General features: G+C 54.2%; 54 protein-coding genes, 1 tRNA gene and 1 pseudogene (1 of these 56 running past the window's edge). 32 read left to right on the top strand and 24 right to left on the bottom strand.

What is annotated here, in order from left to right; all coding sequences use genetic code 11:
- The 8 genes from dnaE to ispD all read left to right on the top strand — a co-directional run.
- Window positions 1-2,815, top strand: partial view of a DNA polymerase III subunit alpha gene (gene dnaE / locus IEX86_RS01210; RefSeq protein WP_188864246.1) — the 3' portion only. 704 nt of this gene lie to the left of the window's left edge; only the last 2,815 of its 3,519 coding nucleotides appear in the window; the start codon falls outside the window, past its left edge; it ends in the stop codon at window positions 2,813-2,815.
- A 161-nt stretch (window positions 2,816-2,976) separates the two neighbouring features.
- The gene (locus IEX86_RS01205) at window positions 2,977-3,927 is read left to right on the top strand and encodes an acetyl-CoA carboxylase carboxyltransferase subunit alpha (protein ID WP_188864245.1); all 951 of its coding nucleotides are present in this window, start codon (window positions 2,977-2,979) and stop codon (window positions 3,925-3,927) included.
- A gap of 81 nt (window positions 3,928-4,008) precedes the next feature.
- On the top strand, window positions 4,009-5,346 hold the full coding sequence (gene tilS, locus IEX86_RS01200; RefSeq protein ID WP_188864244.1) for a tRNA lysidine(34) synthetase TilS: 1,338 nt from the start codon (window positions 4,009-4,011) through the stop codon (window positions 5,344-5,346).
- Window positions 5,347-5,511: 165 nt separating this feature from the next.
- Window positions 5,512-7,140, top strand: coding sequence for a CTP synthase (pyrG, locus tag IEX86_RS01195; RefSeq protein WP_188864243.1), 1,629 nt, complete (start codon window positions 5,512-5,514; stop codon window positions 7,138-7,140).
- A 5-nt stretch (window positions 7,141-7,145) separates the two neighbouring features.
- Complete coding sequence (kdsA, locus tag IEX86_RS01190; protein WP_188864242.1) at window positions 7,146-7,991, top strand: 3-deoxy-8-phosphooctulonate synthase; 846 nt, start codon at window positions 7,146-7,148, stop codon at window positions 7,989-7,991.
- 79 nt (window positions 7,992-8,070) lie between these two features.
- Complete coding sequence (eno, locus tag IEX86_RS01185; protein WP_188864241.1) at window positions 8,071-9,360, top strand: phosphopyruvate hydratase; 1,290 nt, start codon at window positions 8,071-8,073, stop codon at window positions 9,358-9,360.
- A 162-nt stretch (window positions 9,361-9,522) separates the two neighbouring features.
- The gene (locus IEX86_RS01180) at window positions 9,523-9,801 is read left to right on the top strand and encodes a septum formation initiator family protein (RefSeq protein ID WP_010797398.1); all 279 of its coding nucleotides are present in this window, start codon (window positions 9,523-9,525) and stop codon (window positions 9,799-9,801) included.
- Window positions 9,798-10,529: a 2-C-methyl-D-erythritol 4-phosphate cytidylyltransferase gene (gene ispD, locus IEX86_RS01175; protein WP_188864240.1), complete on the top strand. Its 732-nt coding sequence runs from the start codon at window positions 9,798-9,800 to the stop codon at window positions 10,527-10,529. The genes IEX86_RS01180 and ispD overlap by 4 nt, the downstream gene beginning before the upstream one ends.
- A 4-nt stretch (window positions 10,530-10,533) precedes the next feature.
- On the opposite strand, the gene IEX86_RS01170 is transcribed toward ispD, so the two are convergent.
- Complete coding sequence (locus tag IEX86_RS01170; RefSeq protein WP_188864239.1) at window positions 10,534-11,700, bottom strand: baeRF3 domain-containing protein; 1,167 nt, start codon at window positions 11,698-11,700, stop codon at window positions 10,534-10,536.
- Window positions 11,701-12,008: 308 nt separating this feature from the next.
- Window positions 12,009-12,893 (bottom strand): LysR family transcriptional regulator, encoded by an 885-nt coding sequence (locus tag IEX86_RS01165; RefSeq protein ID WP_188864238.1) that lies wholly within the window; start codon window positions 12,891-12,893, stop codon window positions 12,009-12,011.
- Between the two features lie 104 nt (window positions 12,894-12,997).
- Between IEX86_RS01165 and IEX86_RS01160 the strand changes: the two genes are divergently transcribed.
- From IEX86_RS01160 to rpoS, 8 genes are all read left to right on the top strand, one after another.
- A complete protein-coding gene (locus IEX86_RS01160; RefSeq protein ID WP_188864237.1) occupies window positions 12,998-14,110 on the top strand; it encodes an S-(hydroxymethyl)glutathione dehydrogenase/class III alcohol dehydrogenase in 1,113 nt (370 codons plus the stop codon).
- Window positions 14,111-14,170: 60 nt separating this feature from the next.
- On the top strand, window positions 14,171-15,022 hold the full coding sequence (gene fghA / locus IEX86_RS01155; RefSeq protein WP_188864236.1) for an S-formylglutathione hydrolase: 852 nt from the start codon (window positions 14,171-14,173) through the stop codon (window positions 15,020-15,022).
- A gap of 84 nt (window positions 15,023-15,106) precedes the next feature.
- Complete coding sequence (gene ispF / locus IEX86_RS01150; protein WP_188864235.1) at window positions 15,107-15,580, top strand: 2-C-methyl-D-erythritol 2,4-cyclodiphosphate synthase; 474 nt, start codon at window positions 15,107-15,109, stop codon at window positions 15,578-15,580.
- Window positions 15,577-16,635 carry a tRNA pseudouridine(13) synthase TruD gene (gene truD, locus IEX86_RS01145; RefSeq protein ID WP_188864234.1) on the top strand — a complete coding sequence of 353 codons (1,059 nt, stop codon included), beginning with the start codon at window positions 15,577-15,579 and terminating at the stop codon, window positions 16,633-16,635. Before ispF ends, truD begins: the two co-directional genes overlap by 4 nt.
- Entirely contained in the window at window positions 16,623-17,372 is a 750-nt protein-coding gene (gene surE, locus IEX86_RS01140; RefSeq protein ID WP_188864233.1) for a 5'/3'-nucleotidase SurE, read from the top strand. Before truD ends, surE begins: the two co-directional genes overlap by 13 nt.
- Before the next feature lie 38 nt (window positions 17,373-17,410).
- Window positions 17,411-18,046, top strand: a complete 636-nt coding sequence (locus tag IEX86_RS01135; protein WP_188864756.1) for a protein-L-isoaspartate(D-aspartate) O-methyltransferase — start codon at window positions 17,411-17,413, stop codon at window positions 18,044-18,046.
- A gap of 160 nt (window positions 18,047-18,206) precedes the next feature.
- Window positions 18,207-19,028 (top strand): peptidoglycan DD-metalloendopeptidase family protein, encoded by an 822-nt coding sequence (locus tag IEX86_RS01130; RefSeq protein ID WP_188864755.1) that lies wholly within the window; start codon window positions 18,207-18,209, stop codon window positions 19,026-19,028.
- Between the two features lie 105 nt (window positions 19,029-19,133).
- Window positions 19,134-20,138, top strand: a complete 1,005-nt coding sequence (rpoS, locus tag IEX86_RS01125) for an RNA polymerase sigma factor RpoS (RefSeq protein WP_188864232.1) — start codon at window positions 19,134-19,136, stop codon at window positions 20,136-20,138.
- Between the two features lie 218 nt (window positions 20,139-20,356).
- Here the strand turns inward: rpoS and fdxA are convergent, their stop codons facing one another.
- Window positions 20,357-20,680: a ferredoxin FdxA gene (gene fdxA / locus IEX86_RS01120; protein WP_188864231.1), complete on the bottom strand. Its 324-nt coding sequence runs from the start codon at window positions 20,678-20,680 to the stop codon at window positions 20,357-20,359.
- A 69-nt stretch (window positions 20,681-20,749) separates the two neighbouring features.
- Window positions 20,750-23,314: a DNA mismatch repair protein MutS gene (mutS, locus tag IEX86_RS01115; RefSeq protein ID WP_188864230.1), complete on the bottom strand. Its 2,565-nt coding sequence runs from the start codon at window positions 23,312-23,314 to the stop codon at window positions 20,750-20,752.
- A gap of 274 nt (window positions 23,315-23,588) precedes the next feature.
- On the opposite strand from mutS, the gene IEX86_RS01110 reads away from it, so the two are divergent.
- Window positions 23,589-23,960 carry a YkgJ family cysteine cluster protein gene (locus tag IEX86_RS01110; protein WP_188864229.1) on the top strand — a complete coding sequence of 124 codons (372 nt, stop codon included), beginning with the start codon at window positions 23,589-23,591 and terminating at the stop codon, window positions 23,958-23,960.
- An 8-nt stretch (window positions 23,961-23,968) separates the two neighbouring features.
- Here the strand turns inward: IEX86_RS01110 and IEX86_RS01105 are convergent, their stop codons facing one another.
- The 8 genes from IEX86_RS01105 to IEX86_RS01070 all read right to left on the bottom strand — a co-directional run bounded on the left by IEX86_RS01105 (window position 23,969) and on the right by IEX86_RS01070 (window position 30,188).
- Window positions 23,969-24,166: a hypothetical protein gene (locus tag IEX86_RS01105; RefSeq protein ID WP_188864228.1), complete on the bottom strand. Its 198-nt coding sequence runs from the start codon at window positions 24,164-24,166 to the stop codon at window positions 23,969-23,971.
- A 128-nt stretch (window positions 24,167-24,294) separates the two neighbouring features.
- Complete coding sequence (locus tag IEX86_RS01100; protein WP_188864227.1) at window positions 24,295-24,531, bottom strand: DUF2171 domain-containing protein; 237 nt, start codon at window positions 24,529-24,531, stop codon at window positions 24,295-24,297.
- A 236-nt stretch (window positions 24,532-24,767) separates the two neighbouring features.
- Window positions 24,768-24,980, bottom strand: coding sequence for a hypothetical protein (locus IEX86_RS01095; RefSeq protein ID WP_188864226.1), 213 nt, complete (start codon window positions 24,978-24,980; stop codon window positions 24,768-24,770).
- Window positions 24,981-25,040: 60 nt separating this feature from the next.
- Window positions 25,041-26,027: a 2-hydroxyacid dehydrogenase gene (locus tag IEX86_RS01090; RefSeq protein WP_188864225.1), complete on the bottom strand. Its 987-nt coding sequence runs from the start codon at window positions 26,025-26,027 to the stop codon at window positions 25,041-25,043.
- A gap of 12 nt (window positions 26,028-26,039) precedes the next feature.
- Window positions 26,040-27,344, bottom strand: coding sequence for an MFS transporter (locus IEX86_RS01085; protein WP_188864224.1), 1,305 nt, complete (start codon window positions 27,342-27,344; stop codon window positions 26,040-26,042).
- 50 nt (window positions 27,345-27,394) lie between these two features.
- A complete protein-coding gene (locus IEX86_RS01080; RefSeq protein WP_188864223.1) occupies window positions 27,395-28,324 on the bottom strand; it encodes a sugar kinase in 930 nt (309 codons plus the stop codon).
- Complete coding sequence (locus IEX86_RS01075; RefSeq protein WP_188864222.1) at window positions 28,317-29,096, bottom strand: sugar phosphate isomerase/epimerase family protein; 780 nt, start codon at window positions 29,094-29,096, stop codon at window positions 28,317-28,319. Before IEX86_RS01075 ends, IEX86_RS01080 begins: the two co-directional genes overlap by 8 nt.
- 63 nt (window positions 29,097-29,159) lie before the next feature.
- Entirely contained in the window at window positions 29,160-30,188 is a 1,029-nt protein-coding gene (locus tag IEX86_RS01070) for a LacI family DNA-binding transcriptional regulator (protein WP_188864754.1), read from the bottom strand.
- 200 nt (window positions 30,189-30,388) lie between these two features.
- Between IEX86_RS01070 and IEX86_RS01065 the strand changes: the two genes are divergently transcribed.
- The 3 genes and pseudogenes from IEX86_RS01065 (at window position 30,389) to recX (ending at window position 32,489) form a co-directional block, all read left to right on the top strand.
- Window positions 30,389-30,865 (top strand): CinA family protein, encoded by a 477-nt coding sequence (locus IEX86_RS01065; RefSeq protein WP_188864221.1) that lies wholly within the window; start codon window positions 30,389-30,391, stop codon window positions 30,863-30,865.
- 109 nt (window positions 30,866-30,974) lie between these two features.
- Window positions 30,975-31,945 (top strand): annotated as a pseudogene (gene recA / locus IEX86_RS01060) (recombinase RecA).
- A 79-nt stretch (window positions 31,946-32,024) separates the two neighbouring features.
- Window positions 32,025-32,489, top strand: coding sequence for a recombination regulator RecX (gene recX, locus IEX86_RS01055; protein ID WP_188864220.1), 465 nt, complete (start codon window positions 32,025-32,027; stop codon window positions 32,487-32,489).
- A gap of 34 nt (window positions 32,490-32,523) precedes the next feature.
- Here recX and IEX86_RS01050 read toward each other — a convergent pair whose 3' ends face one another.
- Both IEX86_RS01050 and IEX86_RS01045 read right to left on the bottom strand, forming a co-directional pair.
- Window positions 32,524-33,600, bottom strand: a complete 1,077-nt coding sequence (locus IEX86_RS01050; RefSeq protein ID WP_188864219.1) for an LOG family protein — start codon at window positions 33,598-33,600, stop codon at window positions 32,524-32,526.
- A 148-nt stretch (window positions 33,601-33,748) separates the two neighbouring features.
- On the bottom strand, window positions 33,749-34,153 hold the full coding sequence (locus tag IEX86_RS01045; protein WP_188864218.1) for a quorum-sensing-regulated virulence factor family protein: 405 nt from the start codon (window positions 34,151-34,153) through the stop codon (window positions 33,749-33,751).
- Between the two features lie 176 nt (window positions 34,154-34,329).
- Between IEX86_RS01045 and IEX86_RS01040 the strand changes: the two genes are divergently transcribed.
- Window positions 34,330-35,088, top strand: a complete 759-nt coding sequence (locus IEX86_RS01040; RefSeq protein ID WP_188864217.1) for a tRNA-uridine aminocarboxypropyltransferase — start codon at window positions 34,330-34,332, stop codon at window positions 35,086-35,088.
- Here IEX86_RS01040 and IEX86_RS01035 read toward each other — a convergent pair whose 3' ends face one another.
- Entirely contained in the window at window positions 35,089-35,988 is a 900-nt protein-coding gene (locus IEX86_RS01035) for a DMT family transporter (protein WP_188864216.1), read from the bottom strand.
- A gap of 153 nt (window positions 35,989-36,141) precedes the next feature.
- On the opposite strand from IEX86_RS01035, the gene erdR reads away from it, so the two are divergent.
- Window positions 36,142-36,789, top strand: a complete 648-nt coding sequence (gene erdR, locus IEX86_RS01030) for a response regulator transcription factor ErdR (protein WP_188864215.1) — start codon at window positions 36,142-36,144, stop codon at window positions 36,787-36,789.
- Window positions 36,790-36,844: 55 nt separating this feature from the next.
- Entirely contained in the window at window positions 36,845-37,225 is a 381-nt protein-coding gene (locus IEX86_RS01025; RefSeq protein WP_188864214.1) for a diacylglycerol kinase, read from the top strand.
- Here the strand turns inward: IEX86_RS01025 and IEX86_RS01020 are convergent.
- The gene (locus IEX86_RS01020; protein WP_188864213.1) at window positions 37,209-38,156 is read right to left on the bottom strand and encodes a LysR family transcriptional regulator; all 948 of its coding nucleotides are present in this window, start codon (window positions 38,154-38,156) and stop codon (window positions 37,209-37,211) included. The two genes, IEX86_RS01025 and IEX86_RS01020, sit on opposite strands and share 17 nt — an antisense overlap.
- Window positions 38,157-38,352: 196 nt before the next feature.
- Between IEX86_RS01020 and fpr the strand changes: the two genes are divergently transcribed.
- Entirely contained in the window at window positions 38,353-39,132 is a 780-nt protein-coding gene (fpr, locus tag IEX86_RS01015; protein ID WP_188864212.1) for a ferredoxin-NADP reductase, read from the top strand.
- 195 nt (window positions 39,133-39,327) lie between these two features.
- Here the strand turns inward: fpr and tsaA are convergent, their stop codons facing one another.
- The 3 genes from tsaA to IEX86_RS01000 form a co-directional block, all read right to left on the bottom strand.
- Window positions 39,328-40,026, bottom strand: coding sequence for a tRNA (N6-threonylcarbamoyladenosine(37)-N6)-methyltransferase TrmO (gene tsaA, locus IEX86_RS01010; RefSeq protein WP_188864211.1), 699 nt, complete (start codon window positions 40,024-40,026; stop codon window positions 39,328-39,330).
- A 47-nt stretch (window positions 40,027-40,073) separates the two neighbouring features.
- Window positions 40,074-40,337 carry a hypothetical protein gene (locus tag IEX86_RS01005; protein WP_188864210.1) on the bottom strand — a complete coding sequence of 88 codons (264 nt, stop codon included), beginning with the start codon at window positions 40,335-40,337 and terminating at the stop codon, window positions 40,074-40,076.
- 78 nt (window positions 40,338-40,415) lie between these two features.
- Entirely contained in the window at window positions 40,416-42,656 is a 2,241-nt protein-coding gene (locus tag IEX86_RS01000) for a heavy metal translocating P-type ATPase (protein ID WP_188864209.1), read from the bottom strand.
- A gap of 69 nt (window positions 42,657-42,725) precedes the next feature.
- On the opposite strand from IEX86_RS01000, the gene cadR reads away from it, so the two are divergent.
- Window positions 42,726-43,190, top strand: coding sequence for a Cd(II)/Pb(II)-responsive transcriptional regulator (gene cadR / locus IEX86_RS00995; protein ID WP_188864208.1), 465 nt, complete (start codon window positions 42,726-42,728; stop codon window positions 43,188-43,190).
- 83 nt (window positions 43,191-43,273) lie between these two features.
- Here cadR and rimO read toward each other — a convergent pair whose 3' ends face one another.
- Window positions 43,274-44,599: a 30S ribosomal protein S12 methylthiotransferase RimO gene (gene rimO, locus IEX86_RS00990; RefSeq protein WP_188864207.1), complete on the bottom strand. Its 1,326-nt coding sequence runs from the start codon at window positions 44,597-44,599 to the stop codon at window positions 43,274-43,276.
- 348 nt (window positions 44,600-44,947) lie between these two features.
- Between rimO and IEX86_RS00985 the strand changes: the two genes are divergently transcribed.
- The 5 genes from IEX86_RS00985 (at window position 44,948) to IEX86_RS00965 (ending at window position 50,545) form a co-directional block, all read left to right on the top strand.
- On the top strand, window positions 44,948-45,694 hold the full coding sequence (locus tag IEX86_RS00985) for a metal ABC transporter ATP-binding protein (RefSeq protein ID WP_188864206.1): 747 nt from the start codon (window positions 44,948-44,950) through the stop codon (window positions 45,692-45,694).
- Window positions 45,691-46,560, top strand: a complete 870-nt coding sequence (locus tag IEX86_RS00980) for a metal ABC transporter permease (RefSeq protein WP_188864205.1) — start codon at window positions 45,691-45,693, stop codon at window positions 46,558-46,560. The genes IEX86_RS00985 and IEX86_RS00980 overlap by 4 nt, the downstream gene beginning before the upstream one ends.
- Window positions 46,561-46,573: 13 nt before the next feature.
- Window positions 46,574-47,464: a metal ABC transporter substrate-binding protein gene (locus tag IEX86_RS00975; RefSeq protein WP_188864204.1), complete on the top strand. Its 891-nt coding sequence runs from the start codon at window positions 46,574-46,576 to the stop codon at window positions 47,462-47,464.
- Between the two features lie 105 nt (window positions 47,465-47,569).
- Complete coding sequence (locus IEX86_RS00970; RefSeq protein ID WP_188864203.1) at window positions 47,570-48,481, top strand: aldo/keto reductase; 912 nt, start codon at window positions 47,570-47,572, stop codon at window positions 48,479-48,481.
- Between the two features lie 165 nt (window positions 48,482-48,646).
- Window positions 48,647-50,545: a potassium transporter Kup gene (locus IEX86_RS00965; protein WP_188864202.1), complete on the top strand. Its 1,899-nt coding sequence runs from the start codon at window positions 48,647-48,649 to the stop codon at window positions 50,543-50,545.
- A gap of 54 nt (window positions 50,546-50,599) precedes the next feature.
- On the opposite strand, the gene IEX86_RS00960 is transcribed toward IEX86_RS00965, so the two are convergent.
- The 4 genes from IEX86_RS00960 to IEX86_RS00945 all read right to left on the bottom strand — a co-directional run bounded on the left by IEX86_RS00960 (window position 50,600) and on the right by IEX86_RS00945 (window position 55,184).
- Window positions 50,600-50,905, bottom strand: a complete 306-nt coding sequence (locus tag IEX86_RS00960; RefSeq protein ID WP_188864201.1) for a hypothetical protein — start codon at window positions 50,903-50,905, stop codon at window positions 50,600-50,602.
- 107 nt (window positions 50,906-51,012) lie between these two features.
- A complete protein-coding gene (locus IEX86_RS00955) occupies window positions 51,013-52,290 on the bottom strand; it encodes a virulence factor family protein (protein WP_188864200.1) in 1,278 nt (425 codons plus the stop codon).
- A complete protein-coding gene (mprF, locus tag IEX86_RS00950) occupies window positions 52,290-54,947 on the bottom strand; it encodes a bifunctional lysylphosphatidylglycerol flippase/synthetase MprF (RefSeq protein WP_188864199.1) in 2,658 nt (885 codons plus the stop codon). Before mprF ends, IEX86_RS00955 begins: the two co-directional genes overlap by 1 nt.
- 160 nt (window positions 54,948-55,107) lie before the next feature.
- Window positions 55,108-55,184 (bottom strand) — tRNA-Met (locus IEX86_RS00945).
- Between the two features lie 156 nt (window positions 55,185-55,340).
- On the opposite strand from IEX86_RS00945, the gene IEX86_RS00940 reads away from it, so the two are divergent.
- Window positions 55,341-55,631: a hypothetical protein gene (locus IEX86_RS00940; protein ID WP_188864198.1), complete on the top strand. Its 291-nt coding sequence runs from the start codon at window positions 55,341-55,343 to the stop codon at window positions 55,629-55,631.
- 284 nt (window positions 55,632-55,915) lie between these two features.
- Window positions 55,916-56,797 (top strand): cache domain-containing protein (locus IEX86_RS24920; protein WP_229685229.1); only part of this gene is annotated, 882 nt, incomplete at its 3' end.

Here is a 56,797-nt window from a genome sequence, read left to right as displayed (position 1 = left end):
TCAGCAGTACCTGAAGTCTCCTGAAGAGATGTGGGAGCTGTTCAGCGACCTGCCAGAAGCCTTGGAAAATACTGTTGAAATTGCCAAGCGTTGTAATATCGACGTGCAGCTTGGCAAGTATTTCCTGCCTAACTTCCCCATCCCAGAAGGCATGACCATTGATGACTATCTGCGCAAGGTGTCATTTGATGGGTTGGAAGAGCGCCTTGCAGTGCTCTTGCCCAAGGATACGCCTGATTATGAGTCCAAGCGGCAGGTGTATATAGACCGCCTGAATTTTGAGCTCAATATCATTATTCAGATGGGATTTCCCGGCTATTTCCTCATTGTAATGGACTTTATTCAATGGGCGAAAAACAACGGCGTTCCCGTTGGTCCTGGCCGTGGTTCGGGTGCTGGCTCGCTAGTGGCGTACGTGCTGAAAATTACGGACCTTGACCCGCTGGCTTACGATCTTCTGTTTGAGCGTTTCCTCAATCCTGAACGTATCTCCATGCCTGACTTCGACGTCGATTTCTGCATGGATGGCCGTGACCGGGTTATTGACTACGTGGCAGGCGCCTATGGGCGTAACGCGGTTAGCCAGATCATTACCTTCGGCACCATGGCTGCAAAGGCAGTAGTCCGTGATGTTGCGCGTGTACAGGGTAAGTCTTACGGCCTTGCCGATAGATTATCCAAAATGATCCCGTTTGAAGTGGGGATGACACTTCAAAAAGCTTATGAGCAAGAGGAAATGCTGCGTGATTTCCTCAAGGTGGATGAAGAAGCCCAGGAAATCTGGGATATGGCGCTCAAGCTTGAGGGTATTACGCGCGGTACAGGTAAGCACGCGGGTGGTGTAGTTATTGCGCCTACTAAGCTGACAGACTTCTCTCCTGTCTCTTGCGATGAGGATGGTAACGGATTAGTTACCCAGTTCGATAAGGACGATGTAGAGCAGGCAGGGTTGGTAAAGTTCGACTTCCTGGGCCTGCGGACGCTTACCATCATCAAGTGGGCGATGGAAACGATTAATCGGGAGCATGCCGTCAAAGGGCTCGATCCGATTAATATCGATTTCATCCCGCTGGATGACAAAAAGACCTACGACCTTTTGCAAAAGGCAGAGACAACAGCGGTCTTCCAGTTGGAATCCCGTGGCATGAAGGAGCTGATCAAAAAGCTCAAGCCGGACTGCCTGGAAGATCTGATCGCATTGGTGGCTCTGTTCCGCCCGGGTCCCCTGCAATCAGGCATGGTGGATGACTTTATCAACCGAAAACACGGTCGTGCTGAGTTGGCTTATCCTCACCCAGATTATCAATACGAGGGGCTAAAGCCTGTCCTGGCGCCGACCTATGGCATTATCCTGTACCAGGAGCAGGTCATGCAGATCGCCCAGGTCATGGGCGGTTATACCCTTGGCCAGGCGGATATGCTGCGCCGCGCGATGGGTAAGAAAAAACCTGAAGAGATGGCCAAGCAGCGGGGCGGCTTTATTGAGGGTTGTGCCCAAAACGGTATTGACGGCGAGCTTGCTGGTAATATCTTCGATCTGGTAGAAAAGTTTGCGGGTTATGGCTTTAACAAATCCCACTCGGCTGCCTATGGTCTGGTGTCTTATCAAACTGCCTGGCTAAAGGCGCATTTTCCCGCACCCTTCATGGCAGCGGTGTTGTCAGCTGACATGCACAATACCGACAAGGTGGTAATCCTCATTGAGGAATGCCGCCATATGAAATTGCGCATCGATGCGCCGGATGTGAACATCTCTGACTTTAAGTTCACCGTAAATGAAGGTGGACGTATCGTTTATGGTCTTGGTGCAATCAAGGGTGTGGGTGAAGGGCCTGTAGAAGCGATTGTGGAGGCGCGTCAGGAGGGGGCCTTCAAAGACCTTTTTGACTTCTGTGATCGTGTCGATCTCAAACGCATTAACAAGCGAACATTAGAGGCACTTGTCCGCGCAGGAGCATTGGATCGTCTGGGGCCTCATTACCATGATGAACTCAAGGCCTATCAGGCCACAATTGATCAGAATCGCTCTGTATTGCTGGCAGCGATGGAAGAAGCGATTGCTGCTGCCGAACAAACTGCGCGCAGTAATAATAGTGGCCATATGGACCTGTTCGGTGGCGTGTTCGCCGAGCCGGAGGCTGATGTTTATGCCAATCATTACAAGGCAAGGGCACTAACACTCAAGGAGCGTTTGCGGGGAGAAAAGGAAACCCTGGGCCTATACCTGACAGGGCACCCGATTGATGAGTATGAGGGTGAAGTTCGCCGGCTGGCCCGTCAGCGCATCGTGGATTTGAAGCCTTCTCGGGAAACCCAGACGGTTGCTGGCCTTATCGTCAATCTACGTGTGATGAAAAACAAGCGCGGCGATAAGATGGGGTTTGTTACACTGGATGACCGCTCCGGCCGCATTGAGGCATCACTATTTGCTGAAGCATTCCATGCTGCTCAATCCCTACTGCAGACTGATGCCCTGGTCATTGTTGAGGGCGAGGTCAGCCAGGACGACTTCTCAGGCGGCTTGAGACTACGTGCCAAGCGCGTGCTAGGGCTGGAAGAGGCCCGCACTGCTCTTGCCGAAAGCCTGCGGATTTCGGTAGCCAGCGATGCATTGAAAGGCGACCGACTGCGGTGGTTGGCTGACTTGTGTACCAAGCACCGTGGTGCTTGCCCGGTAACATTGGATTATCGAAGCCAGGATGCCAGAGCTCTGCTGCAGTTTGGCGAGCAGTGGAGAATTGATCCAGGTGATGGCCTGATACAGGCATTGCGTGACCAGTTTGGAAGAGAAAACGTCTTCCTGAACTACCGTTGATCCGAGCAGCGCAGCTGCTGCTCATTCGACCAAACCATGCCAATGGCCTCAAGGGTTGAGGCGGTGATCTCGATAATTGATCTACCGGCCTCGACCTGATCCGCCTGATCTTTTAAGGTAGGCGACCCGGCCGCTGGCTCAAGATTGCAAGACGGATACTCATGAACCCGAACTATCTCGATTTCGAACAGCCGATCGCTGACCTTCAGGCCAAGATCGAAGAGCTTCGCTTGGTTGGCAATGACAATTCACTGAATATCAGTGACGAGATTGCCCGGCTGCAGGAAAAGAGCCAGGCACTGACCAAAAGTATTTTTGGTAGTCTGAGCAGCTGGCAGGTGGCGCGTTTGGCGCGTCACCCGTTGCGTCCTTATACACTGGATTACATCAGCCATCTTTTCGTTGATTTCGAAGAGCTTCATGGCGACCGCCATTTTGCTGATGATCCAGCCATCGTCGGTGGTATTGCTCGTCTGGATGACCAGCCCGTTATGGTTATCGGGCATCAGAAGGGACGAGAAGTGCGTGAAAAAGTGCGCCGCAACTTTGGGATGCCGCGCCCGGAAGGCTACCGTAAAGCTTGTCGCCTGATGGAAATGGCTGAGCGTTTCAAGATGCCCATCCTGACGTTTATCGATACGCCCGGCGCTTATCCAGGTATCGACGCGGAAGAGCGTGGCCAAAGTGAGGCGATTGCTTGGAACCTGCGCGTCATGTCTCGCCTGAAAACGCCTATCATTGCAACTGTGATTGGCGAAGGTGGTTCCGGTGGAGCCCTTGCAATTGGCGTATGTGATCAATTGAACATGCTTCAGCATTCAACATATTCAGTGATTTCGCCTGAAGGTTGCGCTTCTATTCTTTGGAAGACTGCTGAAAAGGCACCTGATGCCGCTGAAGCCATGGGTATCACGGCGGAGCGTCTCAAGGGCCTGGGTATAGTTGATACTGTTATTGACGAGCCGCTAGGTGGTGCCCATCGTGATCCTGCTGTTATGTCGGCTTCCATTCGCGAAGCACTGGTGGATCAGCTGGATATGCTCAAGAAGTTCTCCAGCGAGGATTTGTTGACGCGTCGTTATGAGCGTTTGATGAGCTACGGCATTTCCTGATTTGTCTGGCGCATGCCTGGCTTGTGCTGGGCATGCACTAAAGCTGTTACATGAATAATGTGTATTCATTGATTGGCAGCCATGTCTCGCTCTGATAGTCCTTCTTCCTCTCTTGCTGACAAAGCTCTCAAGGTCTTAACCCCGTATCTGCGCGCCAAGCGATGGCATATCGCCTTTTCTGGCGGCATGGATTCTTCGGTTCTCCTGCATCTCTTGTCGCGTCTAGCCTCGTACAGGCAATTACCGCCGCTGCATGCTATCCATGTGCATCATGGTCTTCTTAAAGAAGCAGATGATTGGGTGGAACGGTGTCAGCAAGTCTGTAAGTTCCTGCAGATTCCTTTGAGTGTTGAATATGTGCAGGTCGACCAGCGTGCAAGCCTGGAGCGAGCTGCCCGGGATGCACGCTATGCAGCCTTCGCTCGGCATATTGAAGAGGACGAAGTGTTACTGGTTGCTCAGCACCAGGATGATCAGGCAGAAACACTTTTATTGAGATTGCTGCGCGGAGCCGGAGTAAAAGGTTTGTCAGCCATGGCAACCTCGCGTGCAATGCCCAAGGGACATCTGATAAGACCTTTTCTATCAATCCCTCGAGAAGAGCTGCTACGTTATGCCTTGGCGGAAGGGCTGGAGTGGGTAGAGGATCCGAGCAATCAACAGGTTGTTCAGGATCGTAATTTCTTGCGCCATGAAGTCCTGAAGGTGCTGCGTCTGCGCTGGCCACAGGCTTCAAATAGCATTGCCCGTAGCGCAGGGCACATGGCCGAGGCACTGGCTGTTCTTGAGGAGTGTGCCGCCATGGACTTAAGTGCTGCGCAGACTGGTCATGCGTTTTCTTGGCTTTCACTTCCTAGTCTTGAATTAGAGGTTATCAAGCAGTTAAGTGACTATCGCCAGCGCAACGCACTTCGTCATTGGCTAGATGAATATAGCCGGATGCCGGACACTGATCACTGGGCAGGGTGGGTGGCACTACGGGACGCAACTGTTTCAGCCAACCCTGTCTGGGTGCTGGAAGGGGGAGAGATGCACCGCGGCGCGGGGCGGCTCTGGTGGGTATCGCGCCAGTGGTTAACTGCAGTCCTTACGCCTCTTCAGTGGCCTGAGGGTCAGTCTGAAATACAGTTAGGCGGCAATGGGCAGGCCAGGATTATCGGCCAGCGCCCCGAAGGTGTTCTTGATATTCGTTACCGTCAGGGAGGAGAGGTTATGATGGTTCCAAGGCGGGGGCATAGAGACCTAAAGCGGCTTTTGAATGAGCATCATGTGCCCACCTTTCTGCGCGGCAGATTGCCGCTGCTGTTCTGCAATGGGCAGTTGATTGCTGTCGCTAACCTGTCTGGACTGGATAGTGCAGCCGATAAACGCTGGCGGTTTGAGTGGACTCCTGCGACGAGTGGGAGGCGTTTGAGCTGAAAGGCAGTTTGTTGTAGACTACGCTCCCGTCTTGTACCGCACTTGTTGTTTACGTAACAACGGGTGTGCGTTGGGCATGAAGTTTTACCGTGCTCAACCGAGGCCTCTAGGCCTCCCTCGCTTCCCGGCGGCTTTCCGCCTTACTACAGATTTCTAGGAAAATTCATGACGCGCTACATCTTCGTCACGGGCGGTGTTGTTTCTTCATTGGGGAAAGGCATTGCCTCGGCTTCCTTGGGCGCCATTCTGGAAGCGAGGGGCTTGAAGGTCACCATGCTCAAGCTGGATCCCTATATAAACGTCGATCCAGGTACTATGAGCCCGTTCCAGCACGGCGAAGTATTTGTCACCCATGACGGTGCCGAGACCGATCTCGACCTGGGTCACTATGAACGTTTTATTCGTACTACAGTGACCCAGGACAATAACTTCACGACCGGCCGCATCTATATGGATGTGCTGCGTAAGGAGCGTCGCGGCGATTATCTAGGCGCGACTGTTCAGGTCATTCCTCACATCACTGATGAAATCAAGCGCCGGATTATCAAAGGCGCAGGTGATGCGGATGTGGCGCTGGTTGAAATCGGCGGTACCGTAGGTGACATCGAGTCCCAACCCTTTCTGGAAGCCATACGCCAGCTGCGCGTAGAAATTGGCGCTCGCCGTGCCATGCTCATGCATCTGACGCTGGTGCCCTATATTGCAACGGCTGGTGAGACCAAGACCAAGCCGACTCAGCATTCGGTGAAGGAGCTGCGCTCCATCGGTCTGCAACCAGACGTCCTGATTTGCCGCTCCGATCACCCAGTAGACAGCTCTTCTCGTCGCAAGATCGCGCTGTTTACGAATGTGGAAGAGCGTGCAGTCATTTCGCTGGAAGATGTGGATACGATTTATCGTATTCCGTCTGTCCTGCATGCGCAGGGCCTGGATGACTTCGTAGTCGAGCGCTTTGGCCTCGAATGCGGCCAGGCTAACTTGAGCGAGTGGGATCGCGTGGTTGATGCCAAGCTCAATCCTGAGCGTGAAGTAACGATCGCCATGGTCGGTAAATACATGGAGCTATTGGATGCATACAAATCGCTCATTGAGGCGATGACGCATGCAGGTATCCAGAGCCGTACCAAGGTAAACCTGCGCTATATCGATTCGGAAGACATCGAGCAGCAGGGTACACACCTGCTCAAGGGCGTGGATGCCGTTCTTGTGCCTGGTGGTTTTGGGCTGCGCGGCGTAGAAGGGAAGATTCGCACGGTTCAATATGCTCGCGAGAACAAGATTCCGTACTTGGGTATCTGCCTCGGTATGCAAGTGGCCGTAATTGAGTTTGCTCGTAACGTGCTGGGCTGGACCGATGCAAACTCCACTGAGTTCGATAAGTCCGGTCAGCATCCAGTCGTTGGCTTGATTACCGAGTGGCAAGATGCTTCCGGTGCTACCGAGATCCGTACAGAAGCTTCCGACTTGGGCGGCACCATGCGTCTGGGGGCTCAAGAGTGTCAGCTGTCTACCGGTACGCTGGTGCATGATTGCTATCAGAAAGACGTGATCGTTGAGCGTCACCGTCATCGTTATGAGGTGAACAACAATCTGTTGCCTGAAATCATGGCGGCAGGTCTGAAAGTGACAGGTCGCTCTGGCGATGGTGCTCTGGTCGAAGTGGTCGAGGCTCCGGATCATCCTTGGTTTGTGGCTTGCCAGTTCCATCCGGAATTCACGTCTACTCCGCGCGATGGTCACCCGCTATTCAGCGGTTTCGTAAACGCGGCCCTGAAATACGCTAACAAGGCTTGATGACTATGGCTCAGAAAACGATTCGTGTCGGTAATATCGAAGTCGCTAACGACAAGCCGTTTGTGCTGTTTGGCGGAATGAATGTGCTTGAATCCCGCGATCTGGCGATGCAGATTTGCGAAGAGTACGTAAAGGTGACGCAGAAGCTGGGTATTCCTTACGTTTTCAAGGCCAGTTTTGACAAAGCCAATCGCTCTTCGGTGAACTCCTTCCGTGGCCCGGGCCTGGAAGAAGGCATGAGGATCTTTGAGGAAATCAAGAAGACCTTCAATGTACCGGTTATCACGGACGTTCATGAGCCTTACCAGGCAGCACCAGTGGCTGAAGTCTGCGACATCATTCAGTTGCCAGCTTTCCTGTCTCGCCAGACTGACCTGGTTGTTGCCATGGCCAAAACCAATGCCGTTATCAACATCAAAAAAGCTCAGTTTCTTGCACCTCAGGAAATGAAACATATCCTGCAGAAGTGTGAGGAGGTGGGCAATGAACAGTTGATCCTGTGCGAGCGTGGTACGTCCTTTGGTTATAACAATCTGGTAGTCGATATGCTTGGCTTCGGCATCATGAAGCAGTTCGAATACCCGATTATCTTCGACGTGACTCATGCTCTACAGATGCCTGGCGGTCGTAGCGACTCTGCCGGTGGGCGTCGTGCACAGGTTACTGATCTCGCCAAGGCTGGCCTGAGCCAAGGGCTTGCGGGTCTGTTCCTGGAAGCGCATCCGGATCCTGACAGCGCCAAGTGCGATGGCCCTTGCGCCCTTCGATTGAACAAGCTCGAGCCTTTCCTGGCTCAGCTAAAGGCACTGGATGAACTGGTGAAGTCGTTCACTCCAATCGAAACAGCCTGATGTTCCGCTGAACTTAGTTCCAAATAAGAAGCCGAAGGTGCAGTTTGCACCTGACCAGAACCATGGAGAGCGTATAACAATGGCAAAGATCGTCGACATAAAAGGCCGGGAAATTCTGGATTCCCGCGGTAACCCTACCGTGGAAGCCGAGGTGATTCTTGATAACGGTATCGTCGGCAGGGCTTGTGCGCCCTCTGGTGCATCCACAGGATCACGCGAAGCGTTGGAGCTGCGTGACGGCGACAAAAGCCGTTATTTGGGCAAAGGCGTTCTGACCGCTGTTGGTAACGTCAACGGCCCCATCCGAGATGTTCTGCTGGGTAAGGATCCGTCTGATCAAAAAGCGCTGGATAAGGCGATGATTGATCTCGACGGTACAGAGAACAAGTCCAAGCTGGGCGCCAATGCGATCCTGGCGGTTTCCCTGGCAGCAGCCAAGGCCGCTGCAGAAGACAAAGACCTGCCTTTGTATGCGCATATCGCTGAGCTCAACGGTACACCCGGTCAGTACTCCATGCCGGTTCCGATGATGAACATCATCAACGGCGGCGAGCATGCCGACAACAATGTCGATATCCAAGAGTTCATGGTTCAGCCAGTCGGCGCTAAAAGCTTCGCTGATGCACTGCGTATGGGTGCAGAGATCTTTCATCACCTGAAGGCGGTCCTCAAGGCTCGTGGCCTGAATACTGCTGTAGGGGATGAGGGCGGCTTTGCCCCCAACCTGTCTTCCAACGAAGATGCCTTGGGCGCCATTGCCGAAGCGGTTGAGAAGGCTGGTTATAAGTTGGGTACGGACGTGACCCTGGCCTTGGACTGCGCTTCCAGCGAATTCTATGAAAACGGCCAGTACAGCCTGTCTGGTGAAGGTAAAACATTCGATGCGACAGGTTTTGCCGATTATCTTGCAGGCTTGAGCGAGCGCTTCCCGATCATTTCTATCGAAGATGGTATGGACGAATCCGACTGGGCTGGCTGGAAAGCGCTGACAGACAAAATCGGCAGCAAGGTTCAGCTGGTAGGTGATGACCTGTTCGTAACCAATACCAAGATCCTCAAGGAAGGTATCGAAAAAGGTATTGGTAATTCTATTCTCATCAAGTTCAACCAGATCGGCTCCCTGACCGAAACGCTGGAAGCCATTCAGATGGCAAAGGCAGCTGGTTACACCGCTGTAATTTCTCACCGCTCAGGCGAGACCGAAGACTCGACAATTGCCGATCTTGCGGTTGGCACTGCAGCAGGCCAGATTAAGACCGGCTCCCTGTGCCGTTCGGATCGCGTGTCCAAGTACAATCAGCTGCTCCGTATCGAAGAGCAGCTCGGTGCTAAAGCTCCATACCGGGGACGTGCCGAATTTCGTAGCTGAGTTCACTGGGAGCGGCCCGGGCTGCTCTCTGTTGTGAAGTGATGTGTTAAAAAGAGCAGGATTGAGGTGTCGCTTATCGATATAAGCATCATTTCCTTCCTGCTTTTGTTTTAAGTGTGTTCTCATTAGCTCTCTAATTTGTTGCTTTGAACTGTAAAGCCAATGCGTAGCCCTTACTGGTTGTTTCCTGTCCTGATCATTGCGCTAGCCGGCCTGCAGTATCGTCTGTGGGTGGGCGATGGCAGCTTGGCGCAGGTAAAGGAGCTGCGTGAGCAGATTTCCAGCCAGGATGAAGAAAACAAGCAACTGCTCGAACGTAACCGGATTCTTGAGGCAGAAGTTGCCGAGTTGAAGAAGGGAATGGAGACGGTTGAAGAGCGCGCTCGCCATGAGCTTGGCATGGTCAGAGAAGGCGAAACCCTTTACCTACAATCCAAATGATAAACAAAGCCTTACCTTCTTTCTGGGCCGTCGTACCCGCTGCGGGCATTGGTTCGCGTATGCGTGCTGACCGGCCTAAACAATACCTGGATCTTGCTGGGCGTACTGTCATTGAACATACGCTCTCTGCCTTATTGCATCATCCTTCTTTGCAAGGCCTAGTCGTTAGTCTGGCTGCTGATGACAGGTGGTGGCCTGATCTGGCGTGTGCATCTGATCATCGGATCACTCGAGCAGCAGGAGGAAAAGAGCGCGCTGACTCCGTTTTGAGTGGTCTGCTTCAATTGGCAGTATGCGGCGCCTCTGACTCGGACTGGGTGTTGGTGCATGATGCAGCAAGGCCTAATCTGTGCCAGGGTGATGTTGATCGCTTGTTATGTGAGCTGGCTGACGACGAGGTGGGGGGGTTACTGGCCGTTCCGGTCAAAGATACCTTGAAGCGTGTCGACCCTTATGGGCGGGTTGAGGTGACAGTAGATCGCAGTGTGATTTGGCAAGCATATACACCTCAAATGTTTCGCTTGGGTCACCTGAGACAAACGCTCAGTGATGCGTTAGCTGCAGGCGTCATGATTACTGACGAGGCCTCTGCGATGGAGTGGGCCGGCTATAGGCCACGAGTAATAGAAGGACGAAGTGACAACATCAAGATTACGCGTCCTGAAGATCTGGTCTGGCTAACACAGCTTTGGCGCGAGCGTCGGCATGAGCCGACGCCCACTGTTTAGCCTCTTAGAAACGATAAACTGCCGCTGCGCCAGTTTTGCATGGCATACGCTCACGGGGTACGACGACTACATCGCCGCCATGCTCCATGACGTACGTAATAAGCTCATCCAGCACATCGGCTGTTTCAGCGCCAGCAGGCTTAGACGGGTGCAGCTCACCGCTTTCTCGATTAAGTAGTCCAGGGATCTGGCGGTCGGCCTCCACCAGCAGCATGGCTACACGACTTTCAGCAGTAGCTTTGCCAATTTCTTCAAGCTGATCAGAAGCTAGGCCTTGACCACGGGATTCCCCGTACTGATCAAGAATGCCATTCAAGCGCTTCAGATACATAGGCTCCATCAGCTTCCAGCTTTCCTGGCGCAGCATTTCAGTGTCTAAAGCGCCTTGCCCGATGGAAATACCCTGTTCAAGAAGCTGTTGGTTATGGCTGACATGACGGAACACAGTCTGGTTTTCTGGTAGAGCAGCCACTATGAGGGGGAGCCCAGAAGGTTTTGAGTGGTGTTCAGTAATCGCTCGGTCAACAGCGCGGAAGAAGCGCTCACAGTCGATGTCGATCTGCTCTTGCTTACCACTTCCTCCAGAGCCATGGATCATGGGATCGCCACGCTCACCAGCTGCACCAAAGCCGTTAGTGTTGCCAATCTGATCCTTAGGCGTCAGCTCGGAGCCTAGCGCCTCGTCTTGGTTACGGGGGACCTCAGGCGCTAATTCAACCTCATCCAGCACGTCTCGATTACCCTCAAACAGGCGGACCTGATTACGGGAAAGGCACAGGATCTGATACCGATCTGCTGATTGAGCGATCCGAAGAATGGGCTTCAGATAGTGATGAGAGTTGACGATTGCAACTTCTGGCACTTTGCGCTGAAGCGGATAGACCATGAAGTAATCTTTGCCACCAAATACAGCAACGCCATCACGGGTGTGATTCCAGAAATCACGGTTATCAACCAACTCATCAAACGGCCTGAGCAGCGTGTCGCTAGGGACGTCTGGGAATTGTTGTTCCAACGAGGCTTTCAAATCGCGGACCAGATTCTTGAATCGGATCGGGTCCTGAGTGCGCTCTGGAAAACTACGATGCGTAGGCATGTAGATCGACAGGCATGGCGGCTCATGCTTTTCCATGAGTTCAGCCAATGTTGCTTTGGTGATGGGTCCGTACATGGCGGCTTCCTCGCTATGGTTATGGAGGGTTCGTCAACTGCTAAGGGGTCTGGCGCCTGGGATGCATTAGGCTGAACCAGCTCCTCGATGAATCTCGTAAAGAAGAAGGTCTGCTCACTTCCAGTTTCATATCGCTTTAGAGGGTCTCGATACAAAAACTTAGAAAGCGGGAGCGTCCTGACTTCTAGGATTCGCCTGTTTGGAGCATGACCCTTTCATGTTCCATATAGGTACGACGAGCCAGGCATCGGCGGGTTCCAACCGTTGGACGTATGGTGCGGATAACCGAACGGTGATGAGATAAAACTTCAGTTCTGAAGATAGGCTGGCAAATTGCTTTTGAGATAGTCCACCAGCTGTCTGACCTTTGGAGATAGATGACGTCGCTGAGGGTAAAGCGCCCATACTCCTGTATTAGGCGGTTGTCGGTTTTCCAGCAGGGATACCAGTTCCCCTCGTGCAAGGTGAGGCGCTACATAGTAATCAGGCAGCTGACAAAGGCCAAAACCTCTCAGCGCTGCGTCCAGAACAGCCTGACCACTATTGCATCGCCAGTTTCCTGCAACCTTAACGGGGGCTTCTCTGCCATTCTCCTGAAAACTCCAGATATCGCTATTACCGATCAGGCAATTATGCCGCGCCAGCTCTGACAGAGCATGAGGAGCTCCGAAGCGTTCCAGATAACGCGGGGCAGCGCACAGGTACATGATGCGTGGCGCCAGCTTGGTTGCAATAAGCTGAGAATCGTTTAGTCGGCCCAGGCGAATTGCCAGATCGAAGCCTTCCTGCACAAGATCCAGCGTACGATTGGATAGCTCTATTTCAAGGCGCAATTGCGGATGCAATGCCATAAAACTATTTAATAGCGGAGCGATAAAGCGCTCGCCATAGGTAACCGCGCAAGTCATGCGCAGCAGTCCCTTGGGTTCGCTGGATAAGTCACTGACGGCGCGAAGTGCTTCTTCGCGGGCATCCTGCAAGCGCTGGCAGTGCTGGAGGAATGTTTGCCCGGCTTCGGTAAGCACCACACTACGCGTACTGCGATAAAACAGACGTGTCTGCAAGCGCTCTTCCAGCCGTGCGATCTGTCGACTGACATGTGATGAGGAAACACGAAGCCGTTCAGCTGCTAGGCTGAAGTGACCTGCTTCAGCAACCGCAACAAACTCATCAAGGCCTTCCCAGGCATTCATGATTATCCCTGTATGGCAATAATATATTGCAGAACGTCGGATTATTAACTGAATAAAAATTCATACACTACACGTACCGTATCACCAGATGGATGATGACCTCTATGATTAAATCACGTGCCGCTGTTGCTTTTGAGGCTAACAAGCCTTTGGAAATCGTTGAAGTCGATGTCGCTCCGCCTAAAGAAGGTGAAGTGCTGGTTCGTATCGTGGCGACCGGTGTTTGCCACACTGATGCCTACACATTATCTGGCGCTGACCCGGAAGGTATCTTCCCTGCCATCCTTGGCCATGAAGGCGGTGGTGTTGTCGAAGCGGTAGGTCCTGGTGTGACCTCCGTTGCGGTCGGCGACCATGTTATTCCTCTGTATACGCCTGAATGTGGTCAGTGCAAGTTCTGCCTTTCCGGAAAGACCAACCTGTGCCAAGCCATTCGTGCTACCCAGGGCAAGGGGTTGATGCCGGATGGCACTTCTCGTTTCTCCTATAAAGGCCAGCCTATCTATCACTACATGGGCACCTCTACGTTTTCTGAGTACACCGTATTGCCGGAAATCTCGCTAGCCAAAATTCCCAAGGAAGCGCCTTTGGAAAAGGTCTGCCTGCTTGGTTGTGGCGTCACTACCGGGATCGGGGCAGTCTTGAATACGGCCAAGGTTGAAGAGGGCGCTACAGTAGCCATCTTCGGTTTGGGTGGTATTGGCCTTTCAGCCATTATCGGCGCAACGATGGCCAAGGCAGGACGTATCATTGCCATAGATATCAATCCGTCCAAGTTCGAAATCGCCAAGCAGCTTGGTGCAACGGATTGCGTTAACCCGAACGACTACGACAAGTCTATCCAGGACGTTATCGTTGAGCTGACTGATGGTGGCGTAGATTACTCATTCGAGTGTGTTGGTAACGTAAAGCTTATGCGTGCTGCACTTGAGTGCTGCCATAAGGGCTGGGGTGAGTCGGTCATTATCGGGGTTGCCGGAGCTGGCCAGGAAATCAGCACACGTCCATTCCAGTTAGTGACGGGACGCGTATGGCGGGGAAGTGCTTTCGGCGGCGTCAAGGGCCGCACCGAACTGCCAGGTTATGTCGATAAAGCCCAGAAGGGTGAAATCCCCCTGGACACCTTTATCACCCATACCATGGGCCTTGATCAGATCAACGAAGCGTTTGACCTGATGCATGAAGGCAAGAGCATTCGTACCGTTATCCACTATTGATCATGCTCAGGCCCGACATTTTGATGTGTCGGGCCTGTTTCGGCGTGCAAGGAGTTATTCATGAGCAATACGCTGGAACTGGTCTCCTGCCAGAAGTCTTTTGGTGGCTGGCATAAGCGTTACAAGCATCAGTCGGCTGTCTTAGGCTGCGAGATGACCTTTGCCATCTATCTTCCTCCCCAGGCAGAACAGAAAACACCGCTGCCAGCCCTTTACTGGCTGTCAGGGCTAACCTGTACTGATGAAAACTTCATGCAAAAGGCGGGCGCCCATCGGGTTGCTGCTGAGTTGGGGTTGGTACTGGTTGCTCCCGACACGAGCCCGCGTGGTCCGGATGTGCCTGATGATGCACAGGGCGCGTGGGACTTTGGCCTTGGTGCGGGCTTCTATCTTAATGCGACCCGTGAGCCCTGGGCCAGGCACTATAGGATGTACGATTACGTTGTGAAGGAACTGCCTGCTGTAATCGAAGCCAACTTCCCAGTTTCGGACAGGCGCGGTGTGAGTGGCCACTCGATGGGCGGTCATGGTGCTCTGATTTGTGCCCTGCGTAATCCAGGGATGTATCTCTCGGTTTCAGCATTTTCGCCTATCGTTAATCCCATGAATTGCCCTTGGGGACAAAAGGCTTTCTCCAATTATCTGGGTGAAGATCGTACCAGTTGGGCTGAGTGGGATGCGTGTGCGCTGATGGAAGAGGCGCAGGAGCGGCTGCCCGTTCTCGTGGACCAGGGCGAGCAAGATAGTTTTCTTTCAGAGCAGCTTAAGCCGGAAGCGCTGGAGCAGGTGGCTACGCGTGTCGGTCATCCATTGACCCTGCGTCTGCAGCCTGGTTACGACCATAGCTATTATTTTGTCGCAACCTTTATCGAGGAGCATTTGCGTCATCATGCCCGCGCGCTTATCGATTGATTAAGCTTGCGTGCTCGGTAACGGCGACGTTTATGGATTACCCCGGTAGAATTGGCGCCCTGATCCTTCAGGGCGTTTTTATTTATGCGAATTGGCCACGGCTATGATGTACATCGTTTCGGTGAGGGTAACTTCATCACGCTGGGCGGTGTACAAATCCCTCACACTTCTGGACTGGTTGCTCACTCGGACGGTGACGTTGTCCTGCATGCACTGGCAGATGCCCTGCTGGGCGCGGTCGCGCTAGGCGATATTGGCAAGCACTTTCCGGATACCGACCCGCAGTTCAAAGGTGCTGATAGCCGTGCGTTACTGCGTCATGTGGTCGGCCTGGTTCGAGAGAAAGGATTTAAAGTGGGTAATATAGACGCGACGATCATCGCTCAAGCACCCAAAATGGCACCTCATATCGATGCCATGCGTCGTGCGATCGCAGAAGATCTGCAGGTTGAGCTTGATCAAGTCAATGTAAAAGCAACCACTACGGAACGCTTGGGTTTTGTCGGTCGTGAAGAAGGCATTGCCGTTCATGCCGTAGCGTTGTTGCTTCCGGTATGACTGAATTAGATCTGCTGGGGCCAACAGCCCATGGACCCGCCTGTGGTACCGCGGTATTAAAGGCTACTGCTGAAGACTTCCAGGTAAACGAGGTGCTGGATATTCCCCTGGAGGGGGAGGGTGAGCACCTTTGGCTCTGGATTGAAAAACGAGGGCTTAACACGGAAGAAGCTGCGCGGCGTTTAGCGCGTGCTGCAGGCGTGCCGCTAAGGGCCATCAGTTATGCCGGCCTCAAGGATAAACAGGCGCTTACACGGCAGTGGTTCAGTCTGCATCTTCCGGGAAAAACCGATCCTGAATTGAGCGCGGCTGAGAGTGATGCCCTGAGTATCCTGAAGCGCGTCAGGCATCGCCGCAAGCTCCAGCGTGGCGCTCATGCAGCGAACGGGTTTACGCTCAGGCTGACTGAACTGCTTGCTGACAAGCGCATGCTTGAAGAGCGGCTAAGCAAGATGGCTACAGAAGGCGTACCGAATTATTTTGGGTTGCAGCGCTTTGGGTACGACGGTGGCAATCTGGATGAAGCGAGGCACTTTGCGCAGCAAGGCTCATTACCCGAGCAGCGTAATCGTCGTTCACGCATCCTGTCTGCTGCTCGCAGTTACCTGTTCAATCAAATTTTGGCTCAGCGAGTGACTGCTGGGAACTGGAATACCGCAAGGGTTGGAGATCTGCTGGCATTCACGGATAGCCGCAGTTTCTTTCCTGCGGGTGAGGCGGAGTGTTCTGATCCACGACTGGCGGCCCTTGATCTTCATCCTACCGGTCCTCTCTGGGGAGAAGGTGACTCACCGGCGGGTGGCTCAGTCCAACAGGAAGAACAAGGTGTGGCCGCTGATGCTGCCGAATTGTCCGCTTGGCTCGGTAATGCAGGGCTTCGGCATGAACGGCGCATTCTTCGCCTCCCTATTAACGGACTGTCATGGCATTATCCCGAACCTGACATTCTGCAACTTGACTTCGTCCTGCCGGCTGGCTGCTTTGCTACCGTTGTAGTGCGTGAGCTTGTCTCGCTGGGCACGGCAGGACAGACGGATACTCCATGCGACTTCTGATTGCCAACGATGACGGTGTTCTCTCGCCTGGCATTGCTGCCTTGCATGCAGCGCTGGAAGGCTATGCCGAGTGCACTGTAGTAGCACCCTTGACGGATATGAGTGGGATAAGCAGCGCCTTGACGCTTGATCGACCCTTGCATCCACAGCGTTTACCCAACGGGTATATCGGTATAAACGGTACGCCTACCGACTGTGTGCACCTGGGCATCAATGGTTTGCTGGAGCATACGCCGGATATGGTCGTATCAGGGATCAACCTGGGCGCCAACCTGGGCGATGACGTTCTATACTCGGGAACAGTGGCCGCCGCATTGGAAGGTCGCTTTTTGGACCGCCCGGCCTTTGCCTTCTCGCTCTTGTCACGGCTTCCCGATAATCTTCCGGCGGCTGCGCAGATCGCTCGGCAGATTGTCGAAGCCCATACGCAGCTTGATCTACCGCCGCGTACGGTGCTGAATGTCAACATACCCAACTTGCCGCTTGAGCACATAAAAGGGGTTCGGCTGACACGGTTAGGCCATCGTGCACGTGCCAAGCCGCCTGTCAGGGACGTCAATCCCAGGGGCAAGGAGGGATACTGGATCGCTGTTGCGGGTGATGCTGAAGATAGCGGCTCGGACACGGATTTTCATGCGGTGATGCAAGGTTACGTATCGATTACGCCGCTACAACTGGACCGGACCTTTTATGAAGGGTTTGCCGGGCTGGCTGTTCTAGAGGAGATGTTTCGATGAGTCAGGGGCAAGAGCATATGCAGCGTTATGGGATTGGTATGACTTCGCAACGGACCCGCGAACGACTCATCCAAAGGCTTTATGAAGAAGGCCTTTCCAATGCCCAGGTACTAGAGGTTATCCGCCGCACGCCCCGCCATTTGTTCGTCGACGAAGCCCTGGCGCATCGGGCCTATGAAGACACGGCGCTTCCTATTGGTCATAACCAGACCATCTCTCAACCGTACATGGTCGCTCGTATGACTGAGCTGCTCCTGGCTGCTGGCCCTCTGGACAAGGTCATGGAGATTGGTACAGGGTCTGGCTACCAGACGGCGGTACTTGCGCAGCTGGTCGAACGTGTTTTCTCCGTTGAGCGGATTCAGTCACTTCAGGACAGAGCTAAGGAGCGCTTGGTCGAGCTTAATGTACGTAATGTCGTGTTCCGTTGGGGAGACGGTTGGGAGGGCTGGCCAGCGCTAGCTCCCTATAACGGTATTATCGTAACGGCTGCGGCCCGTGAGGTGCCTCAAGCGCTGCTCGATCAGCTAGCGCCGGGTGGACGCCTTGTGATTCCGGTAGGTGAAGGCGAAGAGCAGCAACTGATGCTGATCGAGCGTCAAGAAGAGGGATTTTCTCGGAAAGTGCTCGATTCTGTGCGCTTTGTTCCACTTCTGAATGGACCGTTGGCCTGACCCCTTTGTCAGGGAACGATAGTATTGGCAATGGTCAATACAGCAGCCAATTCGGCTAGCGTTGACGTACAGGCTTTCTAAGGGGGAAGGATTGAGGCTTCTTAAGGCCCGGCTGCGAGGGATTCGCAACGGCAGTGGAATCAGCTTGATATTGGCTCTGATGCTAAGTCTCGTCTTATCAGGATGCTCAAGCTCCTCGTCCCGAGGCGTGCAGGTTGTTGATCGTTCCGGTGGCTCGGCAAATACATACCGTGTTACAAAAGGACAATATACCGTTCGGCGGGGCGATACGCTCTATGCCATCGCTTCTCGCAATGGATGGGACTGGCGGAGCCTTGCCGCTCATAATGGTATTTCTCCCCCCTATGTCATTCATGTTGGTCAGAAAATCAACTTTGGTGGCAGCAGCTCGAGTACGGTTGCCACGACGTCCAGAAGGCCTCCGCAAACAGGATCGTCTACGCCTGTTGCCACAGCATCCGTACCTGTAAATACCCCTACAGCTACCGCTGCGCCTGCTGCACCGCCAGTAGCTCAGAACATTCCGGCTGCTCCTCCTGCGGTAACAGCTCCTCCGGCTACTACGCCTACTGCCAATGTTCCCCAATCCTCTGCTGGCTGGGCCTGGCCTGCCAAAGGCACCCTTATCTCGCGCTACTCCTCGAACGGCAGTTTGAATAAAGGCATTGATATAGCCGGAGATTTGGGACAGCCTGTTCTAGCGGCTTCTGGTGGAACCGTCGTGTATGCAGGCAGTGGGTTAAGGGGTTACGGTGAGCTGATCATTATCAAGCACAACGAAACCTACGTCAGTGCATACGGTCATAATCGCAGGCTTCTGGTTCGGGAGGGGCAACAGGTCAAGGTCGGGCAAACAATCGCCGAGATGGGTTCTACAGGAACCGACCGGGTGAAGCTGCATTTTGAGATTCGCCGGCAAGGTAAACCCGTAGATCCTCTGCAATATTTGCCAAATCGTTGACTCGTTGTCTGACCCGTTCTAGCGCTAGGGGGACGGGTTCAGGCGTAATCAGGGGGATTGATCACGCCCGGGCTTGTTGTCGAACTCAAGCAAGGGACATTGATCATGGCACTTAATAAAAAAGAACCCGAGTTTGACATGAGTGACGAAGTGCTCCTGCTGGAAACTTCCGTCTCATTCGAAGAAGGTTCATTCGATGCATCGCAGCTACTGGGTGATGCGCCTAAAGCACTTCAACCACGCACGTCCAAGCAAACCAAGCATATCGATTACAGCCGGGCGCTTGATGCGACTCAGTTGTATCTTAATGAAATCGGTTTCTCTCCATTGCTCTCTCCTGAGGAGGAGGTGCATTTTGCGCGGCTGGCGCAAAAGGGGGATCCCGCTGGCCGTTGCCGAATGATCGAAAGCAATCTTCGCCTGGTAGTGAAGATTGCCCGCCGTTACGTGAATCGGGGGTTGTCCCTGCTCGATCTGATCGAGGAAGGTAATCTGGGGTTGATTCGCGCGGTAGAAAAATTCGATCCTGAGCGCGGCTTCCGCTTCTCAACTTATGCGACTTGGTGGATACGACAGACCATCGAGCGTGCCATCATGAATCAGACGAGAACGATTCGTTTGCCTATTCATGTGGTCAAGGAGCTTAATCTCTACTTGCGGGCTGCTCGTGAGCTAGCGCAAAAGCTCGACCATGAGCCCTCGCCTGAAGAAATTGCCTGTCTGCTGGAAAAGCCAGTAGAAGAGGTGAAACGCATGATGGGACTCAATGAACGTATCAGCTCTGTCGATGTCTCCTTGGGGCCCGACTCAGACAAGACGCTTCTCGATACGCTTACCGATGAGCGGCCAAGCGACCCGTGCGAACTGTTGCAGGATGAAGACCTTAGTCAGAGTATTGACCAGTGGCTTTCCGAGCTAACGGATAAGCAGCGAGAGGTGGTTGTACGCCGGTTCGGTTTGCGCGGACATGAAAGCTGTACGCTTGAGGAAGTAGGGCAGGAGATTAACTTGACTCGAGAGCGGGTGCGCCAGATTCAGGTTGAGGCACTCAAGCGCTTACGTGAAATTTTCGAGCGTAATGGCCTATCAAGTGACTCGCTGTTTCAATAAGCCCTTTTGCTAGGCACTGACATGAGCCCGACATTAAGTTGGGCTTTTTTATGGGCGATTGTGTAGGACAAGGCAGGCATGGACGAGAGAGATCTCGCTTAGGTGACCACCAAGGGTGCGATTGCCAGGATGATAGGGGAGGGACAAAGGGCGGTTAACCCGCCCTTTTTGATGCGTGCAACAAATGCAGCGCCTGAACAGTTAGGTTCAAGCCCTGATCAACGCTCCAGATACTGCAGCTTGTTGGGCTTGCCGTCCCACTCTTCAGCCTCAGCCAATGCTTCTTTTTTCTCGGTAATGTTTGGCCAGACTTCACAGAGATCACGGTTCAACTCTATGAATTCCTGCTGGTTTTCCGGCACTTCATCTTCGGAGAAGATAGCTTGTGCAGGACATTCCGGCTCGCATAGCGCGCAGTCGATGCACTCATCTGGATGGATAACCAGAAAGTTGGGGCCTTCGTAAAAGCAGTCCACAGGGCATACTTCTACACAGTCGGTATATTTGCATTTGATGCAGTTGTCGGTGACAACAAAAGTCATTATTAGAACTCCTCAGGCGGCTAGGCGCGGGATTTTAGCAGTATTAGGCCAATACCCGTCATCGGGTTGTCAGATACGCTTTTTCCATTCATAGATAAGCTGCAGTGCTTTAAGTGGCGTCAGCTCGTCGGGATTGAGCTTTTCCATCTCATCCAATAGCGGATGTGCGGCCGCAGAAAACAGATCGGCCTGCATGGGCTGGGCTGCCTGAGTAATCGGTTTTGGGGCTTCGTGAGACAGGCTGGTCTTCTCCAAATGTGCCAGATGCTCACGGGCCCGTTGAATAACCTGAGCGGGCACACCTGCCAGTTGAGCGACTGCAAGGCCATAGCTCTGGCTAGCCGGGCCAGGCAGGACATGGTGCAGGAAGACGATCCTGTCATTGTGCTCCGTGGCATGCAGATGCACATTGGCTACAACCGGCTCGTTATCCGGCAGGACCGTCAGCTCGAAGTAGTGTGTTGCAAAGAGAGTGTATGCCCGTAGCTTGGCTAAATGTTCCGCAGCGGCCCAGGCTAATGACAAACCGTCGAATGTGCTTGTACCACGGCCTACCTCATCCATGAGTACCAGGCTATGCTCGCTCGCGTTGTGCAGGATGTTGGCAGTTTCGCTCATTTCCACCATGAAGGTAGAGCGGCCGCCTGCCAGGTCATCACTTGAGCCAATCCGAGTGAAAATGCGGTCCACTAAAGACAGACGACATGCCGCAGCCGGTACGAAGCTACCGATATGCGCCAAGAGAACAATCAGGGCGGTCTGACGCATATAGGTAGATTTACCGCCCATGTTAGGGCCAGTAATGATCAACATCCGCGTGTCGTTATTCAGGTTCAAGTCATTGGCCACAAAGGGCGTATCCAACACTTGCTCAACGACAGGGTGGCGGCCTTGCGATATGTCCAGACATGGCTCGTCCACAAATTGGGGACGGTTAAGATCCAGATTTAATGCACGCTCGGCCAGGTTACTCAATACATCAAGTTCAGCCAAAGCGGCAGCCGTATCCTGAAGGGGCGCAAGCTGCTCGATCAGGCTGTCAATCAGAGCCTCATACAAGACCTTTTCGCGTGCCAGCGCACGGCTCTGGGCGGATAGTGCCTTGTCTTCAAAGGTCTTCAGCTCGGGAGTAATGAAGCGTTCAGCCCCTTTGAGGGTTTGCCGACGAATGTAATCAGCAGGGGCTTGTTCGGCTTGCATTCGGGGCAGTTCGATAAAGTAGCCATGAACGCGGTTGTAGCCTACCTTAAGCCCTGAAAGGCCAGTGCGCGCTTTTTCCCGTGCCTCAAGATCCATCAGGAACTGACCGGCGTTTTCGCTCAGGGTTTGCAGCTCGTCCAGGTCAGCGTCGTAGCCGCGCTTGATAACGCCGCCATCCCGAATGACTGCCGGAGGGGTGTCCACAATAGCGCGCGAAAGCGTATCCGCCAACTCAGGATAGGTCTGGATGCTTTTGGCCAAATCATTAAGGTGAGGTGCTACCAGATCCTGCATGCCGCGCTGCAGTTCAGGTAGGGCCGAAAGTGCATCACGCAGGCGAGCCAGGTCGCGTGGACGAGCTGTGCGCAGGCCGATTCGCGCCAGGATCCGCTCAATATCGCCAATTTCTTTAAGTTGAGGCTGAAGCTGCTCGAAGCGATACCGTTCAAGCAGGCAGGTAATTGCATCCTGGCGGGCCTCGATAATACTGCGATTACGCAAGGGGCGGTTAAGCCAGCGGGTAAGAAGGCGACTACCCATGGCGGTCTGACAACGATCAACCACCGACTGCAACGTATTGTCACGGCCACCGGATAGATTGGTGTCCAGTTCCAGGTTACGACGACTCGCCCCATCCAGAATGACCGTATCGTCCAGGCGCTCGTGATGCAGGCTGCGCAGGTGGTGGAGGGCAGTGCGTTGCGTCTCCTTGGCGTAGGCCAAAAGGCTGCCAGCTGCACCGATACCCAATTTTAGCTTGTCGCAGCCGAAGCCCTTAAGGTCCTGTGTGCCGAACTGCTGGCATAGACTTTTTACGGCAGTGTCGCAATCGAAATCCCATGGTGCTCGACGGCGTAGCCCTCGGCGCTTCTCAATGGGTAAACCTTGTGGCCAATCATCAGGAACAAGCAGCTCAGCCGGATTGAGGCGTTCGATCTCCGCCATGAGCGGTTCCCAGCCGGACAGTTCCTGTACAACGAAGCGTCCACTGGTGATATCCAGTACAGCCAGACCAAACAGTTTGTGGTCGCCCAGAATGGCGGCGAGCAGATTGTCGCGTCGCTCATCTAGCAGGGCTTCGTCACTGACTGTGCCGGGCGTAAGAATCCTGACGACCTGACGCTCTACCGGACCTTTGCTGGTAGCCGGGTCGCCGATCTGTTCGCAGATGACCACCGACTCTCCCAACTTGACCAGTTTGGCCAGATACCCTTCGGCAGCATGAAAGGGTATGCCCGCCATAGGGATCGGCTTACCTGCTGAGGCGCCACGAGCCGTTAGGGTGATGTCGAGCAGCTTGGAGGCTTTTTTCGCATCATCGTAAAAGAGCTCGTAAAAATCACCCATGCGATAGAAGAGCAACTGCTCAGGGTGCTGATGCTTGATCTTCAGGTATTGCTGCATCATCGGCGTATGGTTGGAAAGGCTTTCCATACAGGTCATTCACTCGCAGGGTCGTTTTACAGGGACGGCAATTCTACCGGATTTGTCAGTATCGTCGGATAAAAAGGCGCTTGGAATGAGGCCGCTGAAGGGCTGTTTCGAGGTTATATGCGCAGTCGTTTGGTTAGCGGATGAATGCACCCTAAGACTATCATCTATAAAGCACTGAATTTTGGTTCAGCCCCCTTCACAAAGGCTTGGCCATGAATAAAATGGCGCTTCTCTCGCCGGCATTCGTCCGGTTTTTTCTGGTGTTCTGCCAAACATGTCGATCGATAATCCTTGCCTTAACTGTGGTGCCTGCTGCGCGTTTTTTCGTGTTTCGTTCTACTGGGGTGAATGCCGGTCTGCCGGTGGGCTAGTGCCGGATGAGTTGACGGTAGGGGTAACCCCTCATCATGTTGCAATGATAGGTACTGAAACCAAGCCTGTGCGTTGTATCAGCCTGCTGGGGGATGTGGGCTGCGGTACGCGCTGTACCGTGTATGAAAACAGACCAAGCCCCTGTCGTGAATTCGAGGCCTCATGGATCAACGGCGAGCATAATGCGCGGTGCGATGCAGCTCGTGCAGCTTATGGCCTCCCTCCACTAACACCACCCTTGCAACCACATCAGGCGCCTGAACGGGTAGCCTGAGCCACCTTTCAGCAGAGGTGAAAAAAGGCTTCAAGAGAGCTGCAGATGGAAAGAGCGCGAGTAATGATGACGACGATCAGGCCAAGCATGCCTAGAGTGCCTGCCCATAGAAGGGCCAAGCCGATGGGGTGTTGATTTCTGGCAAAGCCTGTAATGAGCATGGCTGAGAACAGAAGGATGAAAACAAGCGCGGTATTGTGATTCATGATGATCGCCCGCCAATGACGGTTTGCAGTATGCCATTCGCCGCGTCTAGTGCGGTATATCATCATGCTTGTATAGAGAACTAGGGAGCCGGTATGAGCGAAAACCGCTCATACCGGTAATGGCCCGGTCAGGCTGCTTGCCAGGAGCGCTCGGCTTCGTCGCGAGTCTTGACCAGTTGTATCTTGCCGCCTTCAACAGATTTTACCCAGGACAGCGGAATATAGTGATGCTGGCCGTTGGCATCCTGATCCTGCTTGGTCAGCTTGATGCGATCAGAGCCTTCTAGATGGTCCACGGTGCCTACATGCTGGCCATCGGACCCTACAATTTCAGCGTGCTCTTTGATGCTGTTGACATCAACCATTTCATTCTCCTGTTAGGACGTGAAAGGGGGATCGCCCTTAGGCAATCCGCTCTGGCACATACGAAGTGCCTACTTAAAGTCCGACAAAGGCAGGCTTGGCTATGTTTCATGGGTGCGACGAGAGGTCGCAGATGTTGCGGTAATAGGGCAATGGGATGACGGTTACGTGATGGGGTTTGTGTTTCGAATGTAAAAACGCCCGGATGATCCGGGCGCTTGGATGCTCTGCAGAGTGTTCAGATGCCTTCATCCCCCTGAAACTCCTCAACGGCGCGCACCACTTTCTCATGGTGGGACTCGCCTACAGTGTTTGCCAGTTTTTCAACCGCTTGGGCAAGCGCTTCAAAGGCATCCCGGTAATAAGCAGGCTGATCTTGATCGGCCGCTTTGCCAGCCTGCATACGAGCTTGCTGGAGCAGTTCGGCAATTTCTTCTTTATTTGCAGCCATGGTGGTTTCCCTCGTGTGATCGACAGACGTTGGACAGCTGCTTGCGAGGTGGATTCACCTTTACTGGCTGCGTTGTTCCCACACTTCCCGATTGACCAGATCAGGCGGGCGTTTACCTGACAGAGCTGCCAACAGGTTATCGACCGCGCAGCGTGCCATGCCTTCGCGTGTGCCATGGGTTGCCGAACCAATATGAGGTGTAGCGACCACATTGGGCAGGCTCAGCAGGGGGGAGTCTGCGGGAAGCGGCTCCTTTTCGAAGACGTCCAGGCCAGCTCCTCTGAACTGCTGCTTTTGAAGCGCGTCGATTAGCGCGCTCTCATCCACCACCTTGCCTCGGGAGATGTTGATGAAAAAGCTTTCCGGCTTTAACAACGCCAGCTCCCGCGCTCCGATGAGGCGCGTTGTTTCAGGGCTTAGCGGCACGGTGACACAAACAAAGTCCGCCTCGCTCAACAGTTGGTCCAGAGAGCGGTACTGTGCGGCGAATTCCTGCTCGATATCCGGTTTGGGCGAATGGCTGTTGTAGAGGATAGGCATGCCAAAGCCGAAGTGACCGCGACGGGCAATCGCTGATCCGATCCGGCCCATTCCCACTATTCCCAGCGTCTTGCCATGAACATCGCTACCGAACAAGGGCTCCCCCAGGCTGGCCTGCCAGTCTCCTGCCTTGACATAGTTCGCAAGCTCAACCACACGCCTGGCAGTCGACAGGATCAGGGCGAAAGCCGTGTCGGCGACGGTTTCCGTTAGCACATCCGGAGTGTTGCACAAGAGAATGCCACGGCGGGTAAGGTAGTCGAGGTCATAGTTGTCGTAACCTACCGATACGCTTGCAATGGCTTCTAGGTGGGGGGCCTTGTCCAGCAGTTCAGCGTTGAGTTTGACGCTGGAACCAATCAGGCCATGCGCGTCTGGCAGGGCTTCTTCCAGCGGTGCCAGACCATGCGTACCGGTTACATCGACATAGGTCAGCTCAGCTGCTTCCTGTAGGCGAGCAGTAAGCGCGGGCGAGAGTTTCTTGTAGGCAATGACACGCTTTTTCATGAGCAGTCCTGTTCAGTGAGAGGTGGCTGTACGCATTGGCTGTGCGTTCCTGGCTGTTTCCTGGCTGGCAGTAGGAGCGTAACGCAGGAGCATGGTCAGCACGGCAGAGACGAAAAGTGCACTGCCCATGAAGACATAAGACGCAGCAGGGGTGCCGGTCACACCATTCAGATAACCCACGATGTAGGAGCCAACAAAGGAGCCCAGTGCACCCATGCTGTTGATAAGCGCCATGGCTCCACCTGCTACGTTGCTGGGCAGGATCTCCGGCACGATTGCGAAGAACGGACCGTAAGGTGCATACATGCAGGCACCTGCGATAACCAACAAGGTGTAGGACCACCAGAAATGCTGGGTACCCAGCATGAACGATCCTGCAAAAGCAAGGGCGGCAATCAGCAGTGGCGGCCACACAAAGTGTTTGCGGTTGAGAGTTTTGTCAGACATCCAAGAGACCGCCAGCATGGCCAGGACTGCCATCAGATAGGGCAGGGCTGATAGCCAGCCAGCTTCGACGATATCCAGCTGAGCGGCCTGCTTCAGGATGGACGGCAGCCAGATCACGAAACCATACACACCAATACTCCAGCAGAAGTACTGGGCAGACAGCAGAATGACTTTGGGCGAACGAAAGGCTTCTCGGTAATTTTTAACAGGTTTCATACCCACCTGTTCAGCCTGAAGCGCGCTCTCGAGGTCCTGCTTTTCCTGAGTGCTCAGCCATTTGGCCTGTGCGGGACGGTCATCGGCCAGGCGCCACCAGATAAAGGCCCAGATAATGGCGGGAAAGCCCTCGATGATGAACATCCAGCGCCAGTTGAGCGTATGTATTAGATAACCTGATACGACAGACATCCAGAGAATGGTTGCCGGATTACCCAGGATCAAAAAGGTATTGGCCCGGGAGCGCTCCGCACGAGTAAACCAGTGGCAGAGATAAACCAGCATGGCCGGCATGACCGCTGCCTCAACCACACCCAAGAGGAAGCGAATCGCAATCAGGGCCTGCACGTTCGGAATCACGCCGGTCAATGTAGCGCAGCCGCCCCACAGGATCAGGCTCCAGAAGATCAGCTTTTTTACACTGCGCTTTTCAGCGTATATCGCGCCAGGCACCTGGAAGAAGAAATAGCCAAGAAAGAACAGGGCACCCAGGAGCGACGACATGGCTGGGGTAATAGCCAGGTCATCAGCCATGCCGGAGGCGGCCGCGAATCCATAGTTGGCCCGGTCCAGATAGGCCAGGCTGTAGGTGATGAACACGATGGGCATGATGTACCACCAGCGGCGGGTGGCAATGGAGGAGGTTGCATTCATGACGATATACCTGTGGGCTTATTGTTGTTGTCCATGCGAGAGTCCAGGTGTTACGGCAGCTCGTGGCGGTAGGGCAGACCTTCCATATCTCCGATCACCTGTACGGCCTTGGCGCCGATCCAGTTACCCCGGGCCACAGCGGCGGAAACGTCCAGGCCTTCGAGACAGGCGCTGACAAAACCGGTTGCGAAGCCATCACCCGCGCCGACGGTATCGACGACGTTCTCCACCGGATAGCCAGGAACGTGGCCCTCATTTTCATGGGTGCGGTAGTAGGAACCCTCCGGCCCCAACTTGATGGCAACCACCTGGGCGCCTTGGTCCAGATAGAACGCAGCAATGTCTTCGGGGGTGTCATAGCCGGTAAGCAACCTGCCTTCAGCCAAGCCTGGCAATACCCAATGGGCCAGACTGGCGAGGCGGTTAATCTCCTCACGCATGCGGGCTTCGCTAGGCCAGAGGGAGGGGCGCAGATTAGGATCAAAGGACACACTGCGGCCCTGCTGGCGTGCACTGCTCATCAAGTGGTAGGTCAGTTCGCGAAGCGAATCTGAGAGTGCAGGTGGAATACCCGTCGCATGCATGTGACGAACATCCAGCAGGGCGTCATCGAAGTCATGCTCTATCGACAGATGGCTGGCGGCTGACCCCTTGCGAAAATACTCCACAGTGGGGTCACGGCCATCGATTTCCCTGGATTTGAACTGAAAGCCTGTGGTGTGCTCAGGGTCGATGGCAACCCGGCTGCAGTCGACCCCTTCGCGTTCAAGCGTTGCACGAATGAAGCGGCCCAGGGAGTCATCACCTACCCGTGACAACCATCTTACTTTCAAACCCAGACGGGTCAGGCCAATGGCGACATTGCTGTCAGCCCCGGCGATACGCTTGCCGAAGTGCTCGACGTCGGCCAGGTCACCGGGCTCTTCAGCCACGAACATCGTCATTGTCTCGCCAAAGGCCAGCACGTCGTAATCAGGCATGGTGCGTCTCCTGCTGGGTAGTACCAAGACGGCCCAATGCCTCGACATGACGCTGTGTCTCGCGAACCACGTCGCCCTGGAGGGGAAACTCTATGGCGCGTGGCAGGCCCGTTTTGAAGTGAGTAAACAGCCGAGCCCAGTGTTCCAGATCCTCGGTCTCGGGGGGCATGGCATGAAGGCGGCCACTGCGCTCGCGAACAGCCTTGCAGTGAATGTACTCCACGTAGCACCCCAGTAATTGCGCGGCCGTTTCTGGCTGCTCGTTCTGCCAGTGCCAGTTGCCAACGTCGAAGGTCATGCCGATAGGCAGTTTCATTCGCTGCGCAACATCAAAAAATGCTTGCAGAGCCTTGAGGCGGCCCCCGTGTGGAGTCTGGTCATTTTCAATCAGCAGGCGCACAGAGCTGGCCTCCAGCATGTGACCTAATGCTTCCATGTCGCAGTAAGGTGTGAAGTGGCCAAGGGAGATCTTGAGCGTATGCGCTCCGAGTCGGGCGGCGCGTACCATCGCAGGCTGTAATTCACGGGTGGGTTGGTGCTCGCCTTGTGGCCATAGCTCGATGGGGACCGAGTAGACGCATTCCAGCCCCTGTGCAGCTATGCTGTTACCCAGGGCGGATAGCTCAGGTCGCATGTCATCGAACAGTTCGTCACGTATCTCGACGGTGCTGGCGCCGGCTCCTGCAATCAGCGGGAGGAAATTTTCCTGACCGCGAGCGCGTACGGCATCAGCACCAAAGGCAGAAGTAGTCACTACGACATCAGGTTTCATAACGCCTCCTGAAACCGGTTTCATTGAAGGTCGAGCACAGGGTGCCGCCTTCACATTGTTGTTTTAACGTCGCGCTGGGGTAGAGCCGCGTACTACCAGTTCAGCTGGTAATGCCAGCGTCCGTGAGCTCGACACATCGCCTCGCAGACGCTCCAGCAGATACTCCAATGCAGCTACGCCTAGCGCATGGGTTGGTTGAGCAATGGCGGTAATGCCGTCGCCCACCAATGGATACCAGTCAAGATCGTCCAGGGCGATTAGTCCAACCGATTCAAACGTTCTGTAACCTAATTTCCTGAGGCCTTTTGTCACAGCGAGCGCAGCAATGCCGTTCGCCGCCATGATGGCCTTGGGACCATGATCGGTATGGGAGAGAAAATGCGCGAGCTGCTCAAGTAGCGCGTCGCTGAGGCCGGCAGAGGAGCTGACGCGCCCTCGTACATCAGCGCGGGGCGACAGGTAATGAATGAAGGTTCGGGCACGCTCTTCACGAGAGCTGGTTCCGTCGAGATCTTCGGTCACCATGAGCAGGTCGCGATAGCCGCGCTCAAGCAAATGCTCAAGACCTAGCCCAATGGCCTGTGTGTTATCCAGCCCAACGAGATCGGCATCCAGACCTTCCAGCTTGCGATCGAGCAATACCATGGGCAGTTCTCGATGCAGTTGCTGAAGCTCCCGGGGATGGTGACCGAGCGTATTCACGATCAGACCTTCCACGTTATAGGACTGAAGCGCATTCAGGTGGCGCTCTTCCTGGAGGTCATCCCGGTCGGTATTGCATACGATGAGAGAATAGCCATGCCGGCGACAGGCCGTTTCGACGCCATGCATGACGGCAACGGAATAAGGATTGAGCATGTCGGCCACCAGCATGCCGATAAGCCGGCTGCGGCCGCGCTTGAGACCTCGCGCCATTTGATTGGGCTGAAAGCCAAGCTTTTCGATTGCTAATTCGATGCGCAAGGCCAGCGCATCCGATAACAGTTGCCGGTCCCCGCTGATGTAGCGTGAGACGCTCGCCTTGGAAACGCCTGCTTCCTGAGCGACCTGATTGATAGTGGCACGCGGCGGACGCATGCTTTGAAGAGGCATATCCAATGGGCCTGCTCCCTAATATTGTGGAGTTCTTGTCTATGGAACGACAGGCTTTGAAACCGGTTTCAGAAAACCATTTGTCTTATGACTTGGCAAGAGTACGCCCGGCTTGAACCGACGAGCGGCAGTCCTCATATAGGAAGCTCATAACCTTGTACAATAAAGGTTTCGCCTCGCGATCATCTCAGGGCCACACAATGACTATCGATGAGTTATCAGCTGAGCTGGGCAAGCGGTTATCTGCGTTAAAAGCACATGTTGTAACGGCTGAATCTTGCACAGGTGGCGGTATTGCCGAGGCCATTACTCGAGTCGCGGGCAGTTCTGCATGGTTCGAGGCGGGATTTGTGACGTACTCTAACGCTCAGAAAACGGCCCAGCTGCAAGTACCGGATCACTTGTTCATGGACGTAGGGGCTGTCAGTCAGGCGGTTGTCGAAGCCATGGTACGAGGCGCGCAGGCGCGCAGCGGTGCCCGCTTCGCTGTTGCGGTCAGCGGTATTGCAGGTCCAGGTGGCGGCTCTCCGGAAAAACCCGTGGGGACAGTCTGGTTAGCGTGGGGAAACGGCTCTAACATCCATAGCGAGAAACATCTTTTCCTTGGCGACAGGGCCGCTGTCAGGGCTCAGTCCGTTGCGGCTGCGCTGGAAGGGTTATTGCGAATTTCTGCATAAGAAAATCGCATCGAAAGGTAGCCATCAAGTCCTTCTTATGCTTTAATACTGTTCACATATACAGTGCTTTCCACGGCCGTCTGGCCTACCTTCTTGCGAGAGGATTTTAATGGACGACAACAAAAAGCGCGCCTTGGCCGCGGCCCTGGGTCAAATTGAACGTCAATTTGGCAAGGGTGCGGTCATGCGCATGGGTGATCATGAGCGTCAGGCGATTCCGGCTATTTCCACCGGCTCGCTCGGCCTTGATATCGCCTTGGGTATTGGTGGTCTGCCTAAAGGCCGTATCGTAGAAATCTACGGTCCGGAGTCTTCGGGTAAAACCACGCTGACCCTCTCTGTCATTGCCGAAGCACAAAAGCAAGGCGCAACTTGTGCCTTCGTCGATGCTGAACATGCGCTAGACCCTGACTATGCCAGCAAGCTGGGCGTTAACGTTGACGACCTGCTGGTCTCTCAGCCGGATACAGGTGAGCAGGCGCTGGAAATCACCGATATGCTGGTGCGCTCCAACGCTGTAGACGTCATCATCGTCGACTCCGTAGCAGCCTTGGTGCCAAAGGCGGAAATCGAAGGCGAAATGGGTGATATGCACGTAGGTCTGCAGGCGCGTCTGATGTCTCAGGCTCTGCGTAAGATCACGGGTAATATCAAAACGGCCAATTGCCTGGACTGAAGTTTTATTCTTCAGTTCGTCTGGATATCCGTCGTACCGGTGCGGTAAAAGAGGGTGATGAGGTTGTTGGTAGCGAAACCCGTGTCAAGGTCGTGAAGAACAAGGTAGCTCCGCCGTTCCGTCAGGCTGAGTTCCAGATTCTGTACGGCAAGGGCATCTACCGTAACGGCGAAATTATCGACTTGGGCGTACAGCTGAGTCTGGTCGAGAAATCAGGCGCCTGGTATAGCTATCAAGGCACCAAGATCGGCCAGGGTAAGGCTAACGCGGCCAAGTTCCTGGAAGAGAATATTGAAGTACGTAATGCGCTCGACAAGAGCATTCGCGAGCAGCTTCTAAGTCAGGCCCCGGTTAAAGGGGCGGCCAATGAAGAGGCTGAAGCGGACGCTAGCGCAGATCTTTAAGATCTCCTCTGATAAAGCCCTCGCATAGCGAGGGCTTTTTTATTTCTGGCTTGATTGTTTCATTGCTTACGGGGTTTGAATGCCTACTGAACTGGATACTCCAGCCGCTGTTCGCCTGGCAGCCATGGACCTGCTGGCTCGCCGGGAGCATGGTCGGCAGGAGCTGGTCCGCAAGCTGCGCAAGCGCGGGGCGCCGGATGACCTGATCAACACTGCTTTGGATCGTTTGGCTGAAGACGGATTATTGAGCGAAACGCGTTATCTGAGCAGCTATATCGCAAGTCGTGCCCGGGCGGGTTACGGTCCTGTTCGCATTCGTGAGGAGTTGGCTCAGCGCGGGCTTGCTCGGGGCGATATCGAACAGGCGCTATCTGAGTGCGAAGAAGACTGGTCTGCGCATCTACACGATGTGTGGCAGCGCAAGTTCAAGGGTAAGCGCCCCGCTGATGCTAAAGAGCGAGCACAGCAAGGGCGCTTTCTGAGTTATCGTGGTTTCACTATGGATAGCATTGGACGATTACTGCGTGGCGCGCCGGATGAGTGACATCAAATAAGGCGTCCGGTTTATTACACAGCGGTCACTGTAGCCAATGCTGTGGATCGTTCAAGGCATCCACTAGCTCCCGCAAACGGCCATAGTCGCGTCCGTTAAAAGCAAAGGAAAGCTGATTCAGGTGCGCGAACTCAGGCTCGTCCGGAACAGTCTTGCTGTAAGGTTGCTGAGTGAAATGTCCGCTCTTGCAGAGATCTGCAAAGTGCGCATCGATATGCGCCAATGCCTCGGATGTCAGGGCATGATTCAGCCGTATCACAAACTGACCGTTCAGCCAGCGGGTCGAATGAAAATTGCTGTAGAAGCGGCTAATAATCTCCGCTGCTTCTTCTGCGGTATGCACCAGCGTTGCCAGCTTTAAATCCTTGGGCAGAATATAGCGCTCATCTGACAGGTTCTTTTTTAGAAAGCTGAGCGCATCCTTCCAGAACGTACCGTCAGGTGTGTCCAGCAATACTACGGGTACAAGAGGACTTTTGCCGGTTTGGATCAGCGTAAGGACTTCAAAGGTTTCGTCCAGGGTACCAAAGCCGCCAGGGCAGAGCACCAGAGCATCGGCCTCCTTGAGAAAAAACAGCTTACGCACATAAAAGAAATGAAAAGACAGCAGGTGGTCGGTGCCGTCCATGGTTCGATTGGCCCGCTGTTCAAAGGGCAGGGTAATGTTGAAACCCAGGCTGTTTTCCAGGCCAGCACCTTCATGGGCTGCCTCCATGATGCCGCCGCCCGCTCCGGTAATAACCATCATGTCGCGTTGGGCCAGCGCTGAGCCGAGTTTCTGGGCCAGTACATAAAGCTCATGATCCACAGCCGTCCGGGCTGATCCAAATACCGTTACCTTGCGGCGTCGCTTGTATTGCTCAAGGTTGCGAAAGGCATTCTCCATCTCTCGCAGGGTTTGCATCATGATCTTGGCATCCCAGCGGTTACGGTCCGCCTGGGCCATGCGTACCACAGTCAGCAACATGTCTCGATAAAGCGATACGTTGGGGCTATTTGCTGGAACAGTATGAGCAAGCAGCTCATCGATCTTTTGGTACAGGTCCTCGGCGCTGGCCTGTACATGACGAGACAGATAGTCGTCTTGTGAGTTTGGGTTCATTTACATACTCCTGATAACCACCGCTGTAGTAATCGAGCTGCTATAGAAGGCAGCGATTACTTTGTCTTTAGCATAGTCGGGGCATGGAGTAATAAAGGCAAATACCTGCCTTGGGCGGCCATGCCACATGCGGCATGGCTATAAGCGCTTACTTGCTCAAACCACAGTCAGCGGCTTCAAAGCGCTCGTTTGCAACCGGGCGATTGCTCTGGTATTCAGTAAAGCTATAAACCAGCGTTGCACCACGCGCCAGCAACTGGCGATAACCTGTATTACGGCAGACACTGGCGGCCAGCTGGGTGCGCACAGTTCCCGGGTTCGATTCCATTTGATGGGCATGGCTGGCGCGTACGCTTAAGTGGTTAATAAGCTGGCGCCCTTCGACGGTATAGCCACGATCAAGAATGTCTTCATTAATGGCGCGCGGAGTTCCCGCGCTGCTTTCTTTCGCGACTTTCTGCAGCATCTGCGACAGTTCTTGTTCTTTCAGGGAGGCCGCCTGGGCCGCTGCAGGAAGGATGAGACAAAGGGCGAGGGCAGTGTAACGCAGCATTGAAATCTCCAACGTAGATCAGGCTCGCTTCGACCGCAGGGCAGCCGTGTTGTTCGCAAGCAAAGGCTAATTGCGGATATGCAGAGGGTACTCCTGTGGTCGGCGCTTTCAAAATGCCAGATGCCTTCTCGACAGCCTTTGTTAAACTTGCGCGCGCAAATCACGCAGTATTTCTCATGCCCTACATCCGACCTGCTAGTTCTTCATCAAATTCCTTGAATGCCGTGGCCCAATTACGTCTTGATCGCTTGGCGCGCAGCAGTAAGCCTTTTGTTGCGCGAGGCTCTCGTGTTCAACGCTGTGAAGGTTGTCGTTTGGCAGTGTCCCACTGTTTCTGCCAGTGGCGGCCAGCTGTTGAGTGCACGGCAGGCATGTGCCTGGTCATGCATGATGTAGAGCCGTTAAAACCAAGCAATACCGGATGGCTGATTGCTGATGTAGTCAGTGACAGTTTTGCGTTCGGTTGGTCTCGAACCGCCGTGGATGACAGGCTGCTGGCAGTATTAAGCGATCCGCAGTGGCAGCCTTATCTTGTATTTCCAGCTGAGTATGCAGCTCCTGAGCGTGTCGTGCAGACGGTAGAGCCTATAACAGGAAAGCGACCTTTATTTGTCCTGTTAGATGCGACCTGGACTGAGGCACGAAAGATGTTTCGTAAAAGTCCCTATCTGGATACGTTGCCTGTACTCAGCCTGACTCCCGAGGCGCTCTCACGTTACCGCCTCCGGCGCTCCACACGGGGCGAGCATCTTTGTACAGCAGAGGTGGCTGCTCTTTGTTTGGAGCTGGCTGGTGACGGTCAGGCTGCCGCCGCGCTTGATGCGTACCTGGATGTGTTCAGCGAGCGTTATCTCCACGCCAAGCAGAATTGCCAGGCGGATCTACTCAGCCCGGCTCATCAGCAATTGCAACCTTTCGTTGCCCCGACCTCCTGATTAGTTGGTTACTTTAGGTTCGACCACTGCCTTCCTTGGCCATAGCTGCGCAACCAGCATGCCGGTAAACATGAGCACGCAGCCCAGGTAACCGCGTGAGGTAAGCGACTCGTCTAAGAGCCATGCGCCGAAAAACGCTGCAAATACCGCTTCTAGCGAGAAGATAACGGCTGCATGAGAAGCAATGGCGTGACGCTGTGCAACCACTTGCAGGGTATAGCCAATACCGGCGGCAATGATGCCGCCATACAGGAGCGATGGGGCTGCCTGGATAATGCCTTGTGCCTGGATAGGCTCGAACAGTATTGCCAGCGCCAGGCTGATCACTGCACAAAACGCAAATTGAAGAATGGAAAGCAACATGGGGTCATGGCGGCTCGCAAAATGCCCTACAACCAATACATGCGCTCCCCAGGCAAAAGCGCCGGCCAGCTGCAGCCAATCGCCAGATGCCACTTGAAAGTTTTCGCCTATGCTAAGCAGGCCCATACCTGCTCCTGCCAAAAAGGCGCCTAACCAAGTACCTGTTCCGGTACGCTCACCCAAGAGCAGGCCCAGGATAGGAACTACAATGACATAGAGGCCAGTGATAAAGCCCGAATTGGTTACGGATGTGAAGAGCAGGCCGACTTGTTGAAAGTTGATGCCAATGGAAAGCAGCAGGCCCATCAAGCAGCCGCCGATTACAACTTGACGGTCGAGTCTAACCGGCGTTCTGGAACGCCAATGCAGTGCCAGCAGAACGGGAATCAGCGTCAGCGCACCTAGTGCAAAGCGAAGCCCTGTGAAGAGGAAAGGGCCGATGGAGTCCATACCGGCTCGCTGCGCAATAAAGGCGCTCCCCCAGATCATGGCAGTGATCAGCATGAGAACATCGGCACGCAGGGCTTGGGTACGCATGACAGGCTCGCTTGGCAAAAGCTGCCACTCTGCCGGATGACAGTGACTTTGGGAACCCTGTGATTATGGTCGCAAAGTGCCTTGACCCATCGTCGGGCGGTCGGCATTCTGAGGCGCTGAAATTACAGAATCATAATAAGGACCAATTTACCGATGGCCGCCTATCAGATCCTCATCGCGGATGATCATCCGCTGTTCCGTAGTGCCCTGCAACAAGCCTTGACGCTTGGCCTGGGGCAGCAGGCGCAGCTGGTGGAAGCGGCAAGTATTGCTGAGCTTGAGGCTCAGCTGGCACACAAGACTGACTGGGATCTGGTTCTGCTCGATCTCAACATGCCTGGCGCCTACGGGTTTTCCGGGCTTGTGCTGCTTCGGGGACAATACCCTCAGATTCCGGTGGTCATGGTCTCTGCGCAGGAAGAGGCTGCCGTGGTTCAGCGTGCGCGTGAATTTGGCGCCAGTGGTTTCATACCTAAATCAAGTGATCTGGAAACGATACAGCAGGCCGTGCGCCTTGTACTGGATGGCGATACCTGGTGGCCGGCGCAAGGCGAGGGTGGTGTAAATCTTAGCGAGGAAGCCAAAGCAGCCAAGGCTGGACTGTCTAGCTTGACGCCCCAGCAATTTCGGGTACTTACCATGGTATGTGATGGCCTCTTGAACAAACAGATCGCATACGAGCTCAGTGTGTCAGAAGCCACGGTAAAAGCGCACGTCACCGCTATCTTCCGCAAGTTGGGCGTCAGGACGCGAACCCAGGCAGCGCTGTTATTGCAGCAGCTCGAGTCAACGCCTGGCTGATAGGCCTTCACGTTTTTTCGACACGATATGGGCTAGTCTTCTATCGAGTCACTACATGGAGCCTCGTGTGATTTCTCCCTATAAAGGCAAGACCGGCCTAAAACGTGTCATCAAGGCTACGGGTTATTCCCTGGCCGGTCTGAAAGTAGCCTTCAAAGGAGAGGCAGCCTTTCGCTCTCTGTTATTGATGAGCTGTATCCTGATCCCGTTGGCTTTCTGGCTGGATGTCTCTCGAGGCGAACGGGCGGTTATGGTAGGCGTTTGCCTCTTGTCGCTAATTGTCGAGCTGTTCAATGCCGCTATTGAGGCTGTAGTGGATCGCGTCTCGCTGGAGTGGCATGAGCTGTCCAAGAATGCCAAGGACCTGGGCAGTGCTGCTCAATTCGTGGCGATGTGGATGGTTGCCGCCGTCTGGCTGATCATTCTGTTGGGCTAGCGCGCTCCTTGAAGGGTGCCAGAAGGATCTGGTCGCTACGCGCGATGCCTTCGGTAAGCTTGCGGCACAATGTCAGAAACTCGGTCATGGCCGCCGTCTGGTATTTCTGGCGATGCCAGATAAAGCAGAACTGCCGGCGCAGGTCCAGGCTTGGGGTTTCAATAGGTACAAGGCTGCCACGTTCGAAGGCGTCACGTAGCGCCAGTCTTGAGATGCAGCCAATGCCCAAACCGGATTCCACTGCCCGGATAATAGCTTCTGTATGCTCTAGCTCCAGGCGAATATTCAACGGGGCAGCATGATGGCGCATCGCTTGGTCAAAGGTCAGACGAGTACCAGAACCTTGTTCTCGAAGAATCCAGGCTTGGTCAATCAGGTCTTTCAGGCCAACTGTTGTCTGGCTGGCCAACGAGTGTTGCGGCGCGCAGAAGATGACCAGCTCATCTTCAATCCAGGGATGAACCTCGATATCGGCATCCTGGCAGTCACCTTCAATCAAGCCCAGGTCAATATCATGATTGGCCACGCGCTGCACAATATGCGCTGTGTTATGGACATGCAGGCGCACCCGACAATCAGGATGGCGTTGCATGAAATCACCGAGCAGAAGTGTGGCCAGGTAGTTACCAATAGTCAGCGTGGCCCCGACTTCTAGCGAGCCGAATCCTGTCTTGCCGCGTAGGAGATTCTCGATCTCATCACTACGATCGAGCAGGGCGACTGCCTTGGGCAATAACTGACGGCCCAGTGCGTTGAGCGTCAGCCGTTTACCGGCACGATCAAATAGCTTGCAGTCGAATTGGCGCTCCAGCTCCCCCAATGCCGTGCTGGTTGCCGATTGCGAAAGGGCGAGCGTCTCGGCTGCACGGGAAACACTTTCAAGACGGGCGACACCGACAAAGACTTCGAGTTGACGCAACGTGAATCTCATATCTGCTCACTGGATAACCGATATCCGAATTATTCATTTTACAGATATTCTGGCGTTATATAAAATGCCGCGCAAATGCGCTTGGTCGCGTCCTTTGGTTAAACCCGATCCAGAGCGGTCACACGTGCAGGTAGTCCCGCCTCCGCGAGACAGAGCCGGGCATCAGCGTCTTTGGGCAGGTGATTAGGAGTTTTTCATGAGTAATCTGTACACCGAGCGCGTCCTGAGCGTTCACCACTGGAACGATACATTGTTCAGCTTCAAGACTACCCGTAATCCCGGCCTGCGCTTCGAGAATGGGCAGTTCGTCATGATCGGATTGGAGACTGAAGGTGGCCGTCCGCTGATGCGTGCCTACAGTATCGCCAGCCCGAATTATGAAGAGCACCTAGAGTTTTTCAGCATCAAGGTGCCGGATGGTCCGCTGACCTCCCGCCTGCAGCACCTGAAGGAAGGCGATAACCTCATGGTTAGCCGTAAGCCTACCGGTACGCTGATCCTAAGTGACCTGAAGCCAGGCAAGCATCTGTATCTGCTCTCCACCGGTACTGGCATGGCGCCGTTCCTGAGCACCATCCAGGACCCGGAAACCTACGAGCGTTTTGAGAAAGTCATTCTGGTTCATGGTGTTCGTTACGTGAATGAGCTGGCGTATGCTGACTTCATCACCAAGTCCCTGCCTGAGCACGAGTACTTTGGCGACATGGTGCGTGACAAGCTGATCTATTATCCGCTGGTAACACGTGAAGAGTTCCGTAACATGGGCCGTCAGACCGATCTGATGCGTAGCGGCAAGCTCTTCGAGGATATCGGTCTTCCGCCGATCAATCCGAAGGATGACCGCGCTATGATCTGTGGCAGCCCCAGCATGCTGGATGAAACCAGTGCAGTGCTGAACGAGTTTGGCTTGACCATTTCTCCGCGCATGGGCGATCCGGGCGATTACCTCATCGAGCGTGCTTTCGTCGAGAAATAAGCGCTGTCAGCGCTGTTGAAACCCGCCTTCATGGCGGGTTTTTTGTGCTTGTAAGCGGCTAGATCCGGGCGGGATGGGTGTTGAAGAGCGATGTAGTATCCTACGAGTCACCTTTTGCTATAGGTCATGCAGGGCATACTAACGGTTGGCATCGTGCCCTCAAGCGCTGGCCTAACACATGCCATGATCTCGGTATCAGACACCTGCAAATTCGATGTCCAAGACGCGGATTACATCGGGCTCTGGATAATGCCAGTGCACATCTACATCCCATAGGCGCACTCCATAACGGCGCTCTGGTGATGGAATTTGGTAGGCCGGGCGCGGATCTTGAGTCAGGCACTGCTCAATCAGGGCGGCCAGTGGTTCACCCAGACGCTCTCCATGCAGCTCTGCCTGTGCCCTGGCCTCAGTCTCCCAGATTACTGGGATTTCCAGAGGCGGAGCATCGGCCATGGTATTTCGGGCTGTTGAAATCGCATCGGCATAAGGAACATAAGGTTTTATGTCGAGCACCGGAGTGCCATCCAGCAAATCAATGCCTGAAAGCTTCAGCCGGCCCGGCTCGATGGCTTCAAGCGTTACCACGGACTGTCCGATCCCGTTGGGACGGTGCGTGGCGCGAGTAGCAAAGACGCCCAATGAGCGGTTTCCACCCAGGCGAGGAGGGCGCACTTTAAGGCGAGGCTTTTCTTCCAGCGTCTGATGAAACAGGAACAATAACCAGACATGACTGACCTGCTCAAGTCCTTGTACGGCATCGGGATGGTTAAACGGCGGCACCAGCTCTAATACGCCACGGGCTGCAGGAGCCAAATGGGGCTGGCGAGGAATGGCAAATTTCTCCTTGAAGCAGGAGCGGATATAGCCAATGGGAGAAACGCTATAGGTCATGGCAGGCTGCACGAGAGAAACAGGCCCGCCATTTTAACCGGCCTGACTCAGATATGAGTCTCGCTCATGGGTTTTGAAGCGCTTAATTGATTACGACGAACACCACGGATATTCATGAATGCCAGTCCTATCTGCAGGACGATCAATGCATACGCCTGTGTATGCAAGCCCCAGGTAATCCATAAAGCGTTGCTGGCGAGAAAGCACCAAAACCCAAGATTGCGGCGATTTTCACGCTGAGAGGCGACCAGCCAGGCCGCGACCAGCGTTACGACCATGGCAGGCCACTGTAATAAATCAATATAATCCATGAATTATTCCTGCTAACAGACCCTATGCAGAGCGCTCCATCAGCCGATGAGTTCCGGTAATGCGTCGGCTGGCCTCTATTAGCGATGATGAATCAGACGCATACCGTTTGCGACGACTAGAAGACTCGTACCCATATCAGCGAAGACGGCCATCCAGAGCGTAGCTTCGCCCGTGATCGTCAGCGCCAGAAATATCGCCTTGATTCCCAAAGCCAGTGCAATGTTCTGCATGAGAATCCGGTACGTGCTACGGGAGAGGCGAATGAAGTCTGGCAGTTTGCGCAGATCCTCATCCATCAGTGCCACGTCTGCCGTTTCGATAGCCGCATCGGTGCCAGCAGCCCCCATGGCAAAGCCAATGTCGGCCTGGGCCAGGGCGGGGGCATCATTGATTCCGTCGCCCACCATCCCAATGATTGCACCATCCCTCTGCTTTTGCTGTAGGAGTGAGAGCTTATCCTCAGGCAATAACGATCCATGTGCCTCATCGATACCCACCTGCTTGGCGATGCGGTCTACGCTGTGTGGGTTATCGCCACTAAGTACCAGGGTTTTTACACCTAGCGTGTGAAGTGCAGCGATAGCATCCTGACTGGTCTCCCTGGACTGGTCAGCGATAGCGAATAGCGCTAGCACCTGTTGCTGATTAGCAAGCGCAACCACACTTTGACCCTTCTGCTCTAACGCCTCAATGCGTTGATAAAGACCTTCTGAAACCAGCCCCTGGCTGTCCAGCAATCGGCGATTGCCCAGGAAATAAATGTGATTGTCGACACGACCTTGCACGCCTTGTCCTGGCCGGGCTGAAAAGTCTTGCACTTCTTTTGAGGTGATGCCTTCCTCCCACAGTGCATGGCTGAGCGCCTGGGAGACAGGATGATCCGATCTTGAAGACAGGCTGATAGCCCATTCCAGTGCGTGGGTGACTTGTTCCGTCAGTAGGATGCGCTCGACTAACTGCGGTTTGCCTTGAGTCAGCGTGCCCGTCTTGTCAAAGGCAATCCACTTAAGCAGACGTCCCTGTTCAAGGAAGGTCCCGCCTTTCACGAGGATACCCTGCCGCGCTGCGGCCGAGAGCCCACTAACAATCGTGACCGGAGTAGAAATGACCAAGGCACAGGGGCAAGCGATAACAAGCAATACCAGCCCTTTATAAAGCCATTCCAACCAACCACCCCACTGAAGCAGGGGAGGCAAGATGGCAATGGTGATAGCAATGAGCACGACTACAGGCGTATAGATGCGGGAAAAACGGTCTACAAAGCGCTGAGTAGGTGCACGTGCACCTTGGGCCTGTTCAACCGCATGAATGATTCGGGCAAGCGTACTATCATCTGCATGACGAGTAACACGATACTCCAGACTACCCTCGCCGTTGATAGTACCGGCAAAGAGGGAATCCCCAGGGGCCTTGTCAACTGGCAGGCTTTCGCCCGTAATAGGTGCCTGATTGACACTTGATTGACCTGTTTCTACCTCCCCATCCAGTGCAATTCGCTCACCGGGCTTTACCCGGACGAAAGCGCCAGGTTGAACCTGCTTGGCTGGTAGCGTGACCCATGTACCATCCGCTTGCTGTACGGTCGCGCTTTCCGGCGTCAAGGCCAACAACCCCTGGATGGCGTTGCGTGCGCGATCCAATGAGCGCGCTTCGATCACTTCGGCGATGGCAAACAGTACGCTGACCATTGCGGCTTCAGGCCAGTGCCCAATTAGCAGCGCACCGGTTACTGCAATGCTCATCAGCGCATTGATGTTAAGTGTGCGGTGCCTGATGGCGATCCAGCCCTTGCGATACGCCGGTAATCCGGCAAGGGCAATGGAGGTCAGTGCCAGAAGCGCTACGACAAGCTCCGGTACGCTACCCAGCCATTCGCCTGCCTCAGCCATCAGAGCAGTAACCAAGCCCAGAGCCAAGGGCCACCATGCTTTTGTCACTGATGGCGGAGTAGACTGATCGTCATCTTGGCCTATTTCAATGGCCTGCATGCCCAATCGGCTAATCTGGGCTTTCAGCGGGCCGGCATCAATGTAGCGGTGACGAACCCGCAGTACGCGCTGCATCAGATTGAATTCAAGTGCTTCGACGGCCGTCAGTTTTGCGAACGCATCGCGGATCAGACGTTCTTCCGTAGGGCAGTCCATGGCCTGGATGCGTAAGCTTATCCAGCGCGAGTGATCAGTTGCTTCGGGCTCACTGCCGTCTGGCCAGGGAGTGGGTTCATGCGAAGACGTAATAGGGTCGCCACAGCAGGTTTTTACTTGAGGTTTGCAACAGGAAGACGGCTTAGGCCCATCACAGGACGATTCGTGCGTCATGACAACCTCCATTGACGTTAGGTCTGTCATTGCACACCCTGTAGCAACTACAGGGTCAAGGGGTAGTTGATGAAAATAGGTGAATTGGCCAACCGCACAGGATGCTCTGTGGAAACGATTCGATACTACGAGCGTGAAGGGCTATTGCCGCCAGCTGTTCGTACGGCGGGTAATTATCGTCAGTACAGCGAGGCGCATCTTGAGCGCTTAACTTTTGTCCGGCATTGCCGCTCCCTGGATATGACGCAGGATGAGATCCGTTCCCTATTGCGGTTGCGGGATCAGCCTGAGCCAGATTGTTGTCAGGTCAATGACCTGATCGACGATCATATTCATCACGTAGAAGTGCGTATTCAGGAGCTGACGGATCTGCGCAGGCAGCTGACTGAATTACGTCAGCACTGCTCAGGCAAGGTGTCCAGTGACGCGTGTGGCATCATTCGCGAATTGGAACAGCCTGCAGGACCTTCTGCCACCAGGGAGGTATGCAGCCATGCAGGGCATGATCATGTACCCGGTGCGCATAAGCGATAGTTCCGGCTAGCTGACAGGTGTTGCCTTGTGCGTTTCTTAAAGAAAAAGCCCTGCAATCGCAGGGCTTTTATCGTTAAGCCGTTTTACAGCGTCTCGGCCCACAGGTCGTATTCGTCTGCGTCGGTCACTCGTACCCAGACTTTGTCACCAGGCTTCAAGTCATGCTCGCTGTTGACATAGACATTGCCGTCGATTTCCGGCGCGTCGGCATAAGAGCGGCCAATGGCGCCTTGCTCGTCTACCTCGTCGATCAGCACTTCGATTTCCTGACCCACCTTCAATTGCAGGCGAGCTGCAGAAATCGCCTGCTGATGGGCCATGAAGCGCTCCCAGCGATCCTGCTTCACGTCGTCCGGTACAGCGCCTTCAAGCTCATTGGCCGGCGCGCCTTCTACAGCGGAATACTGGAAGCAGCCCACACGGTCCAACTGGGCTTCGGTCAGCCAGTCCAGCAGGTATTGGAAATCTTCTTCCGTCTCGCCGGGAAAGCCGACGATAAAGGTAGAACGGATGGTCAGTTCTGGGCAGATCTCACGCCATTTCTTGATGCGTGCCAGGGTGCGGTCTTCGAAGGCGGGACGCTTCATGGCCTTGAGCACCTTGGGGCTGGCATGCTGGAAAGGGATATCCAGGTACGGCAGGATCTTGCCTTCGGCCATCAAGGGGATGATGTCGTCCACGTTCGGGTAGGGATAGACGTAGTGCATACGTACCCAGACGCCCATGCTGCTCAGTGCTTCGCACAGCTCCAGCATGCGGGTCTTAACCGGCTGGCCATTCCAGAAGCCGGTGCGGTACTTGAGGTCCACGCCATAGGCGCTGGTGTCCTGAGAAATCACCAGGAGTTCTTTTACACCAGCCTTAACCAGGCGCTGGGCCTCATCAAGCACATCACCAATTGGGCGACTAACGAGATCACCGCGCATGGAAGGGATGATGCAGAAGCTGCAACGGTGGTTGCAGCCTTCTGAAATCTTGAGGTAAGCATAATGGCGCGGAGTCAACTTGATGCCCTGCGGCGGGACCAGATCGACCAGCGGATTATGCTCGCGTCTTGGTGGCACCACTTCGTGAACAGCAGTGACCACCTGTTCGTACTGCTGCGGACCTGTTACAGCCAATACGCTTGGATGCACGTCACGGATTGCGGACTCTTCCACCCCCATACAGCCCGTCACAATGACTCGGCCATTTTCAGCCAGGGCTTCGCCGATGACTTCCAAAGACTCGGCCTTGGCGCTGTCGATGAAGCCGCAGGTGTTGACCACTACCACGTCGGCATCTTCGTACGTGGGAACAACCTCATAACCTTCCATGCGAAGCTGGGTCAGGATACGTTCGGAATCGACCAGAGCTTTAGGGCAGCCAAGGCTGACGAAGCCGACTTTGGGCGTAGCGGGGGTGGACATGGCTAACCTCGGAAGGTGCGCAGAACGCGCAGATGATCAAAAAGCGCGCAATTTTAGCGGTGAGCGTGACGACTGAGAAGAGGTTTTCGGCGCTTTTGCTCCGATTAACCTGCGCTTTGTCAGTTGCCTGTTTAGCTGACGGCCACCTGAACGCCGAGTAGGCATAAGTAGAGAGGGGAAAATATATATGTTATAAAGTAACAATTACGAGGTATTTCATATGTTCTTGAATCATTCTTCCGGTTCCATGCGGTCTTTTTTAACCCAGCCTGCCTGGGTTCGCTTGGGATTAGCTAGTGCACTGCTTTTATTGTTATGGGCGGCCATTTACTGGGCGGTGTCCATTCCATGAGTGCTTGTATTTCATTAGATGATCTTACTGTCGCCTATGAGCGCCACCCCGCTGTGCATCATGTATCAGGCTGCTTTGAAGCAGGCAGCCTGACCGCTATCGTGGGGCCTAACGGTGCAGGTAAGTCGACTCTGGTTAAGGCAATCGTCGGTATGTTGCGACCGGTAAAAGGACACGTTGATCGAAAAGCGTTACCGGCTGCTGCGATTGGATACTTGCCTCAAGCCGCCGAAGTCGATCGAACCTTTCCTTTGACCGTTCTCGATACAGTCGCCATGGGCGCATGGACGCGTATCGGCGCTTTAGGCGGTATGAGCCGTAAGCAGTTACAGCAAGCACATGAGGCGCTAGTTGCCGTAGGGCTGGAAGGTTTTGGCCATCGCTTGATCGGCTCGCTGTCGGCAGGGCAATTCCAGCGGGTTCTCTTTGCACGGCTTCTGCTTCAGGATGCCTCGGTCATTATTCTTGATGAGCCCTTTAATGCCATTGATGCACGCACCACGCGTGATCTGCTCGACCTGGTCCGGCGTTGGCATGGTGAAGGGCGTACCGTTATTGCTGTTCTCCATGACCTTGAACAGGTAAGGCAGCACTTTCCCAGCACCTTGTTACTGGCTCGCGAAACCATTGCCTGGGGGGATACCCGCTCGGTATTGACTCAGGAGAATCTGCGGCGTGCTCGAAATATGGCAGAGGACTGGGATGACCAGTCTGAGGTTTGCGAGGAGAGGCGCCGCGCATGATGCTTTACCATGCTTTGTTCGAGCCTTTTGTAGAGTTCGGATTCATGCGGCGCGCCCTTGTGGCCTGTATGGCGCTGGGGTTGGGTTCAGGGCTAGTAGGCGTCTTGCTCATGCTCAGGCGCATGAGCCTGGTGGGCGATGCCATGAGCCATGCGGTGCTGCCGGGCGCCGCCATTGGTTTTCTCGTTGCAGGGCTCTCTCTGCCAGCCATGGGGCTCGGTGGACTAATTGCCGGATTGGCTGTTGCGTTGCTGTCAGGATTGGTGAGCCGCTTCACCGCGCAGCGCGAGGATGCCAGCTTTGCCAGTTTTTATTTGACCTCTTTGGCTGCGGGCGTACTGATCGTTTCTTTACGGGGCTCCAATATCGACCTGCTGCATGTCCTGTTCGGTACGATCCTGGCAATTGATGATGCAGCGCTTTATCTGGTGGGAAGCATTGCCTCGATAACGCTCTTGCTGCTAGCCCTGATCTATCGGCCGCTGGTGCTTGAGTGTTTTGATCCCGGGTTTCTACGTGCCGTAGGGGGTAAGGGGTCGCTCTACCACATCCTTTTCCTGCTGCTTGTCGTACTCAATCTGGTAGCAGGTTTTCAGGCGCTTGGAACGCTTATGGCGGTTGGTTTGATGATGTTGCCCGCCACGGTGGCGCGCTTCTGGGCGCGATCATTACCTGGGTTGATGTTGGTGGCGATCCTGGTCGCCATGCTGTCAGGCTTCATTGGCCTGATTGTCTCGTATCACCTGGGCGTAGCTTCAGGCCCTTCCATCGTTCTGACAGCCAGCACGCTTTACATCTTTTCGTTGATCTTTAGCCCCCAGGGGGTAGTTCGGCGCCTCTTTCCCAAACCTCATCTATCCCGTTGAAAGGAGTCATGCTATGCGCCTTAAGTTATGGAGCGGGACTGCTGCCCTGCTGCTATCAGTGCTTTCCGGGTTGGCTCAGGCCAAGCCGGTGGAAGCCGTTGCGTCATTTACAATCCTGGCTGATATGGTTCATCAGGTGGGAGGCGAGCGGGTTCATGTCACTTCACTGATCGGGCCTAATGGCGACCCTCATGCTTACGAGCCTACGCCTGATGACGCCAAAGCACTCAAGGCAGCCGATGTGGTCTTCATCAATGGGCTCCACCTTGAGGGATGGATGGATCGCCTGATCCAGGCTTCAGGCTATGATGGAACACCTGTCGCGTTGTCTGACGGTATTAAAACCCGCATGAGACAAAAAAACGGCAAGACCGTGATAGATCCTCATAGTTGGAATAGTGCGGCCAACGGTATTGTTTATGTTCAAAACATCATCAAGACCCTCAAGCATGTAGATCCAGAGGGCGCTGCTCAATACGAAGCAAATGGCCAGCGCTATATCGATCAGCTCAAAGAGCTGGACGCCTACATCAAGCAACAGGTCGAAGCTATACCCAAGGCGCAACGCAAGGTTCTTACCTCCCATAATGCGTTCGGCTATTTTGGCGATGAATATGGTGTGACGTTCCTGTCCCCTTTGGATCTTTCTACTGAGTCCGAGGCATCCGCTCAGACGGTGGCCAGTCTGATTCGCCAAATCAAGCAAGAGCATATACAGGCTTACTTTATCGAAAACTCGAATGACCCGCGTCTGGTACAACAGATTGCCCAGGCAACCGGGGCTCGTGCCGGTGGTGAGCTGTACGTCGAATCGCTGTCCAAGGCAGAGGGTCCTGCCTCTACCTATCTGAAGATGTTTCATTACAACGTCGACAAGATGGTGGCAGCCATGAAGGGCGATTAAACAACGTTGTGTCGCTTAGTCATGTAACACGCTATGGCAGATGGAACTCCTGAATCGCAAGGGCCGTCCTTCTAGGACAGCCCTTGCTTGAATCCGGAGATAACAATGACTACTCGCCGCCGCTTCATGCAATATTCCCTGGCCACTTCATCGGCGCTATTGCTGGAAGGTTTGCTACCTCGCCTTGTTTTAGCTGAGGCGGCCATGCTGAAGCGAAAAATTCCCTCAACAGGCGAGCAAATTCCGATCATTGGGTTAGGAACAGCAGATTCGTTCAATGTTGAAAGCACCCCTACGGCCTTGAAACCGTTGGCAGAGGTACTTGACCATCTGTTTGGGGCGGGTGGCACTGTTATCGACACGGCGCCTAGTTATGAAAAATCCCAGGGCGTGATCGGTACTCTACTGGCGCAGCAGGGACGTACTGAACAGGCCTTCCTGGCAACAAAAGTAGAAGGGCGTGAGAGCAGCATTGAAGAGATTGAGCAGGAAATGGCCGATCTCAAGGGGGCGCCCATTGATTTGCTTCAAGTGCACAGCATGATCAATTACGAAAAATTGTTGCCATTGCTGCGAGAAATGAAGCAACAAAAGAAAATCCGCTACGTGGGTATTACTCATCATGCGGAGATGGCTCAGGACCAAATGCTCGATCTGGTTAACTCCGAGTCCATGGATTTCATTCAGATCAACCTCAACCCCAGAGATACCAAAGCTGAAGACAAGTTATTGCCTTTATGTCAGGACAAGGGTGTGGCTGTCATGATCAATCGGCCTTTTCTGGACGGTCGCTTGTTTAATCAGGTCGCTGGCAAGCCGCTTCCGGCCTTTGCATCTGACATAGGATGCACATCCTGGGCGCAGTTGATGATCAAGTACTCGATCTCACATCCTGCAGTGACCTGCATTATTCCGGCTACATCAAACCCGGCCCATATGGCAGAAAATGCCTTGGCAGGAACCGGTGAGCTGCCCGATGAGTCCATGCGCAGGCGTATTGCAGAATACTTCAAGTAAAGGTTCAGGTATTAACCGAGCGTTTTTAGGCATGATTCGCTGGGCCCGCTAAGGTAATACCCGAATCTTTGTTGCGTTGTGCATACATATTCTTGGCAATACGCACTTGATCCTGCCGCCACATCGGAGCAGGATGCGCCCGTTTCGATAAACCCGGAGTCTTGCATGAGTCAAGCTGCTTCCCAGGCCCATGGTGAAAAGGGAGCCTCGGCCATAGGTATGGCCATTGCTGCAGCGGGGATCGTCTATGGCGATATTGGTACCAGCCCGCTGTATACCCTAAAAGAGGTTTTTTCTCCTACGTATGGTCTGGCGCCAACCCACGACAGCGTTCTGGGTATCTTGTCCCTGATCTTTTGGTCGTTGATCTGGGTAGTAACGATCAAATATGTCTTTTTCGTGTTAAGGGCGGACAACCAGGGCGAAGGGGGCATCATGGCTCTAACTGCTCTGGCAAGACGAGCCTCGGCGCCGTATCCAAAACTCCAGATGGTATTAGTCCTGCTCGGGCTGTTCGGCGCTTCGCTGTTCTATGGCGAAAGCATGATTACACCCGCCATTTCGGTGCTATCTGCCGTAGAAGGACTGGAAGTCGCCTTTTCCGGGCTTGACCATATTATCGTGCCAGCGGCGATCGTTATCCTGGTCGGCCTGTTCATGCTGCAGCGTGGTGGAACAGCCAAGATTGGCAAAATGTTCGGCCCTGTCATGGTGATCTGGTTTACTGTGCTTGGGGCGCTGGGTATCCATGGCATTCTACAAGCGCCCGAAGTGCTCAAAGCACTAAACCCGTGGTGGGCATTCAACTTCTTTGTCATACATCCGGGGCTCGGTATCGCCATTCTGGGCGCTGTCGTACTGGCGCTGACAGGGGCCGAAGCGCTCTATGCCGACATGGGCCATTTTGGTCGTAAACCAGTCGCTCGCGCTTGGCTATTCTTAGTGTTGCCCGGGTTGGTACTCAATTATTACGGGCAAGGGGCTCTGGTCTTGATAGAGCCAGAATCCGTGCGCAATCCTTTCTATTTGCTGGCACCTGAATGGGCATTGATTCCGATGGTCGTGCTGGCAACCTTTGCTACAGTCATTGCCTCGCAAGCGGTTATCTCGGGTGCGTTCTCCATTACCCGTCAGGCAATCCAGCTGGGTTATGTGCCGCGCATGCAGATTCTGCACACTTCAAGCCATGAGCAAGGTCAGATCTATATTCCTGCTATGAACTGGGCGCTTCTGACCGGCGTTATCCTGCTGATCATTGGTTTCGAGTCTTCCGGCAACCTGGCTGAGGCCTACGGTATCGCCGTGACAGGTACGATGTTGATTACGACCTGCCTGGTCTCTTCGGTAGCATTATTACTATGGAAATGGCCTCGCTGGTTTGCCATTCCCATGCTCATTGGGTTTTTTATTGTCGATTCGCTGTATTTCGCTGCCAACGTTCCAAAGATTGTGGCAGGTGGCGCTTTCCCGGTTATTGCGGGCATCATCCTTTTTACATTGATGACTACCTGGAAGCGTGGCCGGCAGATCCTGGCCGAACGGCTGGATGAAGGTGCGCTGCCGCTGCCCATCTTTATCGGTAGCATTCGCTCCAATCCTCCTTTCCGCGCCAAAGGGACAGCTGTCTTCCTTACGGCTCGGCAAGACGCTGTTCCACACGCCTTGCTGCATAACATGCTGCACAATCAGGTATTGCATGAGCAGGTGGTGTTGCTGACTGTTGTCTATGAGGACACGCCACGTGTGCCTGTGAGCCGCCGTTTTGAAGTGGATAGTTACGGCGACGGTTTCTATCGTGTGCTCTTGCATTATGGCTTTATGGACGAGCCCGACGTGCCGGCGGCGCTGGCGCTGTGTCATCTGGAGGATCTGGACTTCACGCCCATGCGGACCACCTATTTCCTCAGCCGGGAGACGGTCATCGCGTCGAATAATCGCTTGGGAATGGCCCGTTGGCGAGAAAATCTGTTCGCCTTCTTGATGAAAAATGCCAGCGGCAGTTTGCGTTTCTTCAATCTGCCGGTTAACCGAGTGATCGAGTTGGGTACTCAGATCGAAATCTAAAGGTCTGAATCCTTATATAAAAAAGCCGCCTTTAAGGCGGCTTTTTTATGGAAATTAATTGAATGCAGGAGGAGGTAGGGCGTCTGGATCGGTAATGAACGGCATTTCCCAAGGGTCTAGCGCTTGACCCTGTTGGATAAGCGCTTGCCGGACATGCTCAATAAGGTCTTTAAGCTGCAGCGGATTACCGTACTGGTCTGCAGTAACCTCCTGTATGGCAAGAGCTTTTTCCCCATCCTGCCCAATTACGCTAAAGCCGAAGCTGTCAGCTTGGGGGTTGGCTGAAATAACACAACCCAACGGAATAAAAGCGTCGACAACCAGTTTTTGAGCAGCATCCAGCGAAAGGGGAGTGGTCATGAGCGTCCTCGATCATAGGTTGAGAGAGGATAGACCATGAATCATAGCCGTTCTTTCCGACCACTCGTCCCAGGCCAACAGTCTTGTGCATCAGCCTGAAAGTACATTCAAGGCGTCCGAGTACGAGCCTCAATAGCGTTCATCATGTGACGCGCAAGTTTGTCGTAGTCATTATCAAAATGGTGACCGCCAGGAAGCTCAAGCTTTTCGAAATTTGCCCCAGGCTGCGTACAGCCACTTTCGTCTTTCTCTTCGGCGCCATAAATACAGTAGATCTTGCTTGCAGGCACCTTGATCATCTCTGGGCCGGTTTGCATCTCGTCTCCCGCCTTGCCCAGCCAGCCCTCCACCTGAATTTCAAAGTCGCCACTGCGAGCAAAGGCCAGTAGGACCATGGTGGATACCTGCTCCTGATCCGTTGCGGGCAGACGGTTATACACTGCCGGTAGCAGGTCAGCCCCAAATGAGTAGCCTGCTAGAACAAAGCGCTTTGCGCCCCAACGTTCACGGTATGTCTGCATCAAGTGAGAGAGATCTGTTGCAACCTGTTCCGGGCTTTTGTGCTCCCAGAAATAACGCAGCGTATCGACACCGACTACTGGCCAGCCGTTTTCCGCCATGGTTTGTGCCGAGTCGCGGTCGAGATCACGCCAGCCACCGTCTCCAGAATAGAAGAATGTTACCGTATCCTTATGGGCCGCTGGCTCTTCAGCCGGAACTTCTACAACAGGAACATCGCCACCCTGGCCAAGTAGCTGGCGCTGGAGCTGTGTACGCAGCAGCGTAACCAGCGGGGTGCCGTAATCACTGATAGTGGTGTCTGCATTATACTGGCCTCGAACAAAGCGAGCCGTTTCATCGCCCGGGTTATCGTTCCAGGCCAAATGCCACTTACCATGTTCGGCTTTCTGCGGCAGTGGATCGGAGCAGTCGGGCTCGTCAAGCTTTGTGCCGACTGATAAGGCACTGGCATTGTCATCACGCTGTCCGGCCAGCCAACGCCAGGCCAGCGAGCCACCGGCATCGATACCTGCCACCAGGGTGGGTGCGCCACCTAAATGGCTAACTGCCTCTTCCAGGTTGGCGCGTTGAACGTTGCAATCCTTACTTTCGGGCAATTCGTACTGAACCAGCATAGCCTTGGTGTTTTTGGCCAGGGTCAGTAGGTCGGCGTCGGACAATTGCTGTTCGGCGGGGTTGGCGACGATAACCTGCGCCAGTGGTTTGCCGGCAGGTCTTGCCACAGTCATAACGCGCTGGTCGGCCTGTACGCGCACTTCAATACTGGCGGTACTCGGCCAGCGATTGAACCACCACCACACTGCCGCAGCGGCAATGACGATAATCAATAAGAAGAAAAACAGCCCACGTTTATGTTTAGTCATCAACGTTTTACCAGTCCTGTAATACCGCCCGCGATCAACGCAGCGGTGTCAGCCAAGGCGACCAATGGATCAAGTCCTGCCGGAACTGCCAGATAACGGGGTTCCCATTCCGGATCGAACTTGTCCTTGAATCGCCTCAAGCCCTGGAAGTTATAAAACTGCTCGCCACGTCGGAACACCATAGCGCCCAGGCGCTGGGTCAGTGGTGCGCCGCGACGTGGATGCAGCCCTGCCAGTGGCACCATTCCCAAGCTGAATCTTTCCAGGCCACGCTCTTTGAAGTGCAAGATGAGGCCAAGCATGAGAAATTCCATGGTCAGTTTGGGAGCATCGGCTGCTACTCGCATCAGGTCGATACTGGCCAATCCTGGCAGATCGGTTTCCAGAAGATTGGCAAACGCCACCGCTTTGCCTTGAAAGCGTACAACTGCAATGCGGAAGTGCTGCAGATAGTCCGGGTCGAAACGGCCAAGTGAAAAGCCTTTCTCGCGTACATGTTTGCTTTCCAGCCAGATATCGGAGATGACTTTTAATTCATCCAGGGGAGCTTGGCCCGGTTCGTGGAACTCGATGAGTAATCCATCGCGCTGACCTCTATTCCAGGTGTAGCGCAGGTCCTTTTTGCCTTTGCTGTCCAGATCGAATGTCTTGAGATTGACGCGAGCCTCTTCACCCAGCTTTAACGCAGTAAGTCCGATATCCATATAGAAGGGCAGGTTTTCGGCTCTGACCTGATAGAACACAGGACGTGCATGGTGCATATCGCACAGGTCGCGGAATTTCCAGATCAGCTCAGCCCGAGCCTGAGCCGAGCCGATAGGATCAAACAGCGCAATCATGCTGCGGCCACGACGGCCATACATCAGGAAAGCATTTTCTGTCTCATGGAACAGCAAGGCCTTGTCACCTGTCATGGCCAGACCGCCATCAGGCTGCTCAGAAGCCCTAACAGCGTTCATTGCCTTTTGCAGGTCTTCGGGAGTGGGCAGCGTAATGGCTGGCGGCGCAGCGCGTAGAAGCCACCCGAGGGACAGAGCCAGAAGCAGTACCACGCTGCCCATGGCTGCGCGTGCACCACGTGGAGCACCTTCCTCTAAGGTAAACTGCCACCAGAGCTGATTATCGTAAGAAGCATCCTGGTAGACAAACAGCAGTAACCAGATAGAGGCTGCAACCACGCATAGGCTTGCCACTACATAGAGTGGCGAGAAAGGCAGCTCCAGTAAGCGGCTACGACGATAAAAGGAGCGGCGGAACGTAGCCAGCAGCGCAGCAGTAATTGCCAGGATTGATGCTTCTTCCCAGTCAAAACCCTTGAGCAGGGAGAGCAGGGAGCCCACCAATAGCAGCACAAGGGTTAATACCCAGGCAGCAGATAGGCGGCGGCGTAAGCCTTGAGCCAGTAGTAGACAGACCACTCCAATCAGGCTGGCGCCTAAGTGCGAAGCTTCAATAAGGCGTTGCGGTAACAGAAAGCCGATACCTTTCAGGCGTGTATCGATCTCTGGCGTGACCCCTGAAAAGAGCAGTACCACGCCAGAGAAAAATACCAGAACCGAGAGAATGGGCGCTGCGAGCCCAGACGCAACGCGTATGGCTGAGCTACCTGAAAGAAAGCGCTTGCCTTCCGTAAGTAAGAGGACAAGGCAGGCGATGACGAAAGGCAGCAGGACATAGATGCTACGGTAGAGCAGCAGGGCGGCTGCCAATGGGGCTGTACCGATTTTGTCTGAGAACGCTGCCAGTAGAACAGCCTCGAATACCCCAACACCGCCTGGCACATGACTTAGCACACCAGCTGCAAGTGCAAGCAGATAGACCAGCATGAATGCGCCGAGTGGCGGTGCCTCGGGAAGCAGCAAATACAGCACGGTAGCGGCGGCCACGACGTCCAGGGCAGTGATGACCAGCTGCAAAACGCTCAGCTTGAAGGTTGGCAGACGTAGTGTTCTGCGACCCAGGCGGAACAGACGGCTATCAGGCGAAGGCTGTTCGGCAAGTGCTCGCTTGCGCAAAAATAAAAGTCCTATGGCATAAACCACAAGAATGGCAAGTGCAATGCCAGCTACCAGCGTGGGTGAAAGCCGCAATGCCATCGACGCCGAAGACAGATCGCTCAAGGCCGCAATGGCAGCAAGCGGGGGTAAGGCAGTTCCCAACGACAAGCTGGCAAAGAAGGTCATCTGAGCCACTTCAATGGCACTCAACCCTTGGCGAGCATACAGACGATAGCGAACTGACCCCCCGGATAGCATGGATAGCCCAACTGCATTGCCGATGGCAAAGGCAGTAAGCCCCCCCAGCGCCAAGGTTTTGCCTGGCAACTGAACGCCGGCGAAGCGACTGGCAGACCACTCGTAACCGAGCAGGATGATAAACCCTACGACAGTTGCCGCTATTGCTCCCATGATTGCATGTGCTGGGATACCCAGCAGCGCAGTATGCAAGGAGGGAAGGTCGATACTGCTGACCAAATGCCAACAGACAAGCAAGGCGATGCCAAACAGTAGCAGTGTCAGGCCCAGCTCAAGAGGTTCTTTATAGGCCGTAATGCGCTCTAGCAGGCGCCAGGGTAATGCTTGCGGAGGAGAAGAAGGTGAAGACGACGAATCGGATGAAGAAATAACAGATTTGCTTACAGGATCATTGGCGCTCATGAAAGCCCCTCAGGGAAACTGCGCGTCAGATTAGTCACATACAGACTTTTGCCAAGCCCTATGTATCAAAATATTCAAAACTCTTTGAATATTGAAGGCGGGAAGGAATAAAAATTCGACACAAACAAAAAAGCCACTCGATTGAGTGGCTTTTTAAATTTGGTTGCGGGGGCAGGATTTGAACCTACGACCTTCGGGTTATGAGCCCGACGAGCTACCAGACTGCTCCACCCCGCTTCTGATGTGGCCAGTATACGGGTTTAAAAAAACCTGTCAACAAAAAATTCAATGCTAACAATGATTTGCTGAAAGCCTTATCCAGAAGATCAGCGGATGCACCTTTAATGCGCACTGATTGCCTAATACGGGAGCCCCTCTGATTGGAGTACCGGTATGAAACCAAAATCAATGATGAGTACGGTTATAGCGCTGGCTTTCGTAGCACCATTAGCCATAGCCCAGACAGCTGAATCAGGCCGTACTCCCCAAGACACCGAACATGATCCGCGGCATGTAGAAGTGATTTCTCCCGATGCGCAACAGTCCGAACAAAGCCAGCGGGGCGTTGAGCAGTCTGAGAACCGAGTCAATCAAGGTGCTACCCGGAGTGATCCGCTCGCTCGAGAGCGGCAGAATATTGATAACGATATGGAGCTGGATCGTAAGCAGCCGCTAAACAATTGAGCGTACGGCTTATGGCTTGCTGATAAGTGTTTGCGATAAACGGTTAATAAAGAAGGAATTTTTTGCTTCACTGACAGGGTCATTTAAATAGGCCCTGGTTATTCCAGTGTCTCCCTGGCGGTTTCAACGTCGCTGTCGGCCGCCAGGGCCTATCCTTTCTAGACACTATCTTCGTTTTAAGCAGCTTCTTTTCACCCTTAAAGTTATTACGCTAACAGTCGACACCCTCTGGACCCGTATGCCATTTCGATGGCCCAGTTAAATTGCTGTTCAGAGGCTGCGCTGTGCTCCAACGTTTGAAATTTAGCCACAAGATTCTAGCGACGGCCTCCATTGTGCTAATCGCCGCCTTTTCGCTGTTCATGATGTACAACGATTATTTGCAGCGAAAAGCCATTACCCAGGATCTATCGTCACGTCTGGATGAGTTGGGCACCAGTGCATCGGCAAATATTGTCAACTGGCTCAACGGGCATATTACCCTCCTTGAGAGTGAGGCTCAGGCCATTCAAAACAGTAGCTCCTCCGAAGGGCTGTTTTCTATCCTTGAGCAGAAGGCTTATCTCTCAAACTTTGAGTTCACCTATCTGGGTCATGCGGATGGTCAGTTCTCCATACGTCCTGATGATGAAATGCCTGCTGGTTATGATTCCCGCACTCGTGATTGGTACATCGCAGCTCAGTCTCAGGGCCGTTCTCTGTTAACAGAACCTTACGTTGATGCGGGGAATGGAAAGCTGGTGATGACACTGGCTACGCCTGTCATAAAGAAGGGGGCTCTGGCCGGCGTATTGGGGGGTGATCTGAGCCTCCAGACTATGGTGGGTATCGTCAATTCGCTCGACCTGGGCGGTATCGGCCATGCCATTCTGGTCAACAGCCAGGGCAAGGTGCTGGTCAGCCCTCACAAAGATGAGGTGATGAAAACTCTCGACGAACTCTTTCCCTCCGGTGCGCCAGCACTGGATAGTACGCTCAAGCGCGTCGAGCTGGGCGGCAAGGCTCATCTGCTGGTCTTCAAGCCGGTCACTGGCCTTCCGTCGGTCAACTGGTACCTGGGCCTGATGGTTGACGAAGAAAAGGCCTACGCTCCGCTCAAGGAGTTCAGGACCTCGGCGTTGCTGGCCATGGTGATTGGCGTTGTGCTGATCATGCTCTTGCTGGGG

The organism is Pseudomonas asuensis (assembly GCF_014646755.1).
GTDB lineage: Bacteria > Pseudomonadota > Gammaproteobacteria > Pseudomonadales > Pseudomonadaceae > Chryseomonas > Chryseomonas asuensis.
This window is presented reverse-complemented; position numbering and strand designations above follow the sequence as displayed.

Coding starts and splice junctions, on each gene's coding strand:
- IEX86_RS01205 (WP_188864245.1), top strand. CDS start 2,977: ATGAACCCGAACTATCTCGATTTCGAACAGCCGATCGCTGACCTTCAG.
- tilS (WP_188864244.1), top strand. CDS start 4,009: ATGTCTCGCTCTGATAGTCCTTCTTCCTCTCTTGCTGACAAAGCTCTC.
- pyrG (WP_188864243.1), top strand. CDS start 5,512: ATGACGCGCTACATCTTCGTCACGGGCGGTGTTGTTTCTTCATTGGGG.
- kdsA (WP_188864242.1), top strand. CDS start 7,146: ATGGCTCAGAAAACGATTCGTGTCGGTAATATCGAAGTCGCTAACGAC.
- eno (WP_188864241.1), top strand. CDS start 8,071: ATGGCAAAGATCGTCGACATAAAAGGCCGGGAAATTCTGGATTCCCGC.
- IEX86_RS01180 (WP_010797398.1), top strand. CDS start 9,523: ATGCGTAGCCCTTACTGGTTGTTTCCTGTCCTGATCATTGCGCTAGCC.
- ispD (WP_188864240.1), top strand. CDS start 9,798: ATGATAAACAAAGCCTTACCTTCTTTCTGGGCCGTCGTACCCGCTGCG.
- IEX86_RS01170 (WP_188864239.1), bottom strand. CDS start 11,700: ATGTACGGACCCATCACCAAAGCAACATTGGCTGAACTCATGGAAAAG.
- IEX86_RS01165 (WP_188864238.1), bottom strand. CDS start 12,893: ATGAATGCCTGGGAAGGCCTTGATGAGTTTGTTGCGGTTGCTGAAGCA.
- IEX86_RS01160 (WP_188864237.1), top strand. CDS start 12,998: ATGATTAAATCACGTGCCGCTGTTGCTTTTGAGGCTAACAAGCCTTTG.
- fghA (WP_188864236.1), top strand. CDS start 14,171: ATGAGCAATACGCTGGAACTGGTCTCCTGCCAGAAGTCTTTTGGTGGC.
- ispF (WP_188864235.1), top strand. CDS start 15,107: ATGCGAATTGGCCACGGCTATGATGTACATCGTTTCGGTGAGGGTAAC.
- truD (WP_188864234.1), top strand. CDS start 15,577: ATGACTGAATTAGATCTGCTGGGGCCAACAGCCCATGGACCCGCCTGT.
- surE (WP_188864233.1), top strand. CDS start 16,623: ATGCGACTTCTGATTGCCAACGATGACGGTGTTCTCTCGCCTGGCATT.
- IEX86_RS01135 (WP_188864756.1), top strand. CDS start 17,411: ATGACTTCGCAACGGACCCGCGAACGACTCATCCAAAGGCTTTATGAA.
- IEX86_RS01130 (WP_188864755.1), top strand. CDS start 18,207: ATGCTAAGTCTCGTCTTATCAGGATGCTCAAGCTCCTCGTCCCGAGGC.
- rpoS (WP_188864232.1), top strand. CDS start 19,134: ATGGCACTTAATAAAAAAGAACCCGAGTTTGACATGAGTGACGAAGTG.
- fdxA (WP_188864231.1), bottom strand. CDS start 20,680: ATGACTTTTGTTGTCACCGACAACTGCATCAAATGCAAATATACCGAC.
- mutS (WP_188864230.1), bottom strand. CDS start 23,314: ATGGAAAGCCTTTCCAACCATACGCCGATGATGCAGCAATACCTGAAG.
- IEX86_RS01110 (WP_188864229.1), top strand. CDS start 23,589: ATGTCGATCGATAATCCTTGCCTTAACTGTGGTGCCTGCTGCGCGTTT.
- IEX86_RS01105 (WP_188864228.1), bottom strand. CDS start 24,166: ATGAATCACAATACCGCGCTTGTTTTCATCCTTCTGTTCTCAGCCATG.
- IEX86_RS01100 (WP_188864227.1), bottom strand. CDS start 24,531: ATGGTTGATGTCAACAGCATCAAAGAGCACGCTGAAATTGTAGGGTCC.
- IEX86_RS01095 (WP_188864226.1), bottom strand. CDS start 24,980: ATGGCTGCAAATAAAGAAGAAATTGCCGAACTGCTCCAGCAAGCTCGT.
- IEX86_RS01090 (WP_188864225.1), bottom strand. CDS start 26,027: ATGAAAAAGCGTGTCATTGCCTACAAGAAACTCTCGCCCGCGCTTACT.
- IEX86_RS01085 (WP_188864224.1), bottom strand. CDS start 27,344: ATGAATGCAACCTCCTCCATTGCCACCCGCCGCTGGTGGTACATCATG.
- IEX86_RS01080 (WP_188864223.1), bottom strand. CDS start 28,324: ATGCCTGATTACGACGTGCTGGCCTTTGGCGAGACAATGACGATGTTC.
- IEX86_RS01075 (WP_188864222.1), bottom strand. CDS start 29,096: ATGAAACCTGATGTCGTAGTGACTACTTCTGCCTTTGGTGCTGATGCC.
- IEX86_RS01070 (WP_188864754.1), bottom strand. CDS start 30,188: ATGCCTCTTCAAAGCATGCGTCCGCCGCGTGCCACTATCAATCAGGTC.
- IEX86_RS01065 (WP_188864221.1), top strand. CDS start 30,389: ATGACTATCGATGAGTTATCAGCTGAGCTGGGCAAGCGGTTATCTGCG.
- recX (WP_188864220.1), top strand. CDS start 32,025: ATGCCTACTGAACTGGATACTCCAGCCGCTGTTCGCCTGGCAGCCATG.
- IEX86_RS01050 (WP_188864219.1), bottom strand. CDS start 33,600: ATGAACCCAAACTCACAAGACGACTATCTGTCTCGTCATGTACAGGCC.
- IEX86_RS01045 (WP_188864218.1), bottom strand. CDS start 34,153: ATGCTGCGTTACACTGCCCTCGCCCTTTGTCTCATCCTTCCTGCAGCG.
- IEX86_RS01040 (WP_188864217.1), top strand. CDS start 34,330: ATGCCCTACATCCGACCTGCTAGTTCTTCATCAAATTCCTTGAATGCC.
- IEX86_RS01035 (WP_188864216.1), bottom strand. CDS start 35,988: ATGCGTACCCAAGCCCTGCGTGCCGATGTTCTCATGCTGATCACTGCC.
- erdR (WP_188864215.1), top strand. CDS start 36,142: ATGGCCGCCTATCAGATCCTCATCGCGGATGATCATCCGCTGTTCCGT.
- IEX86_RS01025 (WP_188864214.1), top strand. CDS start 36,845: ATGGAGCCTCGTGTGATTTCTCCCTATAAAGGCAAGACCGGCCTAAAA.
- IEX86_RS01020 (WP_188864213.1), bottom strand. CDS start 38,156: ATGAGATTCACGTTGCGTCAACTCGAAGTCTTTGTCGGTGTCGCCCGT.
- fpr (WP_188864212.1), top strand. CDS start 38,353: ATGAGTAATCTGTACACCGAGCGCGTCCTGAGCGTTCACCACTGGAAC.
- tsaA (WP_188864211.1), bottom strand. CDS start 40,026: ATGACCTATAGCGTTTCTCCCATTGGCTATATCCGCTCCTGCTTCAAG.
- IEX86_RS01005 (WP_188864210.1), bottom strand. CDS start 40,337: ATGGATTATATTGATTTATTACAGTGGCCTGCCATGGTCGTAACGCTG.
- IEX86_RS01000 (WP_188864209.1), bottom strand. CDS start 42,656: ATGACGCACGAATCGTCCTGTGATGGGCCTAAGCCGTCTTCCTGTTGC.
- cadR (WP_188864208.1), top strand. CDS start 42,726: ATGAAAATAGGTGAATTGGCCAACCGCACAGGATGCTCTGTGGAAACG.
- rimO (WP_188864207.1), bottom strand. CDS start 44,599: ATGTCCACCCCCGCTACGCCCAAAGTCGGCTTCGTCAGCCTTGGCTGC.
- IEX86_RS00985 (WP_188864206.1), top strand. CDS start 44,948: ATGAGTGCTTGTATTTCATTAGATGATCTTACTGTCGCCTATGAGCGC.
- IEX86_RS00980 (WP_188864205.1), top strand. CDS start 45,691: ATGATGCTTTACCATGCTTTGTTCGAGCCTTTTGTAGAGTTCGGATTC.
- IEX86_RS00975 (WP_188864204.1), top strand. CDS start 46,574: ATGCGCCTTAAGTTATGGAGCGGGACTGCTGCCCTGCTGCTATCAGTG.
- IEX86_RS00970 (WP_188864203.1), top strand. CDS start 47,570: ATGACTACTCGCCGCCGCTTCATGCAATATTCCCTGGCCACTTCATCG.
- IEX86_RS00965 (WP_188864202.1), top strand. CDS start 48,647: ATGAGTCAAGCTGCTTCCCAGGCCCATGGTGAAAAGGGAGCCTCGGCC.
- IEX86_RS00960 (WP_188864201.1), bottom strand. CDS start 50,905: ATGACCACTCCCCTTTCGCTGGATGCTGCTCAAAAACTGGTTGTCGAC.
- IEX86_RS00955 (WP_188864200.1), bottom strand. CDS start 52,290: ATGACTAAACATAAACGTGGGCTGTTTTTCTTCTTATTGATTATCGTC.
- mprF (WP_188864199.1), bottom strand. CDS start 54,947: ATGAGCGCCAATGATCCTGTAAGCAAATCTGTTATTTCTTCATCCGAT.
- IEX86_RS00940 (WP_188864198.1), top strand. CDS start 55,341: ATGAAACCAAAATCAATGATGAGTACGGTTATAGCGCTGGCTTTCGTA.